Origin of the sequence: Gordonia sp. JH63 (assembly GCF_009856645.1) — a bacterium.
In the GTDB taxonomy this organism is placed as follows: Bacteria; Actinomycetota; Actinomycetes; order Mycobacteriales; family Mycobacteriaceae; genus Gordonia; species Gordonia hongkongensis.
On the sequence record NZ_CP047235.1, the window covers coordinates 5,121,984 to 5,175,911 of the forward strand.

Annotated in this window: 49 protein-coding genes; 28 read left to right on the forward strand and 21 right to left on the reverse strand. The window is 67.9% G+C overall.

Features of this window, described 5'->3' with window-relative positions; all coding sequences use genetic code 11:
- Positions 1-35: 35 nt before the first annotated feature.
- The 6 genes from GR168_RS22680 (at position 36) to GR168_RS22705 (ending at position 5,280) form a co-directional block, all read left to right on the forward strand.
- Complete coding sequence (locus tag GR168_RS22680) at positions 36-716, forward strand: GntR family transcriptional regulator (protein WP_159371742.1); 681 nt, start codon at positions 36-38, stop codon at positions 714-716.
- Positions 717-972: 256 nt separating this feature from the next.
- On the forward strand, positions 973-2,019 hold the full coding sequence (locus GR168_RS22685; RefSeq protein WP_159371743.1) for a tripartite tricarboxylate transporter substrate binding protein: 1,047 nt from the start codon (positions 973-975) through the stop codon (positions 2,017-2,019).
- A gap of 64 nt (positions 2,020-2,083) precedes the next feature.
- Complete coding sequence (locus GR168_RS22690; RefSeq protein WP_137809167.1) at positions 2,084-2,482, forward strand: universal stress protein; 399 nt, start codon at positions 2,084-2,086, stop codon at positions 2,480-2,482.
- The gene (locus GR168_RS22695; protein WP_159371744.1) at positions 2,472-3,041 is read left to right on the forward strand and encodes a tripartite tricarboxylate transporter TctB family protein; all 570 of its coding nucleotides are present in this window, start codon (positions 2,472-2,474) and stop codon (positions 3,039-3,041) included. Before GR168_RS22690 ends, GR168_RS22695 begins: the two co-directional genes overlap by 11 nt.
- The gene (locus GR168_RS22700; protein ID WP_137809165.1) at positions 3,041-4,546 is read left to right on the forward strand and encodes a tripartite tricarboxylate transporter permease; all 1,506 of its coding nucleotides are present in this window, start codon (positions 3,041-3,043) and stop codon (positions 4,544-4,546) included. The genes GR168_RS22695 and GR168_RS22700 overlap by 1 nt, the downstream gene beginning before the upstream one ends.
- Positions 4,546-5,280, forward strand: coding sequence for an RraA family protein (locus GR168_RS22705; RefSeq protein WP_238994977.1), 735 nt, complete (start codon positions 4,546-4,548; stop codon positions 5,278-5,280). The genes GR168_RS22700 and GR168_RS22705 overlap by 1 nt, the downstream gene beginning before the upstream one ends.
- A 34-nt stretch (positions 5,281-5,314) precedes the next feature.
- Here GR168_RS22705 and GR168_RS22710 read toward each other — a convergent pair whose 3' ends face one another.
- On the reverse strand, positions 5,315-5,590 hold the full coding sequence (locus GR168_RS22710) for a hypothetical protein (RefSeq protein ID WP_159371745.1): 276 nt from the start codon (positions 5,588-5,590) through the stop codon (positions 5,315-5,317).
- 81 nt (positions 5,591-5,671) lie between these two features.
- A complete protein-coding gene (locus tag GR168_RS22715) occupies positions 5,672-6,667 on the reverse strand; it encodes a stage II sporulation protein M (RefSeq protein WP_159371746.1) in 996 nt (331 codons plus the stop codon).
- 111 nt (positions 6,668-6,778) lie between these two features.
- Here GR168_RS22715 and GR168_RS22720 point away from each other — a divergent pair, with 111 nt between their 5' ends.
- Both GR168_RS22720 and GR168_RS22725 read left to right on the forward strand, forming a co-directional pair.
- The gene (locus GR168_RS22720; protein WP_159371747.1) at positions 6,779-7,663 is read left to right on the forward strand and encodes an RDD family protein; all 885 of its coding nucleotides are present in this window, start codon (positions 6,779-6,781) and stop codon (positions 7,661-7,663) included.
- Between the two features lie 60 nt (positions 7,664-7,723).
- A complete protein-coding gene (locus GR168_RS22725) occupies positions 7,724-8,971 on the forward strand; it encodes a lipase family protein (protein WP_238994978.1) in 1,248 nt (415 codons plus the stop codon).
- A 132-nt stretch (positions 8,972-9,103) separates the two neighbouring features.
- Here GR168_RS22725 and GR168_RS22730 read toward each other — a convergent pair whose 3' ends face one another.
- A complete protein-coding gene (locus tag GR168_RS22730; RefSeq protein ID WP_159371748.1) occupies positions 9,104-10,315 on the reverse strand; it encodes an acyl-CoA dehydrogenase family protein in 1,212 nt (403 codons plus the stop codon).
- A 72-nt stretch (positions 10,316-10,387) separates the two neighbouring features.
- Between GR168_RS22730 and GR168_RS22735 the strand changes: the two genes are divergently transcribed.
- Positions 10,388-10,720 (forward strand): TfoX/Sxy family protein, encoded by a 333-nt coding sequence (locus GR168_RS22735; RefSeq protein WP_065630869.1) that lies wholly within the window; start codon positions 10,388-10,390, stop codon positions 10,718-10,720.
- Between the two features lie 293 nt (positions 10,721-11,013).
- On the opposite strand, the gene leuS is transcribed toward GR168_RS22735, so the two are convergent.
- Positions 11,014-13,896, reverse strand: coding sequence for a leucine--tRNA ligase (leuS, locus tag GR168_RS22740; RefSeq protein WP_159371749.1), 2,883 nt, complete (start codon positions 13,894-13,896; stop codon positions 11,014-11,016).
- A 107-nt stretch (positions 13,897-14,003) separates the two neighbouring features.
- On the opposite strand from leuS, the gene GR168_RS22745 reads away from it, so the two are divergent.
- Both GR168_RS22745 and GR168_RS22750 read left to right on the forward strand, forming a co-directional pair.
- The gene (locus GR168_RS22745; RefSeq protein ID WP_068970761.1) at positions 14,004-14,513 is read left to right on the forward strand and encodes an SdpI family protein; all 510 of its coding nucleotides are present in this window, start codon (positions 14,004-14,006) and stop codon (positions 14,511-14,513) included.
- Between the two features lie 43 nt (positions 14,514-14,556).
- Positions 14,557-15,573, forward strand: coding sequence for a bile acid:sodium symporter family protein (locus tag GR168_RS22750; RefSeq protein ID WP_068970760.1), 1,017 nt, complete (start codon positions 14,557-14,559; stop codon positions 15,571-15,573).
- Between the two features lie 366 nt (positions 15,574-15,939).
- On the opposite strand, the gene GR168_RS22755 is transcribed toward GR168_RS22750, so the two are convergent.
- Positions 15,940-17,991, reverse strand: coding sequence for a CocE/NonD family hydrolase (locus GR168_RS22755; protein ID WP_159371750.1), 2,052 nt, complete (start codon positions 17,989-17,991; stop codon positions 15,940-15,942).
- Between the two features lie 147 nt (positions 17,992-18,138).
- Positions 18,139-18,732 (reverse strand): YqgE/AlgH family protein, encoded by a 594-nt coding sequence (locus GR168_RS22760; protein WP_065630864.1) that lies wholly within the window; start codon positions 18,730-18,732, stop codon positions 18,139-18,141.
- 145 nt (positions 18,733-18,877) lie between these two features.
- On the opposite strand from GR168_RS22760, the gene GR168_RS22765 reads away from it, so the two are divergent.
- Positions 18,878-20,212, forward strand: coding sequence for an MFS transporter (locus tag GR168_RS22765; RefSeq protein WP_159371751.1), 1,335 nt, complete (start codon positions 18,878-18,880; stop codon positions 20,210-20,212).
- Here the strand turns inward: GR168_RS22765 and GR168_RS22770 are convergent.
- Positions 20,193-20,750: a hypothetical protein gene (locus GR168_RS22770; RefSeq protein WP_159371752.1), complete on the reverse strand. Its 558-nt coding sequence runs from the start codon at positions 20,748-20,750 to the stop codon at positions 20,193-20,195. The two genes, GR168_RS22765 and GR168_RS22770, sit on opposite strands and share 20 nt — an antisense overlap.
- Before the next feature lie 120 nt (positions 20,751-20,870).
- On the opposite strand from GR168_RS22770, the gene GR168_RS22775 reads away from it, so the two are divergent.
- On the forward strand, positions 20,871-21,962 hold the full coding sequence (locus tag GR168_RS22775; protein WP_159371753.1) for an aminotransferase class V-fold PLP-dependent enzyme: 1,092 nt from the start codon (positions 20,871-20,873) through the stop codon (positions 21,960-21,962).
- Between the two features lie 12 nt (positions 21,963-21,974).
- Here the strand turns inward: GR168_RS22775 and GR168_RS22780 are convergent, their stop codons facing one another.
- Positions 21,975-23,498 carry a glycerol-3-phosphate dehydrogenase/oxidase gene (locus GR168_RS22780; protein WP_137809154.1) on the reverse strand — a complete coding sequence of 508 codons (1,524 nt, stop codon included), beginning with the start codon at positions 23,496-23,498 and terminating at the stop codon, positions 21,975-21,977.
- Positions 23,499-23,531: 33 nt separating this feature from the next.
- Complete coding sequence (locus tag GR168_RS22785; protein ID WP_065630859.1) at positions 23,532-24,128, reverse strand: TetR/AcrR family transcriptional regulator; 597 nt, start codon at positions 24,126-24,128, stop codon at positions 23,532-23,534.
- 49 nt (positions 24,129-24,177) lie between these two features.
- On the opposite strand from GR168_RS22785, the gene GR168_RS22790 reads away from it, so the two are divergent.
- Positions 24,178-25,086 (forward strand): YegS/Rv2252/BmrU family lipid kinase, encoded by a 909-nt coding sequence (locus GR168_RS22790; protein ID WP_159371754.1) that lies wholly within the window; start codon positions 24,178-24,180, stop codon positions 25,084-25,086.
- Between the two features lie 24 nt (positions 25,087-25,110).
- Here the strand turns inward: GR168_RS22790 and GR168_RS22795 are convergent, their stop codons facing one another.
- A complete protein-coding gene (locus tag GR168_RS22795; RefSeq protein ID WP_058253767.1) occupies positions 25,111-26,559 on the reverse strand; it encodes a CCA tRNA nucleotidyltransferase in 1,449 nt (482 codons plus the stop codon).
- 91 nt (positions 26,560-26,650) lie between these two features.
- Here GR168_RS22795 and GR168_RS24175 point away from each other — a divergent pair, with 91 nt between their 5' ends.
- The 5 genes from GR168_RS24175 (at position 26,651) to GR168_RS22815 (ending at position 36,011) form a co-directional block, all read left to right on the forward strand.
- On the forward strand, positions 26,651-26,773 hold the full coding sequence (locus GR168_RS24175) for a hypothetical protein (RefSeq protein ID WP_264186656.1): 123 nt from the start codon (positions 26,651-26,653) through the stop codon (positions 26,771-26,773).
- 20 nt (positions 26,774-26,793) lie between these two features.
- On the forward strand, positions 26,794-28,026 hold the full coding sequence (locus tag GR168_RS22800; protein ID WP_159371755.1) for an NUDIX hydrolase: 1,233 nt from the start codon (positions 26,794-26,796) through the stop codon (positions 28,024-28,026).
- A gap of 58 nt (positions 28,027-28,084) precedes the next feature.
- Entirely contained in the window at positions 28,085-30,739 is a 2,655-nt protein-coding gene (locus tag GR168_RS22805; protein ID WP_159372004.1) for a hypothetical protein, read from the forward strand.
- A gap of 389 nt (positions 30,740-31,128) precedes the next feature.
- A complete protein-coding gene (locus GR168_RS22810) occupies positions 31,129-34,824 on the forward strand; it encodes a murein biosynthesis integral membrane protein MurJ (protein ID WP_159371756.1) in 3,696 nt (1,231 codons plus the stop codon).
- A gap of 161 nt (positions 34,825-34,985) precedes the next feature.
- Positions 34,986-36,011 carry a TetR/AcrR family transcriptional regulator gene (locus GR168_RS22815; protein ID WP_238994979.1) on the forward strand — a complete coding sequence of 342 codons (1,026 nt, stop codon included), beginning with the start codon at positions 34,986-34,988 and terminating at the stop codon, positions 36,009-36,011.
- 311 nt (positions 36,012-36,322) lie between these two features.
- On the opposite strand, the gene GR168_RS22820 is transcribed toward GR168_RS22815, so the two are convergent.
- On the reverse strand, positions 36,323-37,243 hold the full coding sequence (locus tag GR168_RS22820; RefSeq protein WP_159371758.1) for a sterol desaturase family protein: 921 nt from the start codon (positions 37,241-37,243) through the stop codon (positions 36,323-36,325).
- Positions 37,244-37,345: 102 nt separating this feature from the next.
- Between GR168_RS22820 and GR168_RS22825 the strand changes: the two genes are divergently transcribed.
- The 9 genes from GR168_RS22825 to GR168_RS22865 all read left to right on the forward strand — a co-directional run bounded on the left by GR168_RS22825 (position 37,346) and on the right by GR168_RS22865 (position 44,907).
- Positions 37,346-38,059 (forward strand): TetR/AcrR family transcriptional regulator, encoded by a 714-nt coding sequence (locus GR168_RS22825; protein ID WP_159371759.1) that lies wholly within the window; start codon positions 37,346-37,348, stop codon positions 38,057-38,059.
- 256 nt (positions 38,060-38,315) lie between these two features.
- Entirely contained in the window at positions 38,316-39,173 is an 858-nt protein-coding gene (locus tag GR168_RS22830; RefSeq protein ID WP_065630854.1) for an SH3-like domain-containing protein, read from the forward strand.
- Positions 39,170-39,886 (forward strand): thiocyanate hydrolase subunit gamma, encoded by a 717-nt coding sequence (scnC, locus tag GR168_RS22835; protein ID WP_159371760.1) that lies wholly within the window; start codon positions 39,170-39,172, stop codon positions 39,884-39,886. The genes GR168_RS22830 and scnC overlap by 4 nt, the downstream gene beginning before the upstream one ends.
- A gap of 3 nt (positions 39,887-39,889) precedes the next feature.
- Complete coding sequence (locus tag GR168_RS22840; RefSeq protein ID WP_065630852.1) at positions 39,890-40,261, forward strand: thiocyanate hydrolase; 372 nt, start codon at positions 39,890-39,892, stop codon at positions 40,259-40,261.
- Between the two features lie 96 nt (positions 40,262-40,357).
- Positions 40,358-40,924 carry an RNA polymerase sigma factor SigM gene (gene sigM, locus GR168_RS22845; protein ID WP_058252981.1) on the forward strand — a complete coding sequence of 189 codons (567 nt, stop codon included), beginning with the start codon at positions 40,358-40,360 and terminating at the stop codon, positions 40,922-40,924.
- A gap of 201 nt (positions 40,925-41,125) precedes the next feature.
- Positions 41,126-41,899, forward strand: coding sequence for a hypothetical protein (locus GR168_RS22850; RefSeq protein ID WP_068970784.1), 774 nt, complete (start codon positions 41,126-41,128; stop codon positions 41,897-41,899).
- A 146-nt stretch (positions 41,900-42,045) separates the two neighbouring features.
- Positions 42,046-43,062: a thioredoxin-disulfide reductase gene (trxB, locus tag GR168_RS22855; protein ID WP_065630850.1), complete on the forward strand. Its 1,017-nt coding sequence runs from the start codon at positions 42,046-42,048 to the stop codon at positions 43,060-43,062.
- Positions 43,063-43,120: 58 nt separating this feature from the next.
- Positions 43,121-43,459 (forward strand): thioredoxin, encoded by a 339-nt coding sequence (trxA, locus tag GR168_RS22860; RefSeq protein ID WP_058252984.1) that lies wholly within the window; start codon positions 43,121-43,123, stop codon positions 43,457-43,459.
- 269 nt (positions 43,460-43,728) lie between these two features.
- Positions 43,729-44,907 (forward strand): N-acetylmuramoyl-L-alanine amidase, encoded by a 1,179-nt coding sequence (locus GR168_RS22865; protein ID WP_159371761.1) that lies wholly within the window; start codon positions 43,729-43,731, stop codon positions 44,905-44,907.
- Here the strand turns inward: GR168_RS22865 and GR168_RS22870 are convergent.
- The 10 genes from GR168_RS22870 to rpmH form a co-directional block, all read right to left on the reverse strand.
- Positions 44,852-45,706, reverse strand: coding sequence for a hypothetical protein (locus GR168_RS22870; RefSeq protein ID WP_159371762.1), 855 nt, complete (start codon positions 45,704-45,706; stop codon positions 44,852-44,854). The genes GR168_RS22865 and GR168_RS22870 overlap by 56 nt on opposite strands.
- Positions 45,707-45,854: 148 nt before the next feature.
- Positions 45,855-46,907 (reverse strand): ParB/RepB/Spo0J family partition protein, encoded by a 1,053-nt coding sequence (locus GR168_RS22875; RefSeq protein WP_058252987.1) that lies wholly within the window; start codon positions 46,905-46,907, stop codon positions 45,855-45,857.
- A 64-nt stretch (positions 46,908-46,971) separates the two neighbouring features.
- Positions 46,972-47,925, reverse strand: coding sequence for a ParA family protein (locus tag GR168_RS22880; RefSeq protein WP_065630845.1), 954 nt, complete (start codon positions 47,923-47,925; stop codon positions 46,972-46,974).
- A gap of 169 nt (positions 47,926-48,094) precedes the next feature.
- Complete coding sequence (gene rsmG, locus GR168_RS22885) at positions 48,095-48,802, reverse strand: 16S rRNA (guanine(527)-N(7))-methyltransferase RsmG (protein ID WP_159371763.1); 708 nt, start codon at positions 48,800-48,802, stop codon at positions 48,095-48,097.
- A 367-nt stretch (positions 48,803-49,169) separates the two neighbouring features.
- A complete protein-coding gene (locus tag GR168_RS22890; protein ID WP_159371764.1) occupies positions 49,170-49,391 on the reverse strand; it encodes a hypothetical protein in 222 nt (73 codons plus the stop codon).
- Positions 49,392-50,517: 1,126 nt separating this feature from the next.
- Positions 50,518-51,207 (reverse strand): R3H domain-containing nucleic acid-binding protein, encoded by a 690-nt coding sequence (locus GR168_RS22895; protein WP_159371765.1) that lies wholly within the window; start codon positions 51,205-51,207, stop codon positions 50,518-50,520.
- A gap of 45 nt (positions 51,208-51,252) precedes the next feature.
- A complete protein-coding gene (gene yidC / locus GR168_RS22900) occupies positions 51,253-52,458 on the reverse strand; it encodes a membrane protein insertase YidC (protein ID WP_058252991.1) in 1,206 nt (401 codons plus the stop codon).
- 27 nt (positions 52,459-52,485) lie between these two features.
- Positions 52,486-52,911: a membrane protein insertion efficiency factor YidD gene (yidD, locus tag GR168_RS22905; protein WP_159371766.1), complete on the reverse strand. Its 426-nt coding sequence runs from the start codon at positions 52,909-52,911 to the stop codon at positions 52,486-52,488.
- Positions 52,911-53,339 carry a ribonuclease P protein component gene (gene rnpA / locus GR168_RS22910; RefSeq protein WP_159371767.1) on the reverse strand — a complete coding sequence of 143 codons (429 nt, stop codon included), beginning with the start codon at positions 53,337-53,339 and terminating at the stop codon, positions 52,911-52,913. Before rnpA ends, yidD begins: the two co-directional genes overlap by 1 nt.
- Before the next feature lie 47 nt (positions 53,340-53,386).
- Complete coding sequence (rpmH, locus tag GR168_RS22915; RefSeq protein WP_004020968.1) at positions 53,387-53,530, reverse strand: 50S ribosomal protein L34; 144 nt, start codon at positions 53,528-53,530, stop codon at positions 53,387-53,389.
- Positions 53,531-53,928 lie beyond the last annotated feature (398 nt).

Genomic DNA, 53,928 nt, shown 5'->3' on the forward strand with positions numbered 1-53,928 from the left:
CTCGACGTCCCATGACCACTGCCGGGAGGCCCGCCATGACTGCACCAGGCGGGATGTTCACCAAGAACGATTACGCATACGCCGAGCTCCAGCGGCGAATTCTGACCGGGGTCCTGCCAGCCGGCGCGGTGATCCCCCAGGCCAAACTCGCGGCCGAGATCGGCGTCAGCACGACTCCCCTCCGCGAGGCGATCCGCCGTCTGTCCGCCGAGGGCATGGTCGAACTCGAGGCCCACCGAGACGCGCGGGTGACCCCCGTATCCGCAAATGAGGCGCGCCACCTCTACCAGGTACGCGAGAACCTGGACCCGCTCGCGGCGGCGCTCGCCGCGCGGACGCGAACGGCGGCCGACATCGCCGCCATCAGCAATGCCTTCGATCGCCTCTCGCCCATCGCCAGTGCGTCCGATGTCGATGCCCTTGTCCGACACCGGGAATTCCATCGCACGGTGTACCGCGCTTCGGGCAACCCCGTTCTCATCGACATCCTCGAACGACTCTGGGACAAAGCAGATCGTTACCGAGTCATCGGCCTCTCCCACCGGGGCGATTCACCCGACGACCGGTCGCGGGTCACCGCCGAGCACCGGGCGATCATGGAGGCCGTCGCCGACGGTGACGCCGAGCGTGCCGACGCGGTGATGCGCGAGCACATCGGCAACAGTCTCGGACGTCGTGCCATCGATGCGCTCACCGAGGACCCCGTCGCCGGCTGACCTGGCCGCTGCCACTTTTCCAACCCCTGTGTCCTGCGTCACCGCCATAGGTTATAATCTATAACTGCGCGACGCCGAGCGCGCGAAAAGCGCAAAACGATATTTATGCGCCCAAGCGTGACTGTGACGACGGTTACGCCAACACTTCCGATGTGACCACCGACGTGGTTGTCCTCACATCCGCAGCAGAATCGAGTCAGACGATGTTGGTAGCTCTCGGCCTCGGGACCCGACCCCGAACGAAAACGAGGACCGCATGACCGCACCATCCCCCGGCACCGACGAATCGACAGAGCTGTCCCGCACGTCTCGTCCGCCGAAACGTGTTCCCACGCTCGTCAAAGCACTCGGCGCACTGGTCGCCGCAGCGATCGTCGTCGTCGGCGTCGTCGACGCGGCCGGTAGCGAGGGCGGCGCCGACGCGCGATCGCAACTGACCCTGATCGCGCCCGCGGCCGCCGGTGGAGGTTGGGACGGTGCGGCGCGCGAGATGCAGCAGGCGCTGCGAGCCCAAAACATCGTCAACAACTCGCAGGTCGTCAACATCCCCGGTGCCGGCGGCACGATCGGACTCAGCCAGTTCGCGGGGATGACCGGCGACGCCACCACGATCATGGTCATGGGCATCACGATGCTGGGCGCGATCAACATCAACGGGTCCGACGTGGATCTCGGAGACGTCACCCCCATCGCGCGGCTCGCCGACGATTACGACGTCGTCGTCGTGCCGGCTGATTCTCCGATCACGACCATCGAAGAGCTGATGGCCGAATGGAAGAAGGACCCCAAGAACTTCACGTTCGGTGGCGGTTCGCTGGGCAGCGTCGACCAGATGATCATCAGCCAGATGGCTCGGGAGAACGGTATCGACCCCGCCGCGGTCAACTACATCGCCTACTCCGGTGGTGGCGAACTGGCGACCTCACTCATGTCCGGGACGATCAAGGCCTCGGTCAGTGGTTACGAGGACTTCGTCGACCAGATCACCGCCGGAAATCTACGCGCACTGGCGATCTCGGCTCCCGAGCCGGTCCCGGCCATCGATCTGCCGACCCTGTCCGAACTGGGTTACGACGTCACCCTCACCAACTGGCGCGGGGTGGTCGCACCGCCGGGCATCACCGATGACCAGCGCACCGAACTCGAGGCGATCGTCACCGAGGTCGTCGAATCACCCGAGTGGCGAGATGCACTGCAGCGCAACAACTGGTCCGACACGTTCACGCCGGGTACCGGATTCAACCAGGTCATCGACCAGCAATCGGAGTTCGTCCGCGGCATCTGGGCCGACCTCGGGTACTGACCGACCGCCTGTCGGCGAACCCGCACTGCACAACCCCTGCCCCACACGACATCACGGAGAACCCATGCCCATCCTTGTCGCTTTCGCCCACACCCCCGAAGGTCGAGCGGCCTTCGAACACGGCCGGCGCCTCGCGCGCAACGAGAGCTCTCAACTGATCGTCTTCGACATGGAGACCCCCGCTGTCGACGACGACGGTGGCATTCCCGAGCCCGACTTCGCCCCTGTCGAGAATGCCGGCAACAACACCGCGATTCGCTGGCTCGGCCATCGTCGCGAGGATTCCGATCCGGCCGCCGAACTCATCGACGTCTCAGAAGAACTGGCCGCCGATCTCATCGTCGTCGGCCTGCGCCGTCGGTCACGGGTCGGGAAACTCCTGCTCGGCTCGAACGCACAGCGCATCCTCATCGACGCCGAGGTCCCGGTACTGGCAGTGAAGGCAGCCCATCATGACGACTGACAATGCGGCGGCACAGCCCGTCGGCACGACGCTCGACGACGGACACGGATCGGACCCCGCGCGCCGACCGCTCACCGGACGAAGCGGTCTGGTCGTCGCGGGCCTCATGCTCGCACTTGCCGTCTACCTGACCGCGGGCATCATCGGGATGGACATCCCGGGCAGCGCAGCGACTCCCGGACCCGCGTTCTTCCCAATCATCCTGACGATCTGCGCGTACGTGATCGCCGGACTGCTGACCGTGCAGACCCTGCGTCACCCCGACGAGCCCGACCCCGACATCGTGCCGCCCGCGACCGGTCAGTGGCGAACGCAGAGTGATTGGCGTGCACTGGGTCTCGTCCTGGCCGGGCTCATCGCCTTCACCGCGCTGCTGGTTCCGCTCGGTTGGATTCTGTCCGCCGCGCTGCTCTTCTGGATCGTCGCCTATGCCATGGGTTCCACCCGTCCGGTCCTCGACATCGCGGTGTCGCTCGTCGTCTCCTGTGCGGTGCAGGCGTTCTTCTCGGCGGGTCTCGGGCTGAACCTCCCCGCCGGCATCCTGGGAGGTCTGTTCTGATGGACAACGTCTCACTCCTGTTGGAAGGTTTCTCCCAGGCGCTCACCCCGATGAACCTGCTCTGGGTCTTCATCGGCGCGCTGCTCGGCACCGCAGTGGGTGTGCTCCCGGGCCTCGGTTCGGCGATGGCCGTCGCACTGCTGCTGCCGGTGACCTTCACCCTCGACCCCACCGCCGCGTTCATCATGTTCGCCGGCGTGTACTTCGGCGGCCTGTTCGGTGACTCGACCATGGGCATCCTGATGAACACGCCTGGTGGGTCCACCGCCATCGCAACATCATTCGAGGGTCATCGGATGGCCAAACGCGGGCGGGCCGCCCAGGCCCTCGCCACCGCCGCGATCGGCGCCTTCATCGGCGGCATGATCGCGACGACCATCGTCGTGTTCTTCGCACCCAAGCTCGCCGATCTCGCCATCCAGTTCGGTCCCGCCGAATACTTCGCCCTCGCCGTCTTCGCCTTCATCGCGATTGCCTCGGTGGTCTCCGACTCCGTCATCAAGGGTCTGACCGGACTCCTCATCGGGCTGATCCTTGCGGTCGTCGGGATCGACGGGATCTCGGGCACCCAGCGCTTCACGATGGGGGCGCCGGAGTTGTTCGACGGCATCAGCATCATCGTCATCACCGTCGGCACCCTGGCCCTGGGCGAGGTCCTCTACGTCGCCTCTCGCATCCATCGCACACGTGCGCCGGACGCCGACGCCGTCATCGGACGGCCCTTCCTCAAGCGCGCCGAGTTCCGCGAGGCGCTCCCGGCGTGGTTGCGCGGCACCGGTTTCGGCGTCCCCTTTGGCGTCATCCCGGTCGGCGGCGCAGAGGTGCCGACGTTCCTCGCCTACGGAACCGAGCGTCGTCTCGACCGCAAACGACCCGACCCCCAGTTCGGCCACGGCGCCATCCGCGGTGTCGCCGGTCCGGAGGCGGCGGGCAACGCGACGTCGGGCACCGCGATGGGAGCCCTGCTCGCGATGGGTCTGCCCACCTCCGCCACGGCGGCGATCATGCTGGCCGCATTCCAGCAGTACGGCCTGCAGCCCGGCCCCCTGCTCTTCGAACGCAACGCCGATCTCGTCTGGACGCTCATCGCCAGCCTGTTCATCGGCCTGGTCATGCTGCTGATCCTCAACATGCCGTTCGCCGCCATCTGGGCGAAACTGCTGCTGATCCCCAGGCACTACCTCTACGCGGGGATCGCGGTGTTCTGCGTGCTCGGTGTCTACGCGACCTCGGCCGCGATCACCGACCTCATCCTGGTCATCGCCATCGCCTTCGTCGGATATCTGCTGCGACGCTATGGTTTCCCGCTCGCCCCCGTCATGATCGGCGTCGTCCTCGGCCCCCTTGCCGAGACCAGCCTGCGCAACGCGATGATGTCGAGCGGCGGCGATCCGAGTGTGCTGGTGGGCAGCGCGATCACCTGGGTCCTCTACGGAGTCCTGGCCGTCGTCGTCCTGTTCACCGCGTTCCGCCGCCTGCGGATGCGAACGCGTCAGGACACCTGATGCGACCGCAGTTCGTCCCGCGCTTCTCGCCCGCCCTCACCGAAAGTCAGCCGCCGACGCCCATGCGCACCACCACCGACCGCGCACTCATTCGCTCCCGCTTCCTCGCCGTCGACGTCGCGAACGTCGCCGACGTCCTCGACGACCTGGGCCACCGTGATCAGGCGCTCGCCACCGACATCAGGTGTGTGGCCGGACGCGAACGGCTGGCCGGGTGGGCGTTCACCATCTCGGGCGCGATGAGCGCCGCCCCGGGACGGGACCCGCTGAAAGCGCAGGCGTGCAGCCAGATCGGCCCGGACGAGGTCTCCGTGTGGCAGGGGAACGGCCGGGGCGTCTGTTACTTCGGTGAACTCGTCGCGATCGGCATGATGCAGCGGGGCTCCGTCGGCGCAGTGGTCGACGGCGGTGTGCGCGACAAGAGATGGCTCCACGAGATCGGTTTCACGACGTTCTCCTGCTATCCGACCTCGGTGCAGACCAGCGGCCGTTGGCGCGTCGAGACGTGGCAGCAACCCGTCACCATGCCGGGCGCATCCGGGCAACCGGTCGTCATCGAGCCCGGCGACTTCGTCCTCGGCGACGACGACGGTGTCATCGTCATCCCCGCCGGGATCGCCGACGTCGTGCTCGAGGCAGCGGAGACCATGACGGAGAAGGAGATCGACGTCCGTGCCGCCATCCGCAACGGCATGACCCTCGCCGACGCGATGGCGGAGTTCGGACGGTTCTGATCCCGCACTCTGCGGCGTCACCTCCGCCCCACGGTCACTTCTTCGCGAGAGCCGCCCGGTAACCGAGGAACCCGACGTAACCGGCCAGCCCGGCCAGGCCCAGCCGGCGGGTCCGCGGCGACACCAGTGCGAGGCCAATAGCGGTCTCGCAGGCACCGTTGCGGTAGGTCCAGGTGGTGGTGTCGTCGGGGAATACCGGCTCGGTGATAGGGCCGAAGATCTCGGGCTTGATGAAGTGCGCAACCCCGGTGGCGGCCAGTCCCCCGCCCAGCAGCGAAACAGCGTCGAGTGATCCCTTGCGAGTTGCCATCAGAGTGTTCCCCTTCGTCGTCGTCGACTCTCCCCGGTGATCGTAGGCGTCGTTCCATTCCGGTTCGACGTCGACGGGCCGCTATCTCGCCGTCGGGACGGTGAGCCCGCGAGCTGCCTCGTCGAGATCGCCGGTGTCGCCGTACTCGTACGCGCGGCGCCCGGCGATGAAGACGTACGCCATGAACAGCGTCCACGCCGTCACACCGATCCCGATCCGGGCCCAGGTCGGCAGCGGGGACGGCGTGACGAACGCTTCGATGACCCCGCACAGCAGCAGCACGACGACCAGACCCAGCGCGACACCGACCGCTGCCCGGCCCTCCTCCCCGAGAGCCGTTGCACGCGTTCGGTTCCCCGGGGCCACCCAGGCCCAGAAGATCCGCAGGCCCACGCCCGCGGCGACGAACAGGCAGGTCAGCTCGAGCATGCCGTGCGGCAGGATCAGTCCGAAGAACAGGTCACCACGACCGTGCCGGATCATGATCGACGCCACGACCACCAGATTGAGGATATTCGTGTAGAGCATCCAGATCACGGGGAACCCGAAGACCCCCAACGCGATACACAGCGCGGCCAGCCAGAAGTTGTTGGTCCACACGCGAGCGGCGAACGACGTCGCCTCGTATTCGCTGTAGTAGTTCTCGAAGTCGTTGGTGACGAGACGCTCAATCTCCGCGGGCGATGCGAACGAACTCTCGATCCGCGGGTGGGCCAGCACCCACCACGTCATGATCACGGCCGCACCGAGGGACCCGCCCATCACCGAGAGCCACCACCAGCGCATCCGGTACAGGGCCGCGGGGAACGATCGGGTGAAGAACTCGATCACCGTCGCCGGCGTGCTGACCCGGGTTCCGGTTGCGCGACCGCGGGCGCGGGCCAGGAGGCCCGACAGGTATGCCACCAGCGAGGCATCGGGCGCCGTCGAGCGGATGACCGACAGGTGGGTGGCCACCCGCTGGTAGGTGTCGATCATCTCGTCGGCCTCGGCGCCGGTGAGTCGGCGGCGCCGCGAGAGCGCATCGAGCCGCTCCCACGTCGCGCGGTGCGCGGACACATAGGCGTCGAGATCCACTCGGCCAGCGTATCGGGCATTCTCACCTCCGCGGCACGTGTCATTCAGCGGACGTCGGGGCTGTGAGTTCCCGATGCGCTGTCGACGAATTGCGTCGTAGGGTGAGGCGTGATGTCTCGTCCATTGCCGCCTCGGCCCCCCGCGGGCCCGGGCGCACCCGTCGCCGGCCGGCCCGGTCCGGTCGCATGGGGCGCGGGCGCCACGACGACGGTCGGAGTTGGACGCAACGACCTCGTCTCCGGCGAGGCGGTCGCTCTCGCACTCCCGCCGGCGAACCTCGGCTACCGGATTCTCTCCGGCATCATCGACGTCCTGCTGGGGTTCGGACTGTGGTTGTTCCTGTGGTGGATGTCGTTCAAGGTCGCCGGCGAGGCGAGCGAGGCGTGGCGGGGAACCATCAACACCCTGATCCCGATCGTCGCCGTCGTCGCACTCCCGACGCTGCTGGAGACCGTGACCCCGGGGAAGACCGTGGGACACCTCGTCCTGGGCCTCCGAACAGTCCGCGATGACGCGGGCCCGACCGGGTTCCGCCACTCCCTGACCCGAGCACTAGTCGGCTTCGTCGAACTGTATGCGTGCCTGGGACTCCCAGCGCTGATCTCGGCGGCGATCTCGCGCAAGAGCAAGCGCCTGGGCGACCTGCTCGCCGGGACCTACGTCATCCGCGACCGCCACCGGCTCGTCGAGCAGGCACCCATCGAGATGCCACCCGGCCTGCACTCGTGGGCCGTGTCCGCCGACATGGCCGCCCTCCCCGACCCACTCGCGGTGATCATCCGCCAGTTCCTCAACGGCCGCCACGGCATGAAGCCCGAGCCGAGAGCCCATGCCGCCCGGAGGATCGTGTTCGACGTCGCGCCGTTCGTCGCACCCGCTCCCCCGCCCGGCGCCCCGTTCGAAGACGTGTTGTCGGCGATCATGGCCGAGCGTCGCCGCCGGGACACCGAACGGCTCGCGCGCGAAGCCGTACTGCGCCAACGTCTCCTGCGCTGATCTGTGCTGCGACCCGCCGAGGCGGCGCGGCGCACCCGAATCCCGGTTACTCTGCTACGGGTGACGTTGCCCACCCTGCTTGCGAAGGACACGAGATCGATCGGCGGCCGACGGCTTCTCGCCGCAGTCGTCGGAGTCGCGTTGACCTTCACCACGGTGCTGACCGTGCAGGCTCCCGCCAGGGCGGGAGGTCCAGGGCCGGATTCGGCGGCCGGTGTTCACGTGGTCCCGCGCATCGTCGACTCCGAAACCGTAACGGATCCGATCGTCGCACTCCCCCAGGCGGGTTCGACGCTCCGCGTGCGATACAGCTCGACGTCCATTCACGGTCTCCCGACGGAGATGACCGGCACGCTGCTCACACCGTCGACGCCGCCGCCCGCCGGGGGTTGGCCGCTCGCCGTCTGGAATCACATGACGGTCGGCGCCGCGGACCGGTGCGCGCCGTCGCGAGCCCGGGCCGGTCATTCCGAACTGCCCCGCATGACGTCAGGTGACGGCATCGTCGGCCGGTTGCTCGACGCCGGATTCGCCGTCACACGGCCCGACTTCGAGGGCATCGGCGGGCCCGGGCCGCACCCGTACCTCATCAGCGACTCGCTGGCGCGATCGACGGTCGACATGGCGCTGGCCGTCGCGGATCACGACCGACGGATCGGCCGCGACGTCGTCGTGGCCGGGCATTCCGAGGGCGCCGTCGCCGCCTTGGCCGCGGCGGCGCGGCCGTCATCGGAATGGGGTGACCTCCGACTACGCGCGGTGTCGGCACTCGCGCCGCCGACACAGGTGGCCGCGCTCCTCGACGGGGCGTCCTACGTCCCGTTGTCCGGTCCCGCGATCAACGAACTGATGGGATTGGCCGCCCTCATCGGATATGGCGCGGCCGCAGCCGATCCCGAGTTCGACGAGCTGATGTCCAACGGCGGGCTCAGCGCGACGGCGAGGAGGCTCCGTCCGCAGGTCGAGACCCGCTGCTACGCCGACCTGACCTCACCGGACTCGTTCGGCGGCCTCGCACCGGCCCAGCTCCTGGGACCGCGCGGCGACGAGATGAAGGTCGCATTGTTGAAAGTGCTGCGCGACAACGACGTCGACCGTCTGCGTTTTGATCGGGGGCTACCGGTCCGCATCGACTCGGGCACCGTCGACACCGTGTCGCCGCAACCGCTGGTGTCCGGTCTGGTGCAGACCTATCGGCGCGCCGGGGTGCGCGTCACGTACTCCGACCGGTTCACCGGGCATGCGGGCGTGGCCACCGACCGCGCGAACGCTGCCACGATCGCGGCGTGGCTCATCGCGCAGGTTTGAGAACGTTCGACGACACCCAGACTTCAACTCGACCGCCAGACCTCGATCGAGGTCTTGCGGTCGAGTTGAGGTCTGCAGGTGACCTTTTTCGGCGGTCGCGACCAGTGGACTGCGGCCGGACTTTCGAGAGTCTTACGTCAGATCGGTCGAGCTCTTCCCCAACACGCGCCGGGCGATGATCAGCTGCTGGATCTGCTGGGTTCCCTCGAAGATGTCAAGGATCTTCGAGTCACGCGCCCACTTCTCCACCAGTGACGTCTCGGAATAGCCTGCCGTCGCACCGATCTCGACGGTCTTGTTGGTGATGTCGGTGACGGTCCGACCGGCCTTCGCCTTCGACATCGATGCCTCGGTCGAGTTGGGCTGCTTGTTGTCTGCCATCCACGCCGCCCGCACCGTGTGCAACCACGAGGCCTCCCAATCGGATTCGAGGCGGATGAACTCGGCGACGGTGGCGTGCTGCGACGACGCGGGACGGTCGTAGTCGATCTCGTGACCCGCTTCCTCCAGCATCCGACGCAGCTCCTCCAGGGAGGCGCGACCGAGCCCGATGGCCATCGCGGCGACCACCGGACGGGTGTTGTCGAAGGTCTGCATGACCCCGCCGAAGGCCTTCTTGGTGTCGATCTCCGGCGAGCCGAGCAGGTTCTCGGCGGGGACCCGCGCGTTCTCGAACCGGATGACCGCCGTGTCGGAGGCCTTGATGCCCAGCTTGTGCTCGAGGCGGGCCACGGTGACGCCCTCGGTGGTCATCGGCACGACGAAACTCTTGATGGCCGCGCGTCCGACGCTCTTGTCGATGGTCGCCCACACGACGACGTGGTCGGCGCGCGATCCCGCGGTCACGAAGATCTTCTCCCCGTTCAGGATGTAGTCGTCGCCGTCGAGGGTCGCGGTCGTCGACACTGCCGCCGAGTCCGAGCCGAAGCTCGGCTCGGTGATGGCCATCGCCGCCCATACGTCGCCGAAACGTTCGAGCTGCTCGGGGTTCGCCACGGCCGCGATCGCGGCATTGCCCAGGCCCTGACCGGGAATGGAGAGCAGCAGGCCCACGTCGCCCCAGCTCATCTCCAGAGCCGACAGGAGCCCGCGCATGTTCGCGCCGTTCACCGACGGAGCGTCGGAGGCGGACTTCTCGGCGTCGGCGGACTTCTCGGCGTCGGCGGACTTCTCCGTGGAGCGACTCTGCTTGGCGAGCTTCGCCAGTTCGTCGAGTTCGACCGGGTACTCGTGCTCGGCCTGGTCGTACTTCCGCGAGATCGGCCGGAAGAGGTGCTCGGCAGCCATGTGGGTGCGCTCGACCGTCGAATCGAACTTCTTCGGGAGCTCCAGGTTGATCGCCATGGCAGTACCTTACTGCGCAGTAAGTTCGTTGCCAAGTCCCGGTTCGTGACCGAAGCCGAATAATGTGGACCGGTGGCGTACGACGAGGAACTGGCCTACCGCATCCGTGCTCTGCTGGCGACCGAGTGCGGCCTCGACGAGAAGCGCATGTTCGGCGGGCTGGCCTTTCTGATCAACGGCAACATGGCCGTCGCCGCCAGCGGCAAGGGCGGGATCATGGTGCGCGTCGCACCCGAGGAGACCGAGAGCCTCCTCGAGTACCCGCACACCCGGCCGATGGTGATGTCGGAACGCGAGCTCCGGGGATGGCTACGCGTCGACGACGCCGGCATAGCCACCGACCGCCAGCTCTCCCGCTGGATTGCGATCGGTTCGAACTACGCGCGGAAGTTGCCGCCGAAGTAGATGGCAACCGCTCCGCCCTCTGACCTGGGAGAACCGCACCCCATTGCTCCCTGAGGAGCGCCCGGAGCTTGCGGAGGGCGCGTAACGAAGGGTCTGCCAGGCATCTCACCAGGACCCTTCGTGACGCTCGCAAGCTCGCTCCTCATGGAGCGGGGGGTGTTACGCCCGAGCCCCGCGGGGAACAGAGGGGGTCACGACCCAACCACGCGGGGAGCAGAGCAGAGGGGGTCACGACCCAGCCACGCGGGGAGCATGAGTACGGCCCTCTCGGATCAAAGAGCAGAGAGGTGCCGTCAGGGAACGATGTTCACCATCCGACCGGGCACCACGATGACCTTGCGGGGTTCGGCGCCGTCGAGGAGCGCGACGATCTTCTCGTCGGCGAGCGCGGCGGCACGCAGGGTCTCTTCGTCGGCGTCGGCCGGGACGGTGATCCGACTGCGGACCTTGCCCTTGACCTGAACCGGGATCTCGACGGTGTCCTCGACCAGCCACTCCTCATCGGCGACCGGGAATGCGGTCCGCACCACCAGGGTCTCCCGACCCAGCCGATGCCACAGCTCCTCGGCGATGTGCGGCGCCAGGGGAGCCAGCATGATCACCAGCGCCTCGACGGCCTCCCGCGGGGCGCCGGTCTTCTCGAAGTTCTTGGTGAGGTGGTTGGTCAGCACCGTGAGCTTGGCGACCGCCGTGTTGTTGCGCAACGCGTCGTAGTCCTCGCGGACGCCGGCGATGGTCTTGTGCAGCAACCGTTTCGTGTCGTCGTCGAGCTCGGTGTCGGCGACCCGGAGCGCACCGGACTCCTCGTCGACGACGAGTCGCCAGATGCGCTGCAGGAATCGCTGCGACCCCACCACGTCCTTGGTGGCCCACGGCCGCGACTGGTCGAGCGGACCCATGAACATCTCGTAGACGCGCAGCGTATCGGCACCGTAGTCACGGCAGATGTCGTCGGGCGCCACCGAGTTCTTGAGGGACTTGCCCATCTTGCCGTACTCCCGGCGAACCTTCTCACCGTTGTAGAAGAACTCGCCGTTCTCTTCGGTGACCTCTTCGGCGGGCACATAGATGCCGCGCGAATCGGTGTAGGCGTACGCCTGGATCATGCCCTGGTTGAACAGCTTTCGGTACGGTTCGCGACTCGTGACGTATCCGAGGTCGAAGAGGACCTTGTGCCAGAACCGCGAATACAGCAGGTGCAGCACCGCGTGCTCGACACCACCGATGTAGAGGTCGAGGCCACCCGGGTCGTTCTCGCCGTGCAGTGCCGGCCGGGGCCCCATCCAGTACGCCTCGTTCTCCTTGGCGCACAGGGTTTCCGAGTTGGTGGGGTCGATGTAGCGCAGCTGGTACCACGAACTGCCCGCCCACTGGGGCATGACGTTGGCGTCCCGGGTGTAGGTCTGCACGCCGTCGCCCAGGTCGAGTTCCACCGTCATCCACTCGGTGGCCTTCGCCAGCGGAGGCGACGGCTCGCTGTCCGCGTCGTCGGGGTCGAAGGACACCGGCGCATAGTCGTCGACCTCTGGAAGCTCCACCGGCAGCATCGATTCCGGCAGCGCGTGGGGTTGGCCGGCGGCGTCGTAGACGATCGGGAAGGGTTCGCCCCAGTAACGCTGACGGGCGAACAGCCAGTCGCGAAGCTTGTATTGGATTCTCCCGGTGCCCACCCCGTCGGCCTCGAGACGTTCGACGATCGCCGCCTTCGCGTCCTCGACATTGTGACCGTCGAGGAACCCGGAGTTCACCAGGGGTCCGTCGCCCACGTACGCCTCGGTGGCGATGTCGGTGTCGGAGCCGATCACCTCGCGGATCGGCAGTCCGAACACCGTCGCGAACTCATGGTCGCGGGCGTCGTGGGCCGGGACCGCCATGATCGCGCCGGTGCCGTAGCCCATGAGGACGTAGTCGGCGACGAAGACCGGAACCTGCTCTCCGTTCACGGGATTGACGGCGAAGCTGCCGGTGAAGACACCCGTCTTCTCCTTGTTCTCCTGGCGCTCGAGGTCGGACTTCGCGGCGATCGACGCGCGGTACTCCGCGATCGCGGCCGCGGGGTCGGCCCCGCCGCGGGTCCAGCGATCATCGGTGCCCTCGGGCCATGCTCCGGTGATGAGGTCGCCGACGAGCGGATGCTCGGGCGCGAGAACCATGTAGGTGGCGCCGAACAGGGTGTCGGGACGGGTGGTGAACACCTCGATGCCGCCGACGCCGGGCACGTCGAAGCGAACCTGGGCACCGCGCGAGCGTCCGATCCAGTTGCGCTGCATGGTCTTGACCTTGTCCGGCCAGTCCAGCAGATCCAGGTCGTCGAGCAACCGGTCGGAGTACGCGGTGATCCGCATCATCCACTGCCGCAGATGCTTCCGGAACACCGGGAAGTTGCCGCGGTCACTGCGGCCGTCGGCGGTGACCTCCTCGTTGGCCAGCACGGTGCCCAGTCCTGGGCACCAGTTCACCAGCGAATCACTCAGGTACACCAGGCGATGGTCGTCGAGGATCTCGGTGCGCTCGGCAGGGGAGAGGTCGGCCCAGCTGCGCCCCTCATGCTTCCCACCTAATGCTCGTGCACCCGAGGCGAATTCGTCGACCAGCTCGGAGATGCGCCGAGCCTTGCCCTGGTCGGTGTCGTACCAGGCGTTGTAGATCTGCAGGAAGATCCACTGGGTCCACCGGTAGAAGTCCACGTCCGTGGTGGCCACCCGACGGCGCTCGTCGTGGCCCAGCCCGAGCCGTCGGATCTGGCCCAGGTAGCGCTCGATGTTCTGCTCGGTGGTGGTGCGCGGATGGGTGCCGGTCTGCACCGCGTATTGCTCGGCGGGCAGGCCGAACGAGTCGAAGCCCATCGTGTGCAGCACGTTCTTGCCGGTCATCCGCTGGTAGCGCGCGAAGACATCGCTTGCGATGAAGCCGAGCGGGTGGCCGACATGCAGGCCCGCGCCGGACGGGTAGGGGAACATGTCCTGCACAAAGAGCTTGTCGGCGGCGTCGGCGTCCCCGCCACCGAAGTCGGACAGGTCACCGGCGAGCGGCCCGACGGGATTCGGCGCCTCGTAGGCGTGCTCGTCGGACCAGGTCTGCTGCCAGCGCTGCTCGATCTCGCCGGCGACCGCCGCCGTGTAGCGGTGGGCGGTCGTGCCGGCGGTGTCGCCGCTCGTCTTCTCGGCTGAAGTCACGCGACCAGGGTAAATCCTGTCCGTCGCCGCCCCCAATCCGGTCGCCTCCGCCGTAGGCGGCACCGGCTCGTCAGATACCGATTCACCTCGGTACGACGCACGGTCGTATGCTGTGGGTCGTGAATGCCGTGTCCGTCGCCGTTGCCGTACTGCTCTTCGTGCTGGCCGGACTCTGGGCGGTGGTAGGAATCCGCGGACTCCGCGGCACCCTCCCGCGCAATCGTTGGATCGGCGTTCGCTCCGCGGAGACCATGCGATCCGACGAGGCTTTCCGCGTCGCCAACCGCATCGCCGGACCGGGCACCCTCGGCGCGTCGGTGATCCTCACGCTGGGGGCCATCGCGACCCTTGCTGTCCCGGGCGGGTGGGCACTGGCCTTCGGACTCGTCGCGCTGGTGGCCGCGCTCGTGGTGGTCGGACTGGTCAGCGGCATCGGGGTACGCGCCGCTGCAGCCGTACCCGCCGACGACGAGGGCTGTTCCTGCTGTTCCGGCGGCGACGCCCACAGCCATGCTGCCGACGAGAACCCCTCGGACCCGGCGGCCGACTGCGGCACCAGCAGCTGCGGTGCCTGCTCGTTGCGCGGCGTCTGCGCAGGCGACTCGGCCCAGGCCTGAGCCGGCCGGCGTCGTCTCACACCACCGATCTCGGGGCACATCCATGCGTACTCTCAAGAATCTCCTCGATCGTTCTCCGATCGACGGCTTCATCCTGGCCATCTGCATCGCCGTCGCGGTGGCCGCATTCCTGCCGGTTCGCGGCGCGGCGGCGGAGGCACTCGACTGGGTGGTGATCGTCGCGATCGCCGCACTGTTCTTCCTCTACGGCACTCGACTTCATCCACGCGAGGCGCTCGAAGGTCTCCGGCACTGGCGGCTGCACGTCACGATCCTCGCGTTCACGTTCATCGTCTTCCCGATCGTGGGACTGGCGCTGAAACCGGTTGTCGAGCCGTTGATCGGCGAGGACCTCTATGCCGGACTGCTCTTTCTATGCCTGGTCCCATCGACGGTGCAGTCATCGATCGCTTTCACCTCGATGGCCAGAGGCAACATCGCCGGGGCGATCGTCAGCGCATCCACGTCGAACATCCTCGGCGTCTTCCTGACGCCGCTGCTGGTGGTCGCGCTGATGCAGAACGCCGGCGACATCAGCATCGACGCGACGTCGGTCCTGAAGATCGTCGCGCAGATCCTGGTGCCGTTCCTGCTGGGGCAGCTCGCCCGCCGGTGGGTCGGCCCGTTCTTCACCCGGCACGCGAAGATCACCAAGCTCGCCGACCGCGGCGCCATCGTGCTCGTCGTCTACGTCGCGTTCAGTGAGGGCGTCGTCCAGGGCATCTGGTCGTCGGTGGAGGTGGGTCAGGTGATCGCCGTGACCATCATCTCGCTGCTGCTCGTCATCGTGATGCTCGCGATCACCGGCTGGCTCCCGAAGCGGCTCGGCTTCGACCGCGCCGACACGATCGCCATCCAGTTCTGCGGCACCAAGAAGAGCCTGGCCACCGGCCTGCCCATGGCGACCGTCCTGTTCACCGGCACCACCGTCGGCCTCATCGTGCTGCCGCTGATGATCTTCCACCAGATCCAGCTCATGATCTGCTCGTGGCTGGCGACCCGGTACGGACGCGAGGCGGACGACGCCGAAGCGGCCGGGGCGCCCACTCCGGCTCCCTGATCCGAAAGAACGCCAGTTCAGCGGTTCCGGGTCCGGAAGCGGCCTGCGGGTAGAGCAGATAACAACGGAGGGCGCCGGGCCCGCGACCGGCAGACTTCAACTCGACCGATGGACTTCGATCGAAGTCTAGGAGTCGAGTTGAAGTTCGTCGGTCACGAGAATGCGGCGCCACAGTGCACGCGAGTAGCGCAAGTTCGGCCGAGATTGCGCTTCAAGATAGGGCGGCAACGATGCAGTTCTTTCGACCCCACGACGGCAGCCAGGCCGCAGATACTGAGGTGCGAGCTTGCGAGCGTCACGAAGGCTCTTCGCAACCACGGTCACCGAACCCTTCGTGACGCGCCCTCCGCAAGCTCCGGGCGCTCCTCAGGGAGCAGGGGGTCCCACCGGGGTCGACAGCGGCAGGTTCACGAAGCTCGGCCGGTTCGGGTCGAGCTGGATGTGTTGCGGTCGTAGTCCGGACTCGTTCAGCAGCGGACGCAACGGCAGACCGCGCGGGAAGTTCATCGCGAACACGTCGATCCGCAGGCGGTGTCCCGGTTTGATGAGTGCCTCGGTCGGCAGCAGGCCGATGTCGACACTCACCGGGCGGCCCGGCACGACGCGTTGGCGTGACGCCAGCGTGAGCTCGTAGAACGGATCGATGACGTCGCCGTTGGGCGCGAACTGCGACCTCGCGTCGTCGTATCCGCGCAGCGACGCCATCACCTGGCCGGAGGTCAGCACCTTCGACGTCCCGTCGGGAGCGACATCGTTGAGGGTGGCGGTCCAGTATCCGTCGGTGGCGTCGAGCACGGTGTTCAACCGCACGTTGGCGTACCCGGACACGCTGCGCGTCGTGGTCATCGGGGGAGTGGTGAACGTCAACGCCGCGCGCTCGGAGATGCGTGCGTCGAGAGCACAGAACGGGAAGATCGCGAGGGCACCGGCCAGTTGCTGCGCGGCGTCGCGCGAACACATCGGTGCCAGTCCGGGCGCGATGGTCATCCGGGCACGAGATGCGGGAGCGGCCGGGGTCAGGCTGCCGTCACGGACCGCATGTGCCGCGGTACCGCTGCGCCGGTCGCTGAGGTAGAGCCGCTGGCGTTCCATCCCGGCGCGCGGGAACTGCTGAGCGGTGATCCACGAGTCGCCGACCTGCTTGAGGTTGACGGGACCGTACGAGTCGACACCGTTGTCGATTCCCTTGAGCCACTTGTCGAACCACGCCTTCTGCAAGACATCCAACCGGGGCGGGGTGTTCCGCCGGCCCTCTTGGCCGCCGCCGATCGTCAGGTGATAACCGTCGCCCATGATGAGTTGCTTCTGGCCCGGCGGCAGCGGGATCTTGTTGTACATCCGGACTTCACTGTTGGTGAAGAGGTCGAACCAGCCGCCGTAGATGAACGTCGGCGTGGTGATGCGGTCGGCGTGGTCGAGCCACGACGACCTCGGCTCGGAATTGTTGTCCAGCAACGCCTTCAGGTTCGGCGGCACCGACGGGATGTCGGGGGTGAGCAGTGCGGCGAACAGCTGTGGGTAGAAGGTGAACGGGTCGGAGATCCGGTCCGCCAACCACTTCCAGTCGAAGGTGCCGTTCAGCATCGACGCGACGTTCGGGATCATCTTGGTGGTGTTGACCAGCGTCAGCCACAGCGGGAGGAAGCCGACACCCAGAGCGCCGCCAGGGGCGACGATGTCGCGGATGAGGTCGCCGCCCGGCTCAACCGGAAAGATCGCCTTGAGTGCCTTCGGGTTCTTGTTCGCGGCCTGGATCTGGTTGATCGCCGAGTACGACACACCCGACATCCCGACCTTGCCGTTGGACCACCGCTGCTTCGACGCCCAGTCGATGACCTCGATGGTGTCGCGCTGTTCCCGCGACTGGAAGACGTCCCAGACTCCCTGCGAGAAACCGGTGCCGCGCACATCGACAACGACCTGCGTGTAACCGCTGCGCACCAGATCGAAGTCGACGAGGAAGGTCTTCGCGCCGCCGTCGCGGATGGTGTGCGCGATGTCGTTGATGCCGTCGATCGGCGTCCCGGACAGGTTGATCGACCGCGCGATCTGCAGCAGGTAGGGCTCGAGCACCGGGTTCTGCATCACGGCGGAACCGACGGTGGTGATGAGCTTGGTGTAGGGCGTCATGTTGACGATGACCGGCGTCTTCGTCGACGTGGGACGCTCGCGAGCGTCGGCCGGGCGGTACACGTTGGCCCGGAGAACCGTGCCGTCGCTCATCCGGATCGGCACATCCCAGGTGACGTTGACGCCGGCATAGGGTTGCGGGCCGTCGTGGCTCGCCGCCCATCGCGCCCCGTCGGTGCCGCCGGTGGGTCCGACCGGGGCGGCGCCCGCCACCGCGATGGGCGCCACCAGCGCGACCACCGCGAGGATCACCCCCACCAGAACCCGCGCACTCTTCGACCCGCTCATGCACACCCCCGCATGTCATGCGCTGGAACAATCCACGGTTTGTCCAGCGAAGAATTGATCAAGCGTCCACAACCTAACACCCCGCAGGTGACGTGGATCACCGGGTGTGTCAGGCAATGCTCAGCATCACCGTCCGGATGGACCGACTCAGTTCACGCTGAGATCGATCGGGTGGGTCGCGAGAAGGGGTTTCGGCCAGGCCTGCCTGCGCAGGACGTCGAACCACACGTCCGACGCCGGCGGCGCGAGCAGGTCGCGGGGGAGTGCCGAGGCGACCATCCAGCTGAACTGGTCGAGCTCGTCGTCGAGTTGCCCGATGCCCCATCCGCTGTAGCCCGCGAAGATCCGGACACCCTCGAGGACCTCGGCAAGGGGCTCGGGGTCGGCGTCGAGATCGACCAGGACGACCCGGCCGTCGACCGGACGCAGGGCGGGCACGTCGTCGATGTCGGTGCCGGGTTTCACCACCCCCAGGCACAGCGCCGCCTCCTGGTTCACCGGCCCGCCCACATAGAGGGCGCGCGGCGAGGCCGCGATGTCGGTCCACTGTGGCAGGAGGTTGTGCACGGCGGTCTGGCTCATCCGGTTGAGGATGACCCCGAGACTGCCCGACTCGTTGTGCTCGATGACGTAGATGACGGTCCGGGCGAAGGTGGGTTCGATGAGATCGGTCGAGGCGATCAGCGCGGTGCCCGGACGCACCCGCGGCGTGGGGTCGGCATCCCAAGGGACGCCGGGCATACGCGCACCACCACCGCTGTCCGCCGAGTGTTCTCCGGGGCGGGATTCCGGTGTGGGATCGTCTGCGTCTTCACCTCCGGCCACCCGACCATCATCGCACGTCCGTGGCCGACGACGTCCATCGTCAGCTCGGTAGGCTGGATCGGTGAGCAGCACCCAGGTGACCCGTGACCAACGCGGGTGGTCGGTGTTCGTCCACTCCCTCCGTTCGTCGCCGGGACTCGGCCGGTTGTTGTCGGTCCGGTTGTCCAGTCAGATCACCGACGGGATCTTCCAGGCCGCGCTGGTCGGCAGCATCCTGTTCAACCCCGAGCGCCATGCCGATCCGCTCGCGGTGGCCGGTGGCCTCGCGGTGCTGCTGCTGCCGTATTCGCTCATCGGCCCATTCGCGGGCGCGTTGCTCGACCATTGGGATCGACGCAACGTCCTCCTGTACGCGAACCTGCTGCGCGGGCTGATCATCGGGCTCGTCGCACTGGCCGTCGCCTCCGGCGCACCCGATGTCGTGGTGCTGATCTCCGCCCTCGCCGCGACGGGTGCGAGCCGGTTCGTGGCGGCCGGACTGTCGGCCGGACTGCCGCACGTCGCGCGGCGTGAGGTGCTGGTCGCCACCAATGCGTTGTTCACCACGTTGGGCGGCGCGATGCTCACCGTCGGCCTCGGCGTCACCCTGGGACTCCGCGCGATCTTCGGCGACGACAACGTGGGCAGTGCCCTCACGATGGTCGCCGGGATCGTGCTGGCCGTCGTCTCCGGCGGGCTGGCGCATCGGTTCCGACCGCTGCAACTCGGTCCCGACGAGCCCGACGACCCGGGTCGTTCGGCCGTGCACGCGGTCTCGGTCGGACTCTGGCACGGTGCGCGCGCCGTCGTCCACCACAAGACCGTGGCCGCCGCGTTGTCGGCTATCGGGGCCCACCGGCTGGTGTTCGGGATGAACACGCTGATGATCCTGGTGCTGACGCGCCAGATGGGTCCCGGCGACGGGGTCGACCGCGTCAGCGTGGTCATCGGTTTCACCGGCGCGGGGGCGCTTCTCGCCGCCGTCATCACGCCGATCGCGGTGGCACGGGTGGGCCGGTACGTGACGCTGCTCGTCGCGCTGGCCGTCGGGGCGGTCGCCGAGATGTCCGTGCTCAGCTTCGACTTCGCGGTGATCTGCGGGTCGGCGTTCGTACTCGGACTCATCGGGCAGATCGCCAAGTTGTGTGGCGACGTGGCGATGCAGGTCGATGTCGACGACGCCGTGCGCGGACAGGTGTTCTCGGTGCAGGACGCGGTGTTCAACATCGCCTACGTGGGTGCGGTGACCGTCGCGGCGCTCGCAATCCCCGACGACGGCCGGGCGGTCGGGCTCGTCGTGCTCGGGGTGGTGCTGTACCTGCTCGGAATGCTCGTGGTGCGCCTCCTGCATCCGCGTGGGCACTGGTCCGCCGAGCCCACGACGGTGCGGCCCAGCGTCACCGACCCCGCCGCGTGAACCGCGGGTCCCGGTTGTCATAGGCGGCGTCGGCCACGCCGTCCGCATCCAGGTCCACCAGCACCACATCGTGGCCGCCGTCCGCGTCGGAGTCGACGTAGAGTCGTTCGCCGACGATCCGGCCGCCCCGGTCGGCGCCGATGATCTCGGCATCGGGATCACCGTCGTCGTCGAGGTCGACCCGGGTGACCTGCGCTGCCGGGGGCTGCGGAGTCCGCTCGGGGACGTCGCGCCGCGGCAGTTGTTCGCCGGCGAGATCGGCTCGCGCGACGGGCCGGTCCCAGAGACCGGCACCGGAGTCGCGGTAGTAGGCGTCGGGCTCGCCGTCGTCATCGGTGTCGAGCGCGGCGACGTTGGCGACACCGTCGGCGTCGGTGTCCCACATCGCGTCATCACGACGACCGTCGCCGTCGAAGTCGAGCCGGATCGCGTCGAAGAGATCCGACCGCGGTTCCCCGAGCGCGAGGTCGGCGGCCCCGGACCAGCGCGTCGTCGGACCGTCGCCGGTCCCGAAGAAATACTCGATCGCCGGGTCCATGAGGTCTTGGACGCACCGGGGCCCAATCCGGTTCCCATCGATCGGTTCCCAGCGCCCGGGTTCCCGCTGTGCGGTTCCCGATGGGTGTGGACACCTCGACCACCCGGTAGGTTGTGGCCCATGTACGTCAGCGATCTCGGCGAGCAGTGGCATGCGGCCCGGCTCGAACCAGCCCTGGCACATCTCGACTCTGCTTCGGCGGGCCGCTCGTCGTACGCACTGATCGGCGCGATGACCGCGCACCTCTGGCGGGAGACCGAACGCGGGTCGTATGTCGCCGCCGACGACCGCGCCGAGGAGATCGCGCGCGACACAAGGAATCTCGCTGCCCTGATCGGACACACCGGCGACGAGGTGGTCTTCCGTGAGAGCGCCCGCGCCGCTCTGCGCGCCCTCCTCACCAACTGGAGCCTGCCCGTCACATCGACCGTGTGGGTGGCGAAGAACGAGTTCGGGCCCAACCTCGAGGAGTTCGAGCGCCGCGGGTACGCGGTACGGACCATGCCCGACGGGGACGTCTACGGTCACGTCGACACCGACGCGCTCGAGAACATGCTGCAGTTCGAGCAGCCCGACTTCATCCACGTCTGCCACATCGGCTCGATGTCCGGTGTGGTGCAGCCGGTCACGCGGATCGTCGAACTCGCGCATCGGGCCGGTGTGCCCGTCGTGGTGGACATGGCGCAGTCGGTCGGTCACGTCCCCACCGTCACCGGTGCCGACGTCGTCTACGGCACCAGCCGCAAGTGGCTCACCGGCCCGCGTGGCGTCGGGTTCGTCGCGGTGCGTCGAGACTCGTTGCGGCCGGTACGAATCGACGGTTCCGAGGCATTCATCGCCGGTCGCCTCGGACTCGGTGTCGCGGTCCGCGAGTTGCTCGAGATCGGCCAGCAGCGCGTCTTCCGCGAACTCGCGAAGATCGGCCGGGTCACCCGCGAACGACTCCACGGCATCGCGAGCTGGGAGGTCCTCGAACCGCTCGACGAGCCGTCGGCGATCATCACCCTCGCACCACCGCCCGGATGGCAGTTCGACGACGTCGCCGCGGCCCGCGACAAACTGCTGTCACTCGGTGTCCTGGTCACCGCCGCGGACACCTGGCGCGCACCGCTGGCGACCGAGCATCCGGTGCTCCGGATCAGCCCGCACCTCGACGTACGCCGGTCCGAACTCGACCGCGTCGCAGACACATTGCGCACGATGGGTTACTGACGCCGAGCAAGCTCACCCGAGGACCTCGCCGAGGATCCGCTCGATCTCCGGCCGTGCCGCGTCGGCGTCGGCACGCACGAGGCCGATCCGCGTGCGCCGGTGCAGGATGTCGTCGGCGTCGAGGGCACCTTCGTGCGTGATCGCGAACTCGATCTCGGCGCGGGTGACATCGATGCCGGGGACGATCGGATCCAGGGGACCGGCGAGTACGGCGGCGTCCACCACCGCCGGCGCCTCCCCGCCGAACCGCTGCACGAGCGAAGCCGGCAGCCCCTGCTCGCGCGGACTCCGCAGGGCTCCGACAAGCGGGGTCGTGGCCGTGACACAGTCCCCGGCGGTGAGGTCGGTGGTCGCGAGCGCGGCGTCGACGGCGTCCTGGGCCATGCGCCGGTAGGTGGTGAGCTTGCCGCCGAGGACGTTGACGAGACCATCGCCGCGGACGCCGACGTGGTGCTGCCGGGAGACGTCGGCGAGGGCGTCGGAGTCGCGGCCGCCGCCGCGGGTGTCGACCAACGGTCGCAGACCCGCAAACGTGCCGATGATGTCCGAGCGATCCAACGGCCTTGCGAGAGCGGGATTCACGGCGTCGAGCAGGAAGTCGATCTCCGACTCGTCCGGCATCGGGACGTCGGGGATCGGCCCCGGCGCCGCGACATCGGTGAGGCCGACGTAGACGCGCCCCAGCTGCGCGGGGATCACGAAGACGAACCGGGACACCGAGGTGCCGAGCGGGGTCATCAGCGCGGCGTCGGGGAATCCCAACCGCGCCGCGTCGACGACGAGATGCGTTCCCCGACTGGGATGTACGGCGAGTGCATCGTCGATACCGCCGGACCAGACACCGGTGGCGTTGACGACCATCCGCGCGCCGACGTCGAAGCTCTCACCGGTCAACTGATCGGTGAGGGTGGCCCCGCGGCCGTCCACGCGCTCGGCCCGCACCCGGGTGCAGACGGATGCGCCGTAGCCAGCCGCCGTACGTGCGAGGGCGACGACGAGCCGAGCGTCGTCGACGAGCTGACCGTCGGCGGTGGAGATACCGCCGCGCAGACCGTGGGGGGACACCGCCGGGAAGCGGGCGAGGGTCTCCAGCGCCGACACCCGGGTCGGCGGCGGCAACAGCGAGTCGGGGGTACCGGCGTTGCGTCGGAGCACATCTCCCGCGCGGAGGCCCAATCGGATGATCGAGGTCTGCCTGCCGCCACGGTCGGGGATGATCTGGCGGAGGGGAGCGATCAGATGCGGAGCGATGGCGGTCATCAGATGATGACGTTCGACGGCACTTTCGCGCGCGATCCGCAGATCACCCCTGGCCAGGTAACGGAGACCACCGTGGACGAGTTTGCTGCTCCAGCGCGAGGTTCCGGCCGCGAGGTCGTCCTTCTCGACGAGCGCGACGCGCAGGCCACGGGTCGCGGCGTCGAGCGCCACCCCGGCGCCGGTCACACCGCCGCCGATGACCAGCAGATCCAGGGGATCGCCGGACGTCAGACGGTCGAGCGCACGACGACGGGTGTCGGCGGACAGGGTCGCCATCAGACTCGCACCGCGCGACCGGCGCTCACGACGTCATCCGTCGACGCCCGCACCGGCCGGACGCAGATACCCGGCCAGCATCTCGTGCAACTCGGTGCTCCAGCCCTCGGCGATGATGTCGGAGACCAGTGCCCCGGACTGAAGGAAAGACTGCGCGATCAGCAGCACCATCGCCGCCATCCGTTTGGCGTCACCCGCCCGGACGTGGCGCCGTTCCTGGGCCTGCGACAACATGTCCGAGAGAATCGCGAGCGCCCCTTGCTGACTCGTACCGAGACGCTCGAAGACATACGGCGCCATGAAGTCTCGCTGCTCGCGCCACAGCGAGGCGATCAGTTCGTCGTCGCGGAGCGCACCGACGACCGCGACCACCCGATCGACCAGCGCATCCAGATCGGCGGGTTCGCCTCGTCCGCCGATCGCGTCCTCGACGACTCCCAAGACCTCGCGGGTCAACAGCCCGCGGATGATCTCGTTGATGTCGGGCCACCGGCGGTACACCGTCGGTCGACTGACACCTGCTTGTCGGGCCACCTCGGAGACAGTCACCTTGCGTCCGCCGCTACGCAGCAGACAGCTCCGTGCCGCATCCAGAACGAGATCCCCGATCTCCTCGTTACGGATTGCCATGATGTGTAACACTGTAACGGATCACTTGAACGGCGGGGGGCCGACTCATATGACTATCGAACACGCCACACTCGTGGCCAGTCCGTACGCACGGCACGGAACGGGCCTGCGCGTCGCCCACGACGCCGCAGAACTGCTGCGTGCCCGCGGCGTGGAGGTGGAGATCATCGTCGGCGAGGACATCGCCGACGCCGCCGATCTCGCCGGCAAGGCTGCCCGGGGGGACACCGACGTCCTCGTCGTCGTGGGGGGCGACGGCACGGTGCGTCTGACGGTCGAGGCCACGATCGGGTCGGGCAAGCCGCTGGCCGTCATCCCGGCCGGGAGCGGGAACGACTTCGCCCGCAACCTCGGCATCCCACTGGAGCCGGCCGACGCCGTCGAGGTCATCCTGGCCGGCCACCGGCGACCCATCGACCTCGGCCGGGTCAGCTTCCCGGACGGGCAGACCGCGCTGTTCAGCACGGTCGCCGCCACCGGGTTCGACGCCGCGGTCACCGCGCGGGCCATCGACATGCGCCGGCCGCGCGGACAGTCCCGGTACACGATCGCGGCGCTGCTCGAACTACTCGCTCTGCGGTCGCGTCACTACCAGGTCCGCGTCGACGACCAGGCCGTCGAATCCGACCTCGTCTTCGCCGCGATCGGCAACACCACGTCGTACGGCGGTGGCATGAAGATCACGCCGCAGGCGTCGATCACCGACGGCCGGCTCGACGTGACCCTCGCGCTCAACCCACCGCGGCTGGCACGTTGGACGATTGCGCGCGTCTTCCCGAAGGTGTTCTCGGGCAAGCACATCGACAGTCCGAACGTCCGGACCATGCGCGGCGCGGAGGTCGAGCTGTACTGCGATCCGCCGGCCCTCGTGTCGGTCGACGGTGACCTCGTCGGCGAGCTGCCGGCGGTCTTCGAGGCGGTACCGCACGCGATCGAGGTGTTCGCGCCGGCGAGCTGAAACGCCCGGGGCGTCTCGCAGTCCTCACTGACCGCTGCGCGCCGCCCACCATTCGCGAAGGGCATCCTCGGCTTCGTCGCGGCTGAGCGGTCCACGGTCCAGGCGTAGCTCCTTCAGATGACGCCACGCCTGTCCGACGATCGGACCGGGCGGCACGCCGAGGAGTTCCATGATCGCGTTGCCGTCGAGGTCGGGCCGGACCTTTTCGAGATCCTCGGCCGCCTGTAGGTCGGCGATCCGCTGCTCGAGACTGTCGTAGTTCTGCTGCAGTCGCCGGGCGCGCCGCTTGTTGCGGGTGGTGCAGTCGGCGCGCACCAGCTTGTTCAGCTTGTCGAGCAGGGGACCGGCATCGGTGACGTACCGACGGACGGCCGAGTCGGTCCACGCGCCGTCGCCGTAACCGTGGAAGCGCAGGTGCAGGAAGACCAGCTGCGCCACGTCGGACACCACCGCCTTCGGATACTTCAGCGCCCGCATCCGTTTGCGCACCATCTTCGCGCCCACGACCTCGTGGTGATGGAAGCTGACGCCACCCCCCGGTTCGTGCCGCCGCGTCGCGGGTTTGCCGATGTCGTGCAACAGAGCCGCCCAGCGCAGCACCAGGTCCGGATCGCCGTCCTCGAGATCGATGGCCTGGCGGAGCACGGTCAGTGAGTGCTGGTAGACGTCCTTGTGCTGGTGGTGCTCGTCGATGGTGAGCTTCATGCCGGGCACCTCGGGCAGCACGCGTTCGGCGAGACCGGTCTCGACCATGGCGTCGATCGCCTCGATCGGGAACTCGCCGCAGATCAGTTTGTCCAGCTCGGTGCGGATGCGTTCGACGGTGATGCGTTCGATCTCACCGTTCATGTCGGTGATCGCCTGCCACACGCGCGGCGCGAGCCGGAATCCCAGCTGGGAGACGAACCGGACGGCGCGCAGCATCCGGAGCGGGTCGTCGCCGAAGGACTGTGCGGGCGTCGCGGGGGTGTCGATGACCCCGGCCAGCAGGGCGGTCATCCCGTCGAGCGGGTCCCGGAAGTCCTGGGCGCCCGCCGAGCCGATCCGGACCGCCATCGCGTTGACGGTGAAGTCCCGTCGGATCAGGTCGTCGTCGAGGGTCTTGCCGAACGTGACCTCGGGATTGCGGCTGACCTGGTCATACGAGTCCGCGCGAAACGTCGTGATCTCGATCAGGTGGTCGCCCTTGCGGACCCCGACCGTGCCGAACTCGATGCCGACGTCCCAGAACGCGTCGGCCCAGCCGCGGAGGAGCTGCGAAACCGTCTCCGGGCGCGCATCGGTCGTGAAGTCGAGGTCGTTGCCCAGACGCCCGAGAACCGCGTCGCGCACCGAGCCGCCCACCAGGTACAGCTCGTGGCCGGCGGTCTCGAACAGCTTGCCGAGGGGCACGAGGACGTCGTCGAGGTCGCGCAGTGCGATCGCCGCGGCGGCGAGCAGGCGGGTGCGCCGTTCCGGGTCCGCCGAGTGCACCTGGTCCGGCTGGGCTGCCCCATTCCGGAATGGCCCAGACGCCGCCGCACCGGACGAGGAAGTGTCGTTCACGGCTTGCCACCCTACCGTCGTGACCCGCGACGACGACGCCGCACAGCTCGTCGGCGACGACTCATACACCCCCGGCGCACTCGCGACACTGCGAATCCACAACCTACGCGCCCTCGGAGGCGTCCGGACAAACTGCAGGTGACCAGCCGCTAGCATCGTGGAGTGTCCACCGATTCCTCGACCAACCCTTCAGACGTCAGCGGCGTCTCGTCGGGTGCGCACGGCGAGGGTGGCGGACAAGGCGAGCAGAATGCCTCCGGCCAGGGGCGTCGTGCCCGGCGCGGCCGACGCCGCCGGGGCCGGCGCAAGTCCGAGAACCGAGGTGCGGCGCCCGCGCACACCCCGACGGCGCACAGTCCGCACGGGCACAAACAGAGCGGTCATGCCCAACCCAAGAACAAACAGCCGACTCCCGGCCAGGCGGGCTCGCGGCCGGGCCACAAACCCGGCTCGCCCAACCCGGCCTCCGAACCGGCACCCAGCACTCATCACCCGACTCCCAATGACCTCGCCCGCGCCCGGGCCGCCGATCCCGCGTGCCCGGATCCGGTCGAGGCCGAGCCCGTCGACAAGCTCCCGGTCGATCCCGATCGTGCGCGACCCCGCGTCACCCCGCCGAAGCCGTCGGACATGGTCGCCGTCAGCGCCAAGCTGACCAAGACCGGTCTGACCCAAGCCGGCGGCAAGGCGTCGAAGGGTCGACGGCGCGCGGCTCGGGCGGACCGTGCGTCCGAACGCCCGGCTGCCGAGCGCGCCCACCCCGACCGCGCGGGCAACGAGAAACTCCGCACCGTGCGCGAGACCTCGGCAGGCGGGCTCGTCATCTCCGACCTCGACCTCCCCGTCGACCAGTTGTCGGCCGCGCTCATCGGTCGCGTCGACCGTCGCGGCCGCACCATGTGGTCGCTGCCCAAGGGACACATCGAAACCGGCGAGACCGCCGAGCAGACCGCCATCCGCGAGGTCGAGGAGGAGACCGGGATCCAGGGCACGGTGGTGGCCCCGCTCGGCAAGATCGACTACTGGTTCGTCAGCGAAGGTCGTCGAATCCACAAGACCGTGCATCATTACCTGCTGCGGTGCACGGGCGGCGAGCTGTCCGACGCCGACTACGAGGTGTCCGAGGTGGCCTGGGTGCCGTTACACGAGCTCCCGCGTCGGCTCACGTACTCTGACGAGCGGCGACTCGCCCGGATGGCCCGGGGTGTGATCGCCGAACTCGCCGCCGACCCCACCCGGCTGGCCCAGTCCGAGGCCGACAGCATCCGCACCGAACCCAACGCCTATGAGAAAGCCGCCGCCGCGCGCAACCAGCGCCGCAACGAGCCACCGCCCCCGGTTCGTCCGCGCCGGCGCCGGCGCCGGCCACGACGGCCCGCGGCCGGCGATGGCTGAGCCGCGCCCGTCCGCCGCCGAGCCCCGTTCGTCTCGTTCTCTCGCCTTCTCGCATGCGATGCGGTCCGGCGCGCTCGCGACGCTGGCCTCCGCCGTGGTCCTGGCCGTTCTCGGTCTGACGGTCCTGTCCGGCGCGGTGGGACCGGCGTCGGCGGCGCCGGAGACGGCCACCAGCGATTCCGACGCCGGATCCGGCGCGTCGGACCGGTCACCGAGCCGCTTCGCCCGCATCGTCATCGATTCGATGACCCCGAACATCGTGACCACGACCAGCCGGCCGGTGGTCACCGTCAGCGGACGCGTCGACAACGTCGGCGACCGGTCCATCACCGACCTGACCATCCGGCTCGAGCGCGGCGATCCGGTGGCGTCGGCCGCGGGCCTGCGCACCGACCTCGCCGACGACGATCCGGCCGTCGCCGTGGCCGGCCCCTTCGAGGCGCTGTCCGACTCGCTCGCCCCCGGCGAGAGCGTCGGCTTCCGCATGTCGATGGCACTCTCGGCCAACAACGGTCCCGACGGCCAGGGCCTGGCCATCTCCCAGCCCGGCGTGTACCCGATGCAGGTCAACGTCAACGGCACCCCCGAGTACGGCAACACCGCGCAGGTCGCGGGATCGCGGATGCTGCTGCCGGTCTTGTCCCTACCGCCCGACGACACCCGGGCCGCCGGTTACGTCGACCCGTCCACCGAGTACTCCGACGCCGACCCGGTCGTCGGGCTCGGGCCGGACGGGTCGGTGTCGGCGAACCTGTCCAGCCCGGCACGCATGACGATGGTGTGGCCGTTGGCCGCCCCGCCGCAGCTCGCGCCGGGTGTGCTGGGCGGCAACACCGAACCGGTCCGGTTGATCAACGAGAACATGGCGCGGTCGCTCGCCGACGGCGGCAGACTCGCCGAGCTACTCGCCGCGCTGCAGCGGGTCGTCGGGGAACCTCCACCCGCACAGTCTGATTCGGCGGCATCGGACACCCCGCCATCCGAGACACCGGAGAACCCGGAACCGAGCGCACTGCCCGGTTCGGAGAAGCTCGCCGACAGCATGTGCCTGGCGATCGACCCCGACCTCGTCGTCACGGTGCGCGCGATGTCGCTGGGGTACGAGGTGTCCGACAATCCCGCCGATCCGAGGTCGACGACCCGGCCCGGTAACGGCGTGGACGCCGCCGGTCGCTGGCTCACCGGCCTGCGATGGATCGCGCAGCGGATGTGTGTGGTGGCCCTGCCGTACGCGCAGGCCGACCTGACCTCCCTGACCCGGATCGGCAACACCGGCCTCACCGAGGCCGCGCTGCGGTCACCGGCGGACATCATCGACACCGTGCTCGGCGTCCGGAGCGTGCGCGGACTCTCGATCCCCGCCCTGGGGGCGATCGACGCCGACGGCGCCGCCGCCCTCACCGAGGCCGAGATGACCGCGACCGCGGTGTCGTCGAACTCCGTCGCGCCGGTCGGTCGCCGCGACGCCGCCGGCCGCTACCGGATCGGTGACCTCGCCGCCCAGACCTACGACGCACCTGTGACCGCCTCGTTCGCCGCGCTCGGTACGGCGCCGTCCACCCCCGCTCTGACGCCTCCGAGTCAGCGCGTCGACCTGTCTGACGAGTCCGAGGGAAGCAGGCGCCAGAGCGCGATCGGTGCCCTCGCCTATCCCGCGATCGCCGCGCCGGAACCCGGTCCGACCGCACCCGGGGCACGCCCGTCGCCCGACCCGGTCGTCGGCAGATCGGCGTTCCTGATGCCCCCGACGTACTGGTCGCCCACGTCCGCCGACGCCGAGGCCCTGTTCACCACCGCACGGCTGCTCCTCGAATCGGGTGCCGCGACACCGGCTCCGCTGTCGACGCTGGCCGCCGACCTCGGTTCCGCGCCCGAGCAGGCGCGGCTGATCGACCCGCCCGGGGTCGGTCCGGTGGGCGAGGTGGGCTCGGTGCTGACGAGCGACGCGACCGGATCGATACGACGCAATGTCGAGGACAGCTGGCAGTTCGAGGGCGCCCTGGTGCGCTCGGCGGATGTCGCCGCCACCCCCGAGCGGTACATGTCGCCGCTGCGCGAGGACCAGCTCCGGGCGATCCGCTCCCCGGATGCCCAGGGGTCGGCCGTCTACACCCACCTGCGGCGCGCGCAGACCGAACGCATCGACGCGGTCTCGTCGACCCTGTACCGGATGTCGCAGTCGGTCACCATCCTCGATCCCGGCGGTCGTTACACGCTGGCCTCCGAGCGGAGTCCGCTGCTGCTGGTCGTGAGCAACGACCTCGCGCTCCCGGTGCGTGCCCGGATCACCACGTCGGAGCCGGCGGGCATCGAGATCGGCGACCTCGGGGTGATCGAGATCCCGGCGCGCGGCACCCGGCAGATCCAGCTGCCCACCCAGGGCGACGCCTCCGAGGCGATCAGTGTGCAGATCCGGTTGTCGACGGTCACCGGCGTGCCACTGGGCCAGCCGATCAGCCTGTCGGTGCACACCAACGCGTACGGGAAGCCGCTGTTCTACATCACGATCATCGCTGCGGCAGCGCTGGTCCTGCTCACCGCGCGTCGCCTCTGGCATCGTTTCCGCGGCCAGCCCGATCCCGCCGACGCCGACCGTCCCGAGCCCGACGAACTCGAGCGAATGCTTGCCGGAAGCGGGTATCAGGAGCGACGCCGTACCCTGCAGAGCGAGGGTCGGACGCACGGCGAGGAACCGGGCGATGACCCTCCATGACCGACATCAGACGACCCGAGGACGGCGGCCCTAGCGACGTGACCTGGAACGATGAGCCGCGTGCACCGCGGTCGGGGACACCCGGCCCGGTGCCGCCCCAGCGTCCCGAGCGCGCCGCACCCCAGCGGATTCCGCCGAACCGGGTTCCGGGTGGCCGGGTGCCTCCGACGCGGATCCCGCCCGGGTCCCCGGACCCGGGACCCACTGCGCCACGGCCTGCCGCACCAGGATCGCCCGACGCGCGGTCTGCGGCCCCACGACCCGCGCCGCCGCGACCGGGCGGGCGGGCACCCTCGGCCCCGCGTCCGCCCGCGCCATCGGCACCTACTCCACCGGCACCCACGCCGGCCCCGCCGGACGTGTCACCGGCCCAGAACAACACGCGGGTCATGACCGCGTCCGACCCCCGCCGACCGTCCAACGGTCCGGTGGCCGCCGGCGCGGTGTCCGTCCAGAAGGCACCCGACGAGAAGGCGCCCGAGGGGAAGGCGCCCGACGGGAAAGCGTCGTCGACCGGTCTGGCGCGGGACTCGGACTCGAGCATCCTGCGCACCAGCGGGTCGATCGCGATCGCAACCCTGTTCAGTCGCATCACCGGCTTCCTGCGGACCGTGCTCATCCTCGCGATGCTCGGCCCTGCCATCGCCTCGGCGTTCCAGGCGGCCGACGTGCTGCCGAACATGATCGCCGAGGTCGTCCTCGGCGCCGTGCTGACCGCGATCGTCATCCCGCTGCTCGCCCGGGCCGAGGCCGAGGACGACGACGGCGGCGAGGGTTTCATCAACCGGATCTTCACCATCACCGTCGTCGTCCTCGGGACCGCGACGGTCGTGGCGGTGATCGCGGCGCCGCTGCTCACCTATCTGAACCTGGGGGACGGGCAGGTCAATCGCGAGCTGTCGACCGCGCTCGCCTACCTGCTGCTGCCGGAGATCCTGTTCTACGGCCTGTCCGCGTTGTTCATCGCGATCCTCAACCTGCGCGGCTACTTCAAGCCGGGTGCGTGGGCGCCCGTACTGAACAACGTCGTGCAGATCACCACTCTCGTGCTCTACGCGGTGGTGCCCGGCGAGATCACCCTCAACCCCGTCCGGATGTCCGATCCGCAGCTCCTGGTGCTCGGCATCGGTTGCACGACCGGTGTCGTGCTCCAGGCGCTGATACTGGTGCCGTTCCTCCGCAAGTCGGGGGTGCGGCTGCGCCTGCAGTGGGGGATCGACGCGCGCCTGCGCCAGTTCGGGAACATGGCCGTCGCGATCGTCGCGTATGTGGCGCTGCTCCAGGTCGGCCTGATCGTCACCTACCGGATCGCATCGTCGGCCGACGCGTCGGGCGTCAGCATCTACTTCACCCACTGGCAGTTGTTGCAGCTTCCGTACGGCGTGCTGGGCGTGACCATCCTGACCGCGATCATGCCGCGACTGTCGCGCAACGCCACCGCCGACGACACCAAGGCGGTCGTCGACGATCTGTCCCTGGCGACGCGACTGACGATGGTCGCCCTCGTCCCGGTCGTGTCGTTCATGACGTTCTTCGGACCGGCCATCGCCATCGCCGTCTTCAACTTCGGCAAGTTCGACGCCGCCTCCGCGTCGCAGCTGGGTTCGGTGCTGTCGTGGGGTGCGTTCACCCTCATCCCGTACTCGATGACCCTCGTCCAGCTGCGCGTGTTCTACGCCCGCGAGGACGCGTGGACCCCGACGTTCATCGCGCTGGGCATCACCGTGGTGAAGGTGGTGTCGTCGTACCTGGGGCCGGTGCTCTTCGACGATCCCGAACTCGTCGTGCGCTGGCTCGCGCTGTCCAACGGGTTGGGCTATCTGGTCGGTGCCGTCGTCGGGCACTTCCTGCTCCGCAGCCGTCTTCGCGGGGCCCGGCTCTCGGATGTGGCACGCACGTCCGTCGTGACCCTGGCTGTCTCGATCGGGGTCTCCGCCACCGTGTGGGCAGTCGCGAAACTCACCGGCCTCGACGACATGATCGGCTGGCTGGGCAAGGTGGGGTCGGTCCTCTACCTCGGGCTGACCGCCGCGGTGGTGCTCGCGGTGACCTACGCCGGTCTCGCCGCGGCCCGCGTACCGGATGTCGTCGCGATCGGGCTGGCCGTACGCCGTCTGCTCGGCCGGTTCATCCCGGCGCTCGCCCCGCCGCCGCAGCCCGAACGTGAACAGTCACCGGCGATCACAGTTCAGTTTCCGCGCGTCACCGGCGACGAATCGCTCCCGTACTCTGGTCAGGTACAGGTGCTGCGCCGCTTCGACAGAGGTACCGCGACGTGGCAGTCGTACTCCGTACACTCCGGTGGCGCGATCGGCGCGACCCGGGATGTGCGCCCCATCCCCGAACGCGCGCCGGTACCGCGCGACATCAGATACCGCAGGAGAGGAGTCCGTCGCGTGAGTGACAGTGAGGTCGACACCACTGCTGCCACCGGGCCGCCCGCCGAGCCCCGAGCCGGCGACGCACCCACTCCACCGACCCCGACTCCCGCCGCCGAGACCGGTCCGGCCGACAGCGCGGCGAGCCCACGCCGCCGCGGACCACGCCTCATCCCCGGCGCTGCGGTCGCCGGCGGCCGGTACCGACTGCTCGAGCAGCACGGCGGCACCCGCGGTCTGCAGTTCTGGCGGGCCCAGGACATCAACCTCGACCGCGAGGTCGCGCTGACCTTCGTCGACGCCGAGCAGCTCGCACCGCCGCCCGAGCGTGGTCAGGCCGCCAAGATGTCCGATCAGGGACCGCAGGCCGTGCTGTCGCGCACCCTGCGCCTGGGCCAGATCAACTCCGACGGGGTGGCACGGGTCCTCGACGTCGTCCGCGGATCGTCGGGCGGCATCGTCGTCGCCGAATGGGTGCCCGGATCGTCCCTGGCGGATGTCGCCGGGTCGGGACCGTCGCCGATCGGCGCCGCGCGGGCCGTCCGATCACTCGCCGCGGCCGCCGAGATCGCCCACCGCTCCGGTGGCGCGCTGTCCATCGACCATCCCGACCGCATCCGCATCAGCCACGACGGCAATGCCGTGCTCGCGTTCCCCGGCACCCTCGCCGGGGACGACAAGGCGTCCGATGTCCGCGGCCTCGGGGCCGTGCTGTACGCGCTCCTGCTCAACCGCTGGGCGCTCGATCCCGCGGACGGGTCCCGGCTGATCACCACCGCCGACACCACCGAGCCCGTGGGTGGGATCCCCGTGGCCACACCCGGTGAGGACGGACAACCGGTCGAGCCGCGGCTCAGCAAGCCCGACATCCCGTTCGAGATCTCGGCGGTCGCGGCGCGCGCGCTCGACGGTTCCCGCGGGATCCGTACCGCGGCCACGGTGCAGCACGTCCTCGATCAGGCCACGGTCGTCGACCTGAACACCGACATGTTGCCCGCCATCACCGACGCCGACGCCCCGCAGCCGGTGAGCGTGGCGCCCCGACTGGGTGCCGGTGGCGACGCGAAGCCACCGCGCCGCAACCTGGCGCTGCTCATCGGGGCCGGACTCCTCGCCCTGTTCATCGTCATCGCGCTGATCGTGGGTGCCACCAACATCTTCGGCGGCAGCAGCGGCTCGAGCGACATCGACTCGATCCTCACCACGACCGAGCCCTCGCCTCCGCCCGGCGCCCAGCCGCCGCCGACGCCCGCGGCCCCGGCGGCCCCGCAACCCATTGCGCTGCAGTCGGTCTCGGTCGTCGACTTCTCCGCGCAGACACCGGACAACTCGGCGAACGTACGCAACGTGATCACCGGCGCCGCCCCGCCGTGGCAGACCGACAACTATCGCGGGCGTCCGGACTTCGGCGGGCTCAAGCCGGGGCTGGGCCTCATGTTCGACCTCGGAGCGGAACGCCCGGTGCGGTCGGTCACCATCGAGAGTCCGACGCCCGGGATCAGCGTCGAGATCCGTACGTCGCCGTCGGCGCGTCCGGCGTTCGCCCGGACGACGACGGTGGCGTCGGGTCAGGTGGACCAGGCGTCCACCACGATTCCGATCGCCCAGCCGCCGACCACCCGCTACGTCATGGTCTGGCTCACGAGCCTGCCGAGTTCGGGAAGCGGCTATCAGGCCGAGATCTCGCGCGTCACGATGGCCGGCTGACGCACCGGTCGAGCACCTGACCGCGCCCCGCGATTATCGGCGCGTGCAACTCGAGGTCCGAGTTACGACCAACGAGTATGAACGACGACGGCACTCGCGTACGAGCGGGTCATGACGCAGATCCATCGGCGCGGTCTCCTGTACCGCTGCCCTCGACACCAGTGTCGAAATCCGCAGACACCGCGAGTGCGAAGAGCGCTCGACTGCCCGAACTCCGGCTCGAACACCTGGTCCGAGAGGCGACACGCCTGTTTCAGGAGTTCGGCTACCGCAACGTGAGCATGGAACAGATCGGTGCGACGGTCGGACTGACCGGGCCTGCGTTGTACCGACATTTCCCGTCCAAGCAGGACATCCTCGCGCAGGCGTTGACCGCGCAGGTGCGGACCGTCAGCCGGTTCATGGCCGATGCGCAGGAGCGCGGTGGCACTCCCGAGGAGCAAATCGGGTTGTTCTTCGACGCATTGGGTGACATGACCGCGCATCGAGATGTCTCCATCCTCTGGAACCGCGAACGATTGCACCTGGAGCGATCGGGCCTGTCCGAGTTGAATCGCTCCTTCGGGGGACTCGTGGACACGCTGGCGGCGAAGATCAGCGCCGCCCGACCCGCGGTCGACCCGGCGGGCGCGGAACTACTCGCGACCGCTGTCCTCAGTGTGTACTCGAGCACGGCCCGGATGCGTGGCTCACTGTCGGCCAAGCGCCTCATGCAGGTCCAGCGGGCGCTCACGGACTCGATTCTCGACTGTGACCTGGCCACGGCTCCTGTTGTGGTGGGGACAGATGACGCACGATCACGTCGAAGTCCGATCGCCCGACGCGAACGAATCCTCGACGCCGCGACCGAGTTGTTCTTCGTACGCGGCTTCCGGAACGTTCGTATCGACGAGATCGCCGCCCACGCGGGCGTCTCGGTGGCGACCGTCTATCACGAGCACGCAGGGAAGACCGAGATCTTGTGGACGGTCATCCGTCGAGGCATCGAAGGCTTGTTGGGGACGTCGATCGCGGCACTCGACGGAGCCGCCGCCGGTGACACGCTCGACGTGCTCCTGCTGGAGCAGGCTCTGGCCGGGTTCGCCGGCCACGTGATCTCGTCCCCCGAGCTCCGCTCGCGGCCGGGCATCGACGGGCAATTGAAGAAACTGGCATACGCCATCCTGATACCGCGCGCTCGTATCTGACCGTGACGGTTCCCTCGGCCGCCCCGCGGTACTCACGCGACCGCCTGACACGCGAGAAGCGTAGGACCGACCCCGGGGCCTCGGGCGCTGCGCCGTTCTCGGGGCGACGGTGGTGGCAGCAGGGCTCGGATACCTGTTCGCGGCAGGCTCAGATGCACGAACCAGATTGCGTGAGTTGAGGTCTGGCTCATGGGCTTCGTGATCAGCCCGGCGGTGCTCGGCATCCAGACCGCGCTCATCTCACTCGTCACGACGATCGGCACGGTGACCGCATATGGCGCCCGACCGACCTCGCCCTTGAGGCCGCTCCGTCAGACGCCTTCCGAGGATGCGCCAGTCGTCCCCGCCACCTGCTCTCCGACCAGGTCGCGTGGCGTCCATCCCGGCGGCCCGAAGACGTAGCCGAGGCGGGCGCGCCACGTCGACGCACCGCGCACATCCCGCGCGATCGCCGCATATTCGTGCGTCTGCAGTCGCAGGATGTTGTATGTGTCCACCGGTTTGGTCAGGCCGTAACGGGGCCGACGGATCTCCGGTGCGAACGTGCCGAACATACGGTCCCACAGGATGAAGACCCCGCCGTAGTTGCGGTCGAGGTACTCGGGGTCGCAGCCGTGGTGCACCCGATGATGCGACGGTGTGTTGAGCACGAATTCGACGGGTGCCCACAGTTTTCCGATCCGTTCGGTGTGAATCCAGAACTGGTAGATGAGATTCAGCGAGTAGGCGGCGAACACCAAGGCGGGCGGGATGCCGAGGAGCGGTAGGGGGATCCACATCAGCACCGCGGCGCTGATGTTCCACTTCTGCCGCAGCGCCGTCGCGAAGTTGAAGTACTCGCTGGAGTGATGGGCCTGATGGGTCGCCCACACCAGGCGGACCCGATGCGAGACGCGATGACTCCAGTAGAAGAGGAAGTCCACGCCCAGGAAGGCGATCATCCACGTGTACCACTCGTCCGCGGGCAGTTGCCACGGGGCGACATAGGCGAACAGCACGCTGTACAGCAGGAGTCCGAGGAATTTCCAGAAGGCGCTGGTCGCGATCGACACCAGTCCCATCGAGACGCTCGAACGCGCGTCCCGCGAGTCGTAGGCACCCGGCGGCGCCGTCTCGGTGTCATCGTGCTCGAGTTTGGCCGCGGCGAACCACTCGATGGCCAGCAGGGTGACGAAGAACGGGATCGCGAGCACGGTCGGCTCACGCATCGGCTCCGGCAAGAACTCCAGCACGATTGTCCCCTCACAGCGATATCTGACACGACGCCATGTCACTTACTTCTGACAAGGTAACGTGTCAGAAGATCTGATGTAAAGACCCGGGAGGGAGCTCGCGTGACAGCCGTGCCGGACCCGACCCCGTCGACGGCGACCCCGCCCGGGCGACGCTATGGCGGGGCCGATCCGACGCAGCGGAGAGAACGCCGTCGAGCCGCTCTGATCGCGGCCGGGCTCGACGCCTTCGGAACCGACGGATACGCGAACGTGTCGGTGAAGGGGATCTGCGACCTCGCCGGGCTGACGCAGCGATACTTCTACGAGTCCTTCACCGACCGCGCCGCCCTGCTCGTCGCCGTGTACGACGACTGCGTCGACTTCGTCCGGGCGGCGACCGTCGATGCCGCAGCGGAGATCGCCGGCGCCGCCCCCGGATCATCGGACTCGGCGGAAGGCGTTGCCGCCGAGCGTGTTCCGGAGGTCACACGAGCGGCTCTCGGGGCGTTCATGTCCTGCCTCGCCGACGATCCCCGGCGCGCGCGTGTGATGCTCGTCGAAGTGGTGGGGGTGTCCCCGGAGATCGAGCGGGTCCGCATGCGCGCGATCCACGACTGGGCCGCGCTCATCCTGGCACTCGCTCGTGGCTCGCGACCGACGTCCGACCGCGAACGGCTGGCGTCGGTGGGCCTGGTCGGGGGAGTCACCCAGCTTCTCGTCGACTGGTACGTCGCCGGTGCCGGGGAGGCCGACGCGGAACGCTACGCGCTCGACGAGATCCTCGACGTCTGTGTGGAGCTCTTCGTCGCCGCCTACGGCCGGCTTCTGACCTGACCCTTCGAGGCTGCTCCCGTATCCGCAAGAACTACAGAACCGCTGCTGTGTGGGGTCAAGACGATGCCCTCCCTCTGCTCCCTGAGGTGCGAGGAGCGCAAGCGACGAGCCACGAAGGGTTGATGCGCTCGCGGCTGTCGTTCGTTCGGATCGGGCAGCAAGGGCGTGCCGAAAACGCTCCTGAACCCCGCGGTCGGCGTGTAAGTTCTCCTGCAACTGCGCTGCAACCGTCGGACAAAGGTCCGGGAGGTGTCCGGTGAGCACTGCCGAAGAACGTGCGAGACAACTCGAACTCGTTGCGCGACTGCACTCCTCGTATCCCGAGCTGCCGGATGCCCCGACGCCCGATCTCCTCGACCACGATCGATTCGTCGCCTACATGAAGCCGGTGCACGACGTCGGGGGTGAGCCCGACGCACCGATCACCTACGAGGGCAAGGCGTACGAAGAATGGGAGCACATGACCTATGTCATGTGTGAGGTGCTCGCCTGGCGCGGAATCTGGTTGTCCGAAGAGCGGCGTCGGATCGGCAACGTCGACGTCGGTCGCGCGGTCTACCTCGGAATCCCGTACTACGGACGCTGGTTGCTGGCGGTCGCCAGAATTCTCGTCGAGAAGCACCACATCGCGCTCGGCGAGCTCAGTGAACGCATGCTCGAGGTCCGGGAGCGATACGCGGGCGGCCTGGACGGCCGGCGTCTCGAGGCCCGCCCGCGCAGCGTCGGAGACGGATCCGACGTCCCGCGGAACACACACCACCGGCACGCCATCGGAATCGGCGACCCGCAGATCTACGCCGGGCGGGCGGGCGACGCCGCATTCGGCATCGGGGACCGGGTCCGGGTCCGCGAGCTGCCCGTCCTGTTGTACACGCGGACACCGGAATACGTCCGGGGCGCGGTCGGCGAGGTCGCGGCCGTCGCCTACGAGAGCCCAGCGCCCGAGGACGAGACCTGGGGTCTCTCCGACGCCCAACCGGAGTGGTTCTACGTGGTCCGGTTCACCATGGGCGACCTCTGGCACGGCTACACCGGGCCCGCCGACGACACCCTGCAGACCGAGATCCCCGAACGCTGGCTCGAATCCGCCGGCGGAGAGGACGACCGCCGATGAGCGACGATCACCACGACCACGATCACGACCACGACCGGACGGTCAAGCCGATGGTCGACGAGATCACCGACTTCGAGGTACTCGAGATCGCGCTGCGCGAGCTGTGCATCGAAAAGGGACTCTTCACCGCCGAGGAGCACCGCCGCTTCACCGAGTTCGCCGAACAGATCGGGCCGACGCCCGCGGCGACGCTCGTCGCCCGGGCCTGGCTCGACCCCGAGTTCGAGCGGTTGGCACTCGACGACCCGATGGCCGCCAGCAAAGAGGTCGGCGTCGACTGGCTCGAACCGACCGGTTTCGGAACACCCAGCGATTTCACGGCTTTCGAGATCCTCGCCGACACCCCCACGATCCATCACGTGATCGTGTGTGCGCTGTGCTCGTGCTATCCGCGCCCGATCCTGGGGAACTCGCCCGAGTGGTACCGAACGCCGAACTACCGTCGCCGGATGGTGCGGTGGCCGCGACAGGTGCTGTCCGAGTTCGGACTCCAGCTCCCGGAGGGTGTCTCCGTACGCGTGCAGGACTCCAATCAGAAGCACCGCTTCATGGTGATGCCGCAGCGCCCGGCAGGCACCGACGGATGGACCGAGCAGCAGCTGTCGGAGATCATCACCCGCGACTGCCTCATCGGAGTCGCGCTCCCCAGACCGGGTGTCACCACCAACGTCGTCTCGACCATCCGTCCGGCCGTCCACCCGGCGGGGGAGTAGCCGATGACCGAGGACGGACGCACCGGATCATCCCACGGACCACTCGAGGAGATCGTCGACCGGAACCAGGTGTGGCACCGGATGGCCGCGAAATACGGTGTGGAGAACCCTGTTCCACCGTGGAAGACGAGCCTCGACGGTCTCTGCGATGCGCTCGACCGGGTCGCCGATGCCACCGCGGTGAACGCGGGTACCCCCGGCGTCGTCGAACGACGCGACGAGGAGGACCGGCTGTCGGCGACCATCTACGCCGACCTGCCCTACCCTGAGAACCAACTGGTCGCCCTGGCACACACACTGCTCGACCGCGGGGTCATCGACGAGAGTGAGTTGCGGACGCGGATGGCTGCGGTGCGCGCCCGCCTGGAGTCCTGACCGGCCGGCCTGAGGACAGATCCGTCATCCGGCGACAGCTGTGCACAGCCGTCGCTCCAACGGATGACGCAGTGTCGGCTCCACTACTCTCAGCCCATGCCCGGGGGGAACGACGCGATCGACACGCGTAGCGACGAGCAGCTTCTGCACGCTCACCTCGCCGGCGACCCACACGCCTTCTCCGATCTCATCAGCCGCCATCTCGATTACCTGTGGTCGGTGGCGCTGCGGACAAGCCAGAATCCCGAGGATGCCGCAGACGCGTTGCAGGACGCCCTCTTCGCCGCGCATCGGACCGCACACGACTTCCGGTCCGATGCCAAGGTGACGAGTTGGCTGCACCGGATCGTCGTGAACGCCGGCCTCGATCGCATCCGACGGAACAAGGTCCGCAGAACCGTGCCGCTGCCGGAATGGGACGTGGTCTCCATCGCCGACACCACCGACGACATCGCCGCCGTCGACCTGTCGGTGTCGATCGGGCGTGCATTGCACGTCCTCCCCGAAGGGCAACGAGCGGCCATCGTCGCCGTCGACATCGAGGGTTACACGGTCGCCGAAGCGGCCGAGATCCTCGGTGTCGCCGAGGGCACGATCAAGAGTCGATGCGCTCGCGGCCGCCTCAAACTCGCCCAGGTCCTGGGACATCTGCGGAGCGGCTGACCCGTCATCACCCCGACTGGTCCATCCCGTTCCCGACAGATCGTGGCCGGGGGGAACCGAACCGGGGCGGGCCGCGTCCAAGTATCCGACGGATCGCGACCAGGAGGCCGCCTCCTCTGACCCGACTCCGCTCGTGAACCACGCCGAACCGAGCCGAACTCCACGAACGCCCGCCATCCCCCGGAATGGAAGACTGACACCATGACCCCTCGGGGACCAGACGACCACGAGACCGGCGATCTACCGGACCCGCCGTATTCGGCGGAGATCCTCGCCGACCTGCACGCCGGTGCACTGCCCGACCGGACAGCCGCACACATCCGTTCCCGCATCGTCGATGATGTTGCCGCACAATCGATCCTGGCCGCGCTGGATCACACCTCCGACGATCTGCGCTCCGCCCGTCCGGCGCCCGCGCCCGTTCCCGACCAGGTCCGCGCCGACGTCGCGACCACCCTCGCCGCGCTCGGCCGGGATCCCGCACCGGTCGACATCTCGGTTGCACGCCGCGGGCGTCGACCCGCCCGCTCCCGATCGCGCGACGACCGTCGATTGGCCGGCCGTCTGTTACTGGCTGCCGCCGCGGTCATCATCGTCGCGGTCGGAACGGTCGGAATACTGCGGCTGGTGTCGGCGCCCGATGCGACCGGTCCCGGGCAGACACCGCGCGCCCAGTCGTCGTCGGTCCCGACCCCGGCGGGTCCCGCGGGCGTCGCGACCGCACTCTCGGTCCTCGGTCGTACCGACGGGGCACCGTTCGGTTCCGTGGAGGCGCTCCGCCGCTGCACCGCCGCGCACCTGGTACCGGTCGAGGTGGTGATCGTGGGTTCCGGTCGCATCCTCGTCGACGGCACCGGGGCCGCCGCGATTCTCTTGTCGACGGGCGTGGCAGGACGTTTCGACGCGCTGATCGTCGGCCTCGACTGTGACCTGGGAAATCCGGCGCTGATCTCACGGGGCATCGTCGGCGGGTGACCGGCACGTCGCGAGGCCCAGGGTTGCGCCGACCGGCCGGGGCACGCGTCGCGTCCGCGGGAACATCTCCGCCTACCCTGGTGTTGAAGCAGCCGTGACCCGCCTGGACTGGGCGGGTCTCGCTAAACCCACAGCACGGAGGACAAGTGAGCCAGCCAGAGACCCAGCAGATCCACGAGTTGATCATCATCGGATCTGGTCCTGCCGGGTACACCGCAGCGATCTACGCCGCGCGCGCCGAGCTATCTCCCATCGTCTTCGAGGGCACCCAGTTCGGTGGCGCCCTGATGACGACCACCGAGGTGGAGAACTTCCCCGGTTTCCAGACCGGTATCCAGGGTCCGGCGTTGATGGACGAGATGCGCGAGCAGGCCATCCGCTTCGGCGCCGACCTGCGCATGGAGGACGTGGACACCGTTCGGCTGACCGGCCGGATCAAGGAGGTCGAGGTCGGCGGGGAGATCTACCGGGCCCGCGCCGTCATCCTCGCCATGGGCGCGGCGGCGCGCTATCTCGGCATCGAGGGGGAGCAGCAGCTCCTCGGCCGCGGTGTGTCTGCCTGTGCCACCTGTGACGGTTTCTTCTTCAAGGACCAGGACATCGCCGTCATCGGCGGCGGCGACTCCGCGATGGAAGAGGCCACGTTCCTGACCAAGTTCGCGCGAAGTGTCACGCTGGTCCACCGTCGTGACGAGTTCCGGGCGTCGAAGATCATGCTCGAGCGCGCACGTGCCAACGACAAGATCCGTTTCGTCACCAATGCCGCGGTGCAGTCCGTGGTCGGCGACGGTTCGGTGTCGGGTCTGAAGGTCGAGGACACGCGCACCGGCGAGGTCAGCACCCTCGATGTGACCGGCATGTTCGTCGCGATCGGCCACGATCCGCGCAGCGAGCTGGTCCGCGGGCAGGTCGACCTGGATCCCGAGGGTTACGTCCTGGTTCAGGGACGTACGACCCTCACTTCTCTTCCCGGCGTGTTCGCCGCCGGGGACCTCGTGGACCACACCTACCGACAGGCCATCACCGCCGCGGGCAGTGGTTGTTCGGCGGCCATCGACGCCGAGCGCTGGCTGGCCGAGCAGGGTGAGGCAGCCGACCTCAGCGTGGACGATGCCGAGGCGGCCTCCGTTTCCGAGATCGACGCTGTTCAGGCACCCGCCTGAACCGTCAACCACTTACCACCTGGGCCACCCGGCCCGGTCCGACCAAGGAGATCAGATCATGGGTGCACACACCGTTGCCGTCACCGACACCACGTTCAAGGACGCCGTTCTCGGCGCCGACAAGCCGGTTCTGGTGGACTTCTGGGCCACCTGGTGCGGTCCCTGCCGCATGGTCGCTCCGGTTCTCGAGGAGATCGCTCGCGACCACGGCGACAAGCTGACGGTCGCCAAGCTCGATGTCGACGAGAGCCCGTCGACCGCGCGTGACTTCCAGATCATGTCCATCCCGACGATGATCCTGTTCGACAAGGGTCAGCCGGTGAAGACGATCGTCGGCGCCAAGGGCAAGGCCGCCCTGCTTCGTGAGCTCGACTCGGTCGTCGGCCAGTCGGCCTGACGACCTGCGATTCTCCGCACATCGACGCGACAGTCCGACGGGTGAACGACGTTGCCGTTCCACCCGCGGACTGTTTGCGTTGGTAGTGTCGGCCGTGGTCTCGACCGGAGACCCCTGCACGCGGGATCACACCGATTCGGCTCCGTGCAGTTTGGTGTAGTGAAGTCCAGCTGCGAGAATGCAGGCTGACGTTTCACCGGTGTACCACTTGGCTACATCGGACATCGCGCAGAGCCGCACCTGCCGCGATTCGTACGAGGGGTGACCAGATGCCATTGTTCCGACTTGGTGATCACGGCTCGGCGGTGGCCGAGATCCGCGCCATCCTCGTCGGACGTGGTCTGTTGCCCGACGATGGATCCTCCAGCGCCACACACGGTGGGCCGGCGAACGGGTGGAATCCACCCGAAGCCGTCTTCGACGAGGCGTGTGACCGGGCCGTCCGTGCGTTTCAACAGGAGCGCGGCCTGATCGTCGACGGCATCGTCGGTCCGGCCACCTACCGCGTCCTGCGCGAGGCGTCCTACCGACTCGGCGCTCGAGTGCTCTCGTATCAGCTGTCGGCGCCCATGGTCGGCGACGATGTCGCCACCCTGCAGAGCCGGCTGCAGAACCTCGGTTACTTCACGTCGCTGGTCGACGGCATCTTCGGCCTGACCACTCATAACGCAGTCTGCCTTTACCAGAGTGAATACGGTCTCGCTTCCGACGGCATCTGCGGTCCGGCCACCCTGCGTTCGCTGGAGCGCCTCGGCACGAGAGTGACCGGGGGTTCGCCGTACGCGATCCGCGAAGAAGAGCACGTCCGTCGTTCCGGACCGCAACTGTCCGGGAAGCGGATCCTCATCGACCCCGGCTCCGGTGGACTCCATGCCCTGTCGACGGGTGAGGTCGCCGATCGCGAGTCGGAACTGCTGTGGGACCTCAGTGCTCGTCTCGAAGGCCGGATGGCGGCCGCCGGAATGCAGACGTTCCTGTCGCATGACGGTCGGGGACGTCCCGGGGACGACGAGCGCGCTCGCGTCGCGAATCTGATGGACGCCGACCTGATGATCTCGCTCCGCTGCGGCCATTACCGGAACGCGCGCGCCAATGGTGTCGCGTCGTTTTACTTCGGCAACAACGACTCGTACTCGACGATCGGGCGCAACCTTGCCGGCTTCATCCAGCGGGAGATCGCGGCACGCACGCCGTTGTCGGACTGCCGGACTCACGAGCGCACCTGGGATGTCCTCCGGCTCACCAGGATGCCCGTGGCGCTCATCGACGTCGGTTACATCACGAACCCGAACGACGCTGCAGTGCTTGCTGATTCGGATTGGCGCAACGTCATCGCCGACGCCATCGTGGTGGCGGTGAAGCGACTGTACCTGCTCGATCAGGACGATCGTCCTACGGGCACTTATACTTTCGCGGATCTGCTGGCCGCGGAGAACAGCTCCCGCTGATCCGCTGCGGCCCGGTTCCCACCGGGACCGCCGTCCGCTGCCGACCGGCCAGATCCATCTCGGCCATCACCACCAGTTTCTGCAGCGCACTCTCGACCTCGACCTTCCAGCCGAGTCCTTCGTCGAGCTCCAGTCGGAAACGCGGGAACCTCTGGTGCGACGACACGACGTCGAACCCGGAATCTTTCAGAAACGACGCGTCATTCATACAGTTCGTGCAGAGGTCGCCCTGTGGGTCGTCGAGAATCTCACGCGCGACTTCGACGATCGCCTCATCCGACCAGAGCTCGAGATCGTCGGCCACCCCACCCGCGCTCCCGGCGAGCACAAAGGGATCCGCGCCGGACCCGTTCCGTACCAGACCGAACGATTCGACCGCCCGGACGCCTCGTCGGATCAGGTCGCCCAGCACCGCGTCCAGCAGGATGGTGGCGACTTCGTCGTGGCCGGGCTCGGTACGGATGCTGGTGAGCAGCACGGCGTCGTGGCTGACCGGCGACGTAGGGAAGTGCTGCGACCGCGGAACACGATTGGGCGGCGCGTAGAAGGCTGTACCGATGACAGTGTTCGTGCTCGACTCGATCGCGACCTGCCCGCACGCACCCCAATCGAGGAGAAGACCCGAGATCCACGCCTCCTTGTCGAACTCGCTTTCGTAGGGTTCGAGATCGCCGGGGCCCGGTACCGTGCCGCGGCTTGTCTGCGCCACGGGCTCGACTTCCCAGAAGACGCAATTGCGGGTGTGGTGGGGGAGCGACGCGAAGGATCCCAGTTCCAACCGAGTGACGGACACACTCATGTCGGTGCGCCCCGGTCGAGAGTTCCACGGATGCCGAATGTAGCAGCGCAACAACAGCTTTCGCTGCATGAGCGCCCGCTGGCTACCTCAATCGTCACTGTGACATTACTTCCGCGTCTAGGTGGTACCGGAAATCCCGCGCCGAAATTCACTTCTTCGGATCGATGAACTGGACAATGCGTTCCAGGTCGTCGACCGAGCCGAACTCCACCACGATCTTGCCTTTTCTTTTCCCTAGACTGACTGTAACCCTGGTGTCCAGACTGTCGGACAGTCTCTCCGCGAGATCCTGGAGGCCTGGCATCTGCATCGGACGGCGTTTCGGTGCCGACGGAGATTTCGCTTCCGGACCGTCGCCACGATTGGCGAGCGTGACAGCTTCTTCAGTCGCCCGCACCGACAACCCTTCGGCGACGATCCGCGCCGCGAGAGCTTCCTGAGCGTCGCTTCCGGTCTCGAGGGACAGGAGAGCGCGGGCATGGCCGGCCGACAGCACCCCCGCCGCGACCCGGCGTTGCACCGGAATCGGGAGTTTGAGCAACCGGATCATGTTGCTGATCAGCGGGCGAGAACGGCCGAGGCGAGAGGCGAGCTCCTCGTGCGTCACACCGAACTCCTCGAGCAGCTGCTGATAGGCCGCCGCTTCTTCGAGTGGGTTGAGCTGCGCACGGTGGATGTTCTCCAACAACGCATCGCGCAGCATGTCACCGTCAGGCGTCTCCCGCACGATCGCGGGGATGGCCTCGAGCCCTGCCTCCTGGCTTGCCCGCCACCGGCGCTCACCCATGACGATCTGATAGGCGATCCCATCCGCGGTGGGCTGCTTGAGTCGGCGCACCACGATGGGCTGCATCAGCCCGAACTCTCGAATCGAGTGCACGAGCTCCGCCATCGCCTCGTCATCGAAGACGGTTCTGGGCTGACTGGGATTCGGCTGGATCTCCTTCGGGGGCAACTCGCGGTACACCGCGCCCGCCTCTTCCGGGCTGAGAGGTTGCGTCCCGGTCGCCTGCGTAGCGGCAGTCGACGAGGTCTTGACGCCATCATCAGCTGTCGTCGGACCCTTGCCGATGACGACATCCGCTGCGGCGTTGCCGAGGCGCGGGGCGCCCGATTGGTCGTCGGCAGGCCCCGTCGGAATCAGCGCCGCGAGCCCTCGTCCGAGTCCACCCCGGCGCTGAGCGGCGTCTCGTTGACTCATTGGTGCTCCCTTTCGCGATGATGGTCGTGAGTCGGCGTGTCACGTGAACCGAGGCGATACCGGATCACGCCGGCGCCCCCTCGGCAGCCCGCAACGCCAGTTCGCGTGCGGCATCGAGGTAACTCATTGCGCCGCGAGAGCCGGGGTCATACTCGATGATCGTCATCCCGTAGCCGGGGGCCTCGGACACCTTGACGCTCCGCGGGATGATCGTGCTCAGCACCTTGTCGCCGAAGTGACGCCGCACTTCTTCGGCCACCTGGTCGGCCAGTTTCGTCCTGCCGTCGTACATCGTCAGCACGATCGTGGAGACGTGGAGCTCACGGTTGAGGTGCGCCTGTACGAGTTCGATATTGCGCAGCAGCTGTCCGACGCCCTCGAGTGCGTAATACTCGCACTGGATCGGGATGAGAACCTCACGGGCTGCCACCATCGCGTTGACGGTCAGCAGACCCAGTGATGGGGGACAGTCGATGAACACGTAGTCGATCTGGTACTTGGCAAGCACATCGTCGGCGAGCGCATTACGCAACCGATTCTCGCGGGCCACCAGCGACACGAGTTCGATCTCGGCGCCGGCCAGATCGAGAGTCGCAGGCACGCAGAACAGGCCGCGCTGGCTGGGCGACTCCTGGATCGCTTCCTCGAGGGTCACTTCACCGAGCAACAACTCGTACACCGATGCGATGTCCTCTGCGCGATGATCGATGCCGAGCGCGGTACTGGCGTTGCCCTGGGGGTCGAGATCGACAACCAGAACGCGAAGACCGCGCAGCGCGAGTCCCGCCGCAAGGTTGACGGTCGTCGTGGTCTTCCCGACGCCGCCCTTCTGATTGGCGACGGTCATGATCCGTGTATGCGGCGGTTTGGGTAGTTGCCCCGCACCCCCGGGAGTCAGTACCTGACTCGCGCGCTCGGCGGCCATGGCGATTGGGGTGTCGGCGAAGGGCTGGCCGTCAACTCCGGGGTGACCCCCTGCCGCAGTTTCACGTGAAACATTCGGGTCTTGATCGACCACGCGTGGACTCCTTTGACCGACCTCGTACGGACTCGCGTCCGTACCGCCGGCGGCTGTAGCTGCCGACCCTACGGTCGCGGAAGCGTCCATTGCAGCACCTTCGGGGGTGCCGACAGAACGCTTCCTATTCTGCGCCCTTCGCGGACTCCACACCAATCCGATCGCCTCCTCAGCGCCGTCCGGAACGGCCACCGCGCGACCGCTCGGTCTTGGTTCCCACGATCACGGTCGTCGGCGGTTCGAGAACGCGATCGCCGCACGTGTGAACCGTCAGTTCTGTGATCCCAGAGCGCCCGACCACCGCCCGATCGCGTTCGATCTCTTCGGCTGCTGACGACCCTTTGATCGCGATCATCTGGCCTCCGGGCCGGACCAGGGGAGCGGACCATTTCGCCAATCGTTCGAGCGGCGCGACGGCTCGCGACGTCACCACATCGGCGGGCTCGACGACGGCGCGTACCGCCTTCTCTTCGGCTCGCCCACGGATCACGATCACGTTGTCCAACGAGAGCGCGGCAGCAGCACGGTCCAAGAAGGTGCTGCGTCGGAGTAGCGGTTCGATGAGAGTGATCGAGAGATCCGGGCGTGCAATGGCTAGGGGGATGCCGGGGAGGCCGGCACCGCTGCCGATGTCGATCACGCGCGATCCGTCGGAGATGAGCTCGCCGAGGACGCCGCAGTTGAGGATGTGACGATCCCACAGTCGCGGGACCTCTCGCGGACCCATGAGTCCGTGGTCGATCCCGTCGGTGGCGAGGATGCGCCAGTAGTCCACCGCCAGCGCCACCCGCTCACCGAAGACATCAGTCGCGATGTCTGGCGGAACCGCCAACGCATCAAGATCGTGCTCGTGCCCGGGTTGTGCGTCAGACGGCACTTCGCCTCCGTTCGAGTGGGATACCTAGACAGTGTTTCACGTGAAACCCAACCCTCTGGCAGGTCGGTGCACATCGGGTCTTAGCGCGATGTTTCACGTGAAACACATCGATGTGATTCGACGACAAACCGGCGGAACTGAGCGCAACGTCCCGTCGAACCCGCGATCGACATCTGCGTCGCTTACGTCCCCTCCCGCTCCCTGGTCCGAGCGATACTCGAGACCCCTGACCCTTGGGGTACCAGAAGCACAGGCCGCCAGGCCCAGCGAGCGACGAAGAAGCGCGGTCGAGGTCGACGAGCCTCGATAGATTCGCGACGCATCTCGCCAGGACCCTTCGTGACGGCCTCCGCAAGCTCCGGCCCCCTCAGGGAGCGGTAGTTCCCTCGTAGCCCACGACGGCCGCCAGGCCGCAGATACCGAGGAGCGACCTGGCGAGCGGCACCACCCGCTCCCTGAGGAGCGAGCTTGCGAGCGTCACCTCCCTCTCCCCGAGGAGCGAGCTTGCGAGCGGCACCACCTGCTCCCTGAGGAGCGACCTGGCGAGCGGCACCACCCGCTCCCTGAGGAGCGAGCTTGCGAGCGTCACGAAGGGTCTTGGTGGGCCGGGTTGCGAAGACCCTTCGTGACGGCCTCCGCAAGCTCCGGCCTCCTCAGGGAGCAGGGGGTGACGCGCCCTCCGCAAGCTCCGGACGCTCCTCAGGGCACGGGAGGCGACGCGCCCTCCGCAAGCTCCGGGCCCTCCTCAAGGAGCGCAGGTTTGCCGCGCCCTCCGCAAGCTCCGGACACTCCGTAGGGGCGGAACTAGACGCGCCCTCCGCAAGCTCCGGACGCCCTCAGGGAGCAGGTCGTTCATTCGGACCAGGGGAGCACGGACTCGGATGTTCACGAGTGTTCTTCCATGGTCCACAACAGTCGCCAGGCTGAAGATAGTGACGTGCGAGCCCTGCGCCACCCAGCTCCCTGAGGTGCGAGCGAAGCGAGCCTCGAAGGGTCTGATGACGACCGTTTCGATTGACACTCCGGTCCCGGAAGGAAGCGTCACGTGACAATTCGACCAGTTTGCGTCCGGACCGAGCAGCGAGCGGTGTCGTTGGCCAGTGGCGACGCGTGGCGCGGGTATGCCAACGCGCCGGAGAGTCACTGCCGCGGTCCGCGCTGCCAACACCCGGAACTGCCCTGGCGTCACAGCGGCCGCCGAGACTGCAACTCGGCAGCCGCTCGACCGAACGGGCCTCGACCCGGGCCGGGCAATGAACGGCTTTGGGCTCTCTCGTCGCGTCCGGCACACGTGGCCATCCACCGCGCTACGAGGACGTCCATGGTGCGAGTTGGCGCTACCGCCATGTGCAGCAACGTCGCCGACTGAGTCGGCCACCGGGCGCGGGGGATCGAGGCATCCGAAGGTGACGGTTAAACATTCCGCCGGCGACATCCCGGGACGTTCGACCGCAACCCAAGGTGCAAGGGGCGCCGACCGTCGACTCGATCGAGCACACAGCGCCACGGCGCGCATCCGTTCTGCTGGCCGCCTGCACGGACAAGGCTCGTGTTTCACGTGAAACAACAACCGTGTAAGTAGCCCACAGCGCGCAACGCCGTCGAAACGCCACCCGCTATCGCGGCCCACAACCAAGCACTACCCGGAGACGAAGCAGGCCCCGACCGAGACGGTCGGGGCCTGCTTCACCTCCGTGGGGGGAGGGGAGTACTTGCTACGAGGGGAGGACCACCACGCGACGTTTCGGCTCTGCACCCTCGCTCTCGCTGACGACGCCGTCGACGACCGCGACCGCGTCGTGCACGATCTTCCGCTCGAACGGGGTCATCGGATCCAGCGCTTCGCGCTCGCCGGACGACAGGACTCGCTCGGCGACCTCACGACCGAGGCGTGCCAGCCGATCGCGGCGATCAGCCCGCCAGCGGGCGATGTCGAGCATCAGGCGGCTGCGTTCACCTGTCGCCTGCTGGACCGCAAGGCGAGTCAGCTCCTGGAGCGCGTCGAGGACCTCGCCCTTGCGCCCGACGAGCTTCGTCAGGTCGTCGCCGCCATCGATGCTGACGACTGCTCGGTCGCCATCCACATCCAGGTCGATGTCGCCATCGAAGTCGAGGACGTCGAGCAACTGCTCGAGGTAGTCGCCGGCGATCTCGCCTTCTTCGACCAGACGGTCTTCGTCGTCTTCGTCCTCATCCGAGTCGTCGTCATCGGTCTCGTCGTCGACGTCGGTCGCGTCCGCTTCGTCCTCGTCGGCGTCGCTATCCACCGCTTCCGTGACGGCGTTCTCCGCCACCGCACCGTCGTCGCCGACGGCCGACGAGGACGTATCGGCCTGGTCCTCGGTCTGGGGTCCCGCCGTGGTCTCGGCGTCCGTACCGGCTTGAGTTGCAGTCTCTGCTGTCATCTCATTCACCTAACTTCTGTGCTTCATCGAACAAGTCTGGGGCGGTCATCGTTTGCCACCGCGTTTGTTTCCGCGTTTGGCTGTCGAACGGCTTCCGCGGTTGTGGTTCTGCTTCTTGCCCGGGGCGGCGCCGGCGCCGGGACGTGTGGGCTTCTGACCCGGCTTGGGTTTGGCTCCCGCCCCGGTGTCCGCTGCGGCGGTCGTCGACTCGTCGGGCGATGCATCTGCGTCGACACCGTCGGTCCCGGCCTTGTCCGACGATCCGTCCTTCGAGAGGGAGACGTTCGTCGAGTCGGCGCCGTTGGTGTTCGTCGCGGCGGGCTTCTTCTTCCGGTCGGGTCGCGCGCCCGGCTTCGGCGCATTGGCCTTCAGCTTCTCCTGCTTGAGGAGCTTGGCCTCTTCCTCTTCCTTGGCGATGTGCCCGAAGACGATGTGCTGCTGACCGTAGGTCCAGATGTTGTTGCTCATCCAGTACAGGAGGATGGCGACCGGGAAGAACGGACCGGTCACGAGGATGCCGATCGGGAAGACGTACAGCGCGAGGTTGTTCATCATCCGGGTCTGCGGATTCTCCAGCGCCGCCTCGGGCTGACGGGCAACCGACGCACGCGAGTTCAGGTGCGTCGCGATGGAGGCGACGATCATCATGGGGATGACGACGAACGCGATCTGCGGGCGCGTGAAGTCGATGGGGGAGCCGGGCTCGACGAAGGCCTGGAACTCGGTCGCCGGCTCGACGAGGTAGGACGACAGCGGGACACCGAAGAGGCGGGCGTCGAGGAAGTTCTGCACTTGTTCGGCGCTGAACACGTAGTTGCCCTGGGACCGGGTCTCTGCCGCACTCATGCCGAGCTGACCCATGCCGGTGCCCATACGGTTGAACGAGCGCAGCACGTGGAACAGACCGATGAAGACCGGGATCTGGAGCAGCATCGGCAGGCAGCCGAGCATCGGGTTGAACCCGTGCTCCTTCTGCAGCTTCTGCATCTCCTCGGTCATCTTGACCCGATCCTTGGCGTACTTCTTACGGATCGCCTGGAGCTGCGGGTTGATCTCCTGCATCTTCTTCGTGGTGCGGATCTGCTTCACGAAGGGCTTGTAGAGAATCGCACGCAGGGTGAACACGAGGAACACCACCGACAGGGCCCAGGCGATGCCGTCGCCACCGGGGGAGTTCGGTGTGACATGGCTGAAGAGCCAATGCCAGACCCACATGATCCCGGAGACCGGGTAATAGATGAAGTCGAGCACGGGTCAGTTACCCCTCACTTGTTGTACTCACAGAGCACGCGTCTCGCCGGACGCGTGCTGATGGTTTCGAGGTCGGTGTGTGCCGGTCGCCGAGCGCCACAGGTCGCGGCACAGTTCGCCGAAGCCGCGTTCGGGAACCGGGTCGTAACCGGGTTTGTGCCAGGGCCCGCACTTCGCGAGCCGGATGACCGACAGCACCGAGCCGTAGAGGAAGCCGTGCCGGTCCAGTGCCTCGACCGCATATCCAGAGCAGGTGGGTTCGAACCGGCAGGACGGCAGACGCATCGGCGACACCCAGGTGCGGTACAGCTCGATGAGGAAGATGACGGTGCGGCGGGGGAGGAGGCGGAGTCCGCGCCACAGGCGCGCGCCGGTTCCACTCGAGGCCGCGTGCGGAGTCGTCGGATCCGCCTCGGTCTCAGGCGATGGCGTGGTGTCGGTGGTGCCGCTCATCACCGCGGTCCCGCTCCGTCGGCCGACGCCGCTACGGCCTCGGTCAGGGCCAGGACACGACGACTGGTGAAGGCGTCGCGGAGCTGGTCGGCGAGCTCGTCGCTGGATCGCTCGGCCGCGCTTCGGCGGGCACGGACGACCACATAGGTCTCGGCGGGAAGCAGATGCGATGCGCCGGCGAATGCCGCGCGCAGTCGGCGGGCGACGAGATGGCGCGTCACCGCATTGCCGACGGATTTGCTGACCACGAGACCGAACCAGGGACCACCGGACATCGCCACGTCCCGTCGAAGGCCGCGGGGGTCGGGCCATTCACGGCCGACCATCGCGAGATGGACGACGAAGTCACGACTGTTCACCCGCGCACCGGACTTGAGGGTGCGAGAGAAGTCGGATCCCCGTGAGATCCGATGAAGGGGCGCAGTCATCGAACAGCTGACCGGGCCCCCGTGCGGGACCCGGTGAGAGCCGACGATCAGGCGGTGAGCTTCGCGCGGCCCTTGGAACGACGGCCGCTGACGATCGCGCGTCCGGCGCGGGTCCGCATGCGCAGACGGAATCCGTGCACGCGCGCGCGACGACGGTTGTTCGGCTGGAAAGTACGCTTGCCCTTGGCCACGGTGACTCCTTGTGCTCCCTGTGGGCATGCCGGTTACCCGGGCATGACCCACATGTTGTCGTTGGTCTGTTGATCCAGGACGGTGCCGAACTGGTGTCGGTGATGACTCGGCGAACACGGAAGTTCGCCGCGCAAATCCGCAACCTGGATGACCAGTCGAGACTACTGACACCGGGCGTCCAAATCAAACGGCGACGTCCGTTCTTCGGGACCGTTCGCGACCAGTGTGTTCTGGGCCACGAAAGCAAGATTGTCAGCAGAATCGAGTCAAACGTCCCGATCGCTTTGTGGCCCTCCCCGACCTCTGTTACGTTCACTCACAGCGTCGGCCACCCCTCCCGTCGAGGTAGATCTTCGAGGACCTGGCTCCGACCGAAGTCCCCAGTTCGTCACCTTTG

What these genes read in the sequence shown, in the direction of transcription:
- GR168_RS22680 (WP_159371742.1), top strand. Translation starts at nt 36, where the DNA reads ATGACTGCACCAGGCGGGATGTTCACCAAGAACGATTACGCATACGCC.
- GR168_RS22685 (WP_159371743.1), top strand. Translation starts at nt 973, where the DNA reads ATGACCGCACCATCCCCCGGCACCGACGAATCGACAGAGCTGTCCCGC.
- GR168_RS22690 (WP_137809167.1), top strand. Translation starts at nt 2,084, where the DNA reads ATGCCCATCCTTGTCGCTTTCGCCCACACCCCCGAAGGTCGAGCGGCC.
- GR168_RS22695 (WP_159371744.1), top strand. Translation starts at nt 2,472, where the DNA reads ATGACGACTGACAATGCGGCGGCACAGCCCGTCGGCACGACGCTCGAC.
- GR168_RS22700 (WP_137809165.1), top strand. Translation starts at nt 3,041, where the DNA reads ATGGACAACGTCTCACTCCTGTTGGAAGGTTTCTCCCAGGCGCTCACC.
- GR168_RS22705 (WP_238994977.1), top strand. Translation starts at nt 4,546, where the DNA reads ATGCGACCGCAGTTCGTCCCGCGCTTCTCGCCCGCCCTCACCGAAAGT.
- GR168_RS22710 (WP_159371745.1), bottom strand. Translation starts at nt 5,590, where the DNA reads ATGGCAACTCGCAAGGGATCACTCGACGCTGTTTCGCTGCTGGGCGGG.
- GR168_RS22720 (WP_159371747.1), top strand. Translation starts at nt 6,779, where the DNA reads ATGTCTCGTCCATTGCCGCCTCGGCCCCCCGCGGGCCCGGGCGCACCC.
- GR168_RS22730 (WP_159371748.1), bottom strand. Translation starts at nt 10,315, where the DNA reads ATGGCGATCAACCTGGAGCTCCCGAAGAAGTTCGATTCGACGGTCGAG.
- GR168_RS22745 (WP_068970761.1), top strand. Translation starts at nt 14,004, where the DNA reads ATGCTGTGGGTCGTGAATGCCGTGTCCGTCGCCGTTGCCGTACTGCTC.
- GR168_RS22750 (WP_068970760.1), top strand. Translation starts at nt 14,557, where the DNA reads ATGCGTACTCTCAAGAATCTCCTCGATCGTTCTCCGATCGACGGCTTC.
- GR168_RS22755 (WP_159371750.1), bottom strand. Translation starts at nt 17,991, where the DNA reads ATGAGCGGGTCGAAGAGTGCGCGGGTTCTGGTGGGGGTGATCCTCGCG.
- GR168_RS22760 (WP_065630864.1), bottom strand. Translation starts at nt 18,732, where the DNA reads ATGCCCGGCGTCCCTTGGGATGCCGACCCCACGCCGCGGGTGCGTCCG.
- GR168_RS22770 (WP_159371752.1), bottom strand. Translation starts at nt 20,750, where the DNA reads ATGGACCCGGCGATCGAGTATTTCTTCGGGACCGGCGACGGTCCGACG.
- GR168_RS22775 (WP_159371753.1), top strand. Translation starts at nt 20,871, where the DNA reads ATGTACGTCAGCGATCTCGGCGAGCAGTGGCATGCGGCCCGGCTCGAA.
- GR168_RS22780 (WP_137809154.1), bottom strand. Translation starts at nt 23,498, where the DNA reads ATGGCGACCCTGTCCGCCGACACCCGTCGTCGTGCGCTCGACCGTCTG.
- GR168_RS22785 (WP_065630859.1), bottom strand. Translation starts at nt 24,128, where the DNA reads ATGGCAATCCGTAACGAGGAGATCGGGGATCTCGTTCTGGATGCGGCA.
- GR168_RS22790 (WP_159371754.1), top strand. Translation starts at nt 24,178, where the DNA reads ATGACTATCGAACACGCCACACTCGTGGCCAGTCCGTACGCACGGCAC.
- GR168_RS22805 (WP_159372004.1), top strand. Translation starts at nt 28,085, where the DNA reads ATGCGGTCCGGCGCGCTCGCGACGCTGGCCTCCGCCGTGGTCCTGGCC.
- GR168_RS22810 (WP_159371756.1), top strand. Translation starts at nt 31,129, where the DNA reads ATGACCGCGTCCGACCCCCGCCGACCGTCCAACGGTCCGGTGGCCGCC.
- scnC (WP_159371760.1), top strand. Translation starts at nt 39,170, where the DNA reads ATGAGCGACGATCACCACGACCACGATCACGACCACGACCGGACGGTC.
- GR168_RS22840 (WP_065630852.1), top strand. Translation starts at nt 39,890, where the DNA reads ATGACCGAGGACGGACGCACCGGATCATCCCACGGACCACTCGAGGAG.
- sigM (WP_058252981.1), top strand. Translation starts at nt 40,358, where the DNA reads ATGCCCGGGGGGAACGACGCGATCGACACGCGTAGCGACGAGCAGCTT.
- GR168_RS22850 (WP_068970784.1), top strand. Translation starts at nt 41,126, where the DNA reads ATGACCCCTCGGGGACCAGACGACCACGAGACCGGCGATCTACCGGAC.
- trxA (WP_058252984.1), top strand. Translation starts at nt 43,121, where the DNA reads ATGGGTGCACACACCGTTGCCGTCACCGACACCACGTTCAAGGACGCC.
- GR168_RS22865 (WP_159371761.1), top strand. Translation starts at nt 43,729, where the DNA reads ATGCCATTGTTCCGACTTGGTGATCACGGCTCGGCGGTGGCCGAGATC.
- GR168_RS22870 (WP_159371762.1), bottom strand. Translation starts at nt 45,706, where the DNA reads ATGAGTGTGTCCGTCACTCGGTTGGAACTGGGATCCTTCGCGTCGCTC.
- GR168_RS22875 (WP_058252987.1), bottom strand. Translation starts at nt 46,907, where the DNA reads ATGAGTCAACGAGACGCCGCTCAGCGCCGGGGTGGACTCGGACGAGGG.
- GR168_RS22895 (WP_159371765.1), bottom strand. Translation starts at nt 51,207, where the DNA reads ATGACAGCAGAGACTGCAACTCAAGCCGGTACGGACGCCGAGACCACG.
- yidD (WP_159371766.1), bottom strand. Translation starts at nt 52,911, where the DNA reads ATGAGCGGCACCACCGACACCACGCCATCGCCTGAGACCGAGGCGGAT.
- rnpA (WP_159371767.1), bottom strand. Translation starts at nt 53,339, where the DNA reads ATGACTGCGCCCCTTCATCGGATCTCACGGGGATCCGACTTCTCTCGC.